Source organism: Pseudomonas sp. QS1027 (assembly GCF_002814235.1).
In the GTDB taxonomy this organism is placed as follows: domain Bacteria; phylum Pseudomonadota; class Gammaproteobacteria; order Pseudomonadales; family Pseudomonadaceae; genus Aquipseudomonas.
Genome location: NZ_PHSU01000034.1, coordinates 1 through 57671, shown reverse-complemented (window position 1 = coordinate 57671; position 57671 = coordinate 1). Strand labels below are relative to the sequence as shown.

Genomic DNA, 57671 nt, shown 5'->3' with positions numbered 1-57671 from the left:
GACTCTGTAAGGAACTTCGTGAACGGCGACCGGGCCGATATCTCCTGGGTTGCGTACTTGAGAGAGCCCACTACGTTTGCTGTCAGGGGGCTAACGTCCGCTTGATCCCTCAGGCGCTCAACGATGTCTGTACGAGTTGGTCGAAGATGGTTATCCAGCTCCCGACCGAACACCATCGAATGCATATCCTTGAGGTCCTTCGTGCTGATCTTCGAGCCCCATTGCGTCATCTCACGGAGCAACGGCACACCCTTCAGAAGCATGTGCGTATGCCCTTTGGTCACCATACCGGCAACCTCTGAGATCGACTGGACCCCCATGTAGGCATTCTTCGCGACAAAGCCCAGGTCCGAGAGAATCCGCGCAGTGGTCGCTAAGGCCCCTTCGGGCTCCTGCCGTGCCCGACCTGTGAGAATCTTCATGGCCTCTGCAAGCGCAGCCTTCTCGGCCTTGCTGGACGCTTTGACCTTGGTGATGTCGTGTAGCAGCTCGCCAGTAGTCCGGCCTGTTGCTCCCATGATCCCGATGTCACCGTTAACACGGCGGTCGTAGCTTGGGGTGATGCGGGACAAGTCGAACTCCCGTAGATCGTTCACAGCGATTCCTTTGTTCTTGCACGATGTTGCCATATGGTGACGCAGGGAATGGAGCGTCTGGTTTTTATCCTTGTTTGGTAGAAGCTCACGTAGCGTGTCGTTGAATATCTCGCGCGCGCGATGATGCTTGATCCCAGTGCCGCTAACCAAAGGAGGGTTAGGACCGTTAAGGGCCTGAAGAAAAGCAGAGAGGTCAAAGCCCATCAAGCCATCCACCAGGGGCACCATGCGCTCACTGTATTTGTTCTTGATGGATTGCCCCTCGACACCCTCATGGATATGGATACATGTGACCCCTTCCACATTGACAATATCGTCCTTGGTCAATTGGGTGACCTCCCGCGCGCGCGCGCCGGTGATTGCCAGGAGTGATAGGCCCCAACGCTCCCATGCATCCACTGGCAGGCTGTTAGCGTGAGCCATGATGGTCTCCACTTGGTGTCTTTCGAATGGTATACGTTCGCTCTCTATGCCTTTTGTCAGCTTGAGTTTCGTAACGTAGGCCTTAGTCAAAAAGTCGTTGGCAACGGCCCAATTCATCACAGAGCTGAAGCTTGTCAGTAGGGTGTTCACGGTGATCGGCTTGCGTGTCTCTAACAACTCTTCCCGCATATCTACGAGGTCCTCGCGGGTATGCTTCCTGAGATCAAGCACACCCACAGCAGTCAATGCGCAACCGATCACAGTGTAATTGCTCATGTAGATATCTATAGAGCCCTCCTTGAGGTTCCCGGCCTTCTCCTTGAGGTACTTAGGCCATAGCTCTTCCCATCGCAATGGTGGCTGGGTGCCCACCTCAGGACTGGCAGTAATTACCCTGTTGTCGCCCCCTGTCAGCTCGCCGATGACATTGAGGAGACCGGTGGCGTCTCCCCTTAGCCGACCAACAGAAGCGTCCAGAATTCTCTGTGCTACAGCGGCTCCCCTGTGCTGATCCGGGGAGAGCCCCATGGTGGCCGTAGCTTTTCGTAGGCTCGTGTGTAAATCCTCGTAGATCGACTCGTAGGCCACCAGGGAGGCGTCTGTGTGGGTCATTAGGAGAGCGTCGCGGCTCACTACAGATAGGCGGTCCTTGATGTCCGCCCACGAGGCCTCAGGGTTATCCAGATGGAACACCGCAAGGGCCGATAGGATGTCTTTGGTCAACTCGTTCGCCTGTGGTCTCTCGGTGGTCCGCAAGGATACCGAAAAGAAACCACTGGATAAACCTACAGGTCGCATCCTGAGGTAGTACCTACCGTTCCTCCTGTAGACCCAGGGCTTAGCAAGGATGGTTTGTAACAGTGTTGTAGCTGCTTTGTCGCGCATTGGGGGCTCGCTCCATGAAACATTGGGCGCCCTCCCTGAAACGACAAATGTATCCGACTTGTATCTTAATCCATACCAACGCCCTACAAATGGCGATGAATGAAACGACACATGCGGGGTCCCATAGTATATCCGGGGAAGGGTTTTATCTTCCCGGCTTCACCCATGAGGATTTATCCATGTTTCGTCGAATCACGATGTTGATTCCCCTGCTGGTCATCTTGTCCCTGAGCGGCTGCTTCATTTTCCCCCATGGCGGAGGCTGGCACGATCACCGCTATGCCGATGGCCCTGGCGAATACCGTCGCTGATAGCCGTCGCTGATTACCGGTTGAGACACACGCCCTTGTAGGAGCCGGCGCGCTGGCGATGAGACCGATCAGCCTTGTATGACTATACGGCCGCCATCGCCAGCAAGCTGGCTCCTACACAGATCCCGCCAGACCGATCCATTCGTTCTGACCGCGTTTTGCTCAACGCCGAAACCCGGTACCCGGCCGGGTACAGATCTCCACCAGCCAATCGACAAACACCCGCACCCGCGCCGACATCTGTCGATGGGGCGGATACATCGCGCTCAACGGTAATCCGGGCGGTGGATGATCGCGCAACACTTCGCACAACTGGCCGCTGCGCAGTTGTTCGACCACGTGGTAATAGGGAATCTGCACCAGCCCATAGCCGGCTTCACACGCCGCCAGGTAACCGTCGGCACTGCTGACCGAAAGACGCTTGGGCAGGTCGATCGCCTGCAACTGGTCGCCCTGCTGGAACTCCAGGCCGAAGCGCTTGCCGCTCACACTGGAAAAATACTCGACCATCCGATGCCCCGCCAGGTCCGCCAGTGACGTCGGCAACCCCATGCGTTCGATATAGGCCGCACTGGCACAGGTCACTTGCTCGACCAGCACCAGCGGCCGGGCCACCAGCGAATCGTCCAGGGCCTCGCCGCCACGCAGCACACAATCGATGCCATCACGGATCAGGTCCACGGGCCGGTCATTCAGGCCGATTTCCAGGTCGATCAGCGGATAACGCTCGCTGAATTCGGGCAATACCGGAATCACGATCAAGCGGCCGATGCCCGCCGGCATATCGACCCGCAGGGTCCCCCGCGGATTGCGCCGGGCAGAGGAAAACACCGCTTCGGTTTCCTCCAGGTCCGCCAGCAGTTGCACGCAGCGCTGGTAATAGGCCGCGCCGTCGAGGGTGGTGCTGACCTGGCGGGTGGTGCGGTGCAACAGTTGCACCCCCAGATGCGCTTCCAGTTGCTTGACCAGCACCGTCACCGAGGCCCGGGGCACTTGCAGGCTGTCGGCGGCCTTGGCGAAACCGCCCAGCTCGACGATCCGGGTAAAGACCCGCATGGCGTTAAAGCGATCCATCGGCCCTCCATTATTGGGATTTTACGAATAGTGATAGTGCTTTTAGCCGGTTTATCGCGCTTTTGTCGAGGTTCACACTGCATGAAATCCCACAGGAGCTCACACCATGCACACCCGTCAACTCGGCAAGAACGGCCCACAGGTCTCCGCCATCGGCCTCGGCTGCATGGGCATGACCGATTTCTACACCACCGGCAGTGACACCCGCGAAGCCACCGCGACCCTGCATCGGGCGCTGGAACTGGGCGTGACCCTGCTCGACACTGCCGACATGTACGGCCCCCACAGCAACGAGGAGCTGATCGGCCAGGCCATCGCCGGCAAACGCGATCAGGTGTTCCTGGCCAGCAAGTTCGGCATCCTGCGTGACCCGGCCAACCCGGCGTACCGCGGGGTCAGCGGCAAGCCGGAGTACATTCGCACGGCCATCGACGGCACCCTCAAGCGCCTCGGCGTGGAGACCCTGGACCTCTACTACCAGCACCGTATCGACCCGGAAGTGGCCATCGAGGAAACCGTCGGCGCCATGGCCGAACTGGTCAAGGCCGGCAAGGTCCGTTACCTGGGTTTGAGCGAGGCCTCGGCCGAGACCCTGGAGCGCGCACACCGGGTGCATCCGATCAGCGCCTTGCAAAGCGAGTACTCGCTGTGGAGCCGTGACCAGGAAGACAACGGCTGCCTGGCCGCCTGCCAGCGCCTGGGGATTGCCTTTGTGCCCTACAGCCCGTTGGGTCGCGGTTTCCTGACCGGCGCGCTGAAGAGCCCGGACGATTTCGCCGCCGATGACTATCGGCGTTTCAGCCCGCGCTTCCAGGGCGAGAACTTCGCCCGCAACCTGCGGCTGGTGGAGCAGGTCCAGGCGCTGGCCGCGGAAAAAGGCGTGACCGCCGGGCAACTGGCGCTGGCCTGGGTCCTGGCCCAGGGCGACTACCTGATCCCGATTCCCGGGACCAAGCAGCGCAAATACCTGGAAGAGAACGTGGCGGCGCTGGAAGTGAAGCTGAGTCCCGCCGAGTTGCAGGCCCTGGAGGCGATTTTCCCGGCGGGTGTCACGGCCGGGCTGCGTTATCCGGAAGCGGTGATGCAGGGCCTGAATCGCTGAACACAGCGCCTCAGAAATCGCGCTTATAGAAAATATCCAGGGAACTGGCCACACCACTCGCCGCCTCCAGATACACGCGTTTGCTCAACAGATAACGCAAGGCGATGGTGTTGGCCGGTTCGAACACCCCCACCCCGTAGCGCAAGCTCAGCTTCTCGGTGATCTTGCCACTGGCCACCACCGACGTGGTGCTGCCACTGCCATGGGTATCGAGGGAAAAATCCTCGATACCCAGGTTCTTCGCCAGGTCGCCGGTCAACCCGGCACTGCCCATCAAACCCAGCCCCAACGCCGCCTGGGCCAGCACACTGCTGTCTTCGCCGGTGGTGCTCAACGGTCGCCCCAGTACCAGATAGGACAACGCCTGCTCCTGGCTCATGGCCGGCTCCGAGAAAATCTCCGTGGTCGGTTGTTCGGCGCTCCCGCTCAGGCGAATACCGGCAATCACATCATCGGTCTGGCGAATCGCCTCGATATCCAGGTACGGTTGGTCGATGGGCCCGGCAAACAGCAACCGCGCCCGGCGAATGGTCAGGCGCTGGCCATAGGCGCTGTAGCGCCCGTCGTTCAGACGCAACTCACCACGGGTGTCGAGGTTGTCACCGATATGTACCTGCCCCTGCAAGTCGGCGGTCAGGCCGAAGCCGTTGAAGCTGAGCTTGTCCTCCCCCACCAGCACCTCGATATCCATGGACATCGCCAGCGGTGCCTTGCCCTCCGCGGTCTGCTGGCCGACGATCACCGTGTCGTCCGAGACCTTGACCGTCGACGGCGGCAGCTCGCGCACGACAATCGCGCCCTTGGGCACATGCACCTTGCCGGCAATCGCCAGCTTGTCGCCGTGCATCGACACCGTCAGGTCCGGCGCGACTTCAAGGGTCGCATACGGCTCGACACTGACCGGCAACTGCGAACCCTTGATCGCCAATTCCAGCTGTAGCGCATCGGTCCAGTCGATATGCCCGGTCAGGCTGCCGTGCCCGGCCTCGCCACCGGTCCAACTGCCGTTGAGCTGGACGTTTTCCCCGGCAATCTGCGCCTGCACCCGCAGGTCCTTGACCGTGGTCGGCACTTCCGAGCCGGAGACCTCGCCGCCGCTCAAGGTCAGGTTGCCGTTGACCTTGGGGGCCAGCAAGCCGCCGGACAAGCGCCCGCTGCCGTCCAGGCGACCGGCCAGGGTCTCGACCTTACGCACGAAAGGTCGGGCCACACTGAGGTCGAGGCCACTGAGGCGGAAATCGCCGGTCAGGGGTTTGTTCTTTGCCAGGGGATTGATCTGCGCCTGGAGCATCAGCTCGCCAAGCTTGCCACCGCGAAAATCCAGGACCATATCGACCCGCCGCGGAGTCAGGTTGCTGGTCAGCTTGAGGGTCTCGTAGGGGAAATCCAGCCATTTGCGCCGTTCGCGCATGCGCAACGTGCCGCCACTGGCATCGATCATGATCTGGCCCTTGGGGCCGCTGGCCGGCAGGTCCACTTGCAGGTCGGCATTCAGCCGGCCCTGCCAGGCGAAGTCGCGAGGCAACCATTGCCCCAGGCTTTCCAGGGGGAACTGCTTGAGGTGATAGCGCAGGCGCGGCTCGGGCATCAGCCGCTGATCCTCGCCACAGAGGCTGGCCTCCCCCGACAACCAGCAGTGGCTGCCGAAGTTCAGCCGGCCATCGGCGAGGTATTCGAGTTTGGCCGGGTTCTGCAGTTTCCAGTCCTGGCCGCCGGTCTGCACATCGCCGGAAACCAGGCGCCCGCGCCAGTTGCCCTTGTCGAGGCCGCCGTCCAGGCCGAGCGCCAGCTTCAGCAGCGGGCCTTGCAGGTCGAGTTGTGCCTGCTGGCGCTTGAGATCGCCCTGGCCGTGCAAGGTCAGGGTGCCCAGGGCCTTGTCACCGGCCTGGATGCCGTCGCCCTTGAGGTCCAGTTGCCCACGTTGGGCGCTGTCGAGGTTGGCCTCGAGACTGAGATCCTGCAGGCGGTTATCGGCGAACACCAGTTGCTGGCCGTGCAGGCTGACCTTGCCTTGCGGCGCCTTGAGCGTGCCGGCGAGATCGACCCGGCCTTTGACTTGCCCGCGCAACTGCGGCCAGAGCTGGCCCAGGCGCGGCAGGTTGAGGTCGAGTTGCCCGGCCAGGCGTTGTTGCAGGCTGCCACTGCCCTGGATGCGGTTGTCGCCGAGACGAATGTCCAGGGCACCGAGGGTCCATTGCTCGCCTTTGCCGCTGGCCTTGGCCTGGAGCAGCGCCGGTTGCCCGCGCAGCTTGCCCTTGAGGTCGATATTCGCATCGACGGAAAGCTGCTGGTTCTTCAATTCGCCTTTGCTGCGCAGCGGCCCGGCCAGGGTTCCGGGCAACTCCGCCAGCCAGTACGCCGGGTTGAGCGCGCTCAGGTCCAGGGCGGTGTCCCAGGCGATGCCGTCGGCGAATTGCAGCTTCAGGTAGCCGCTGGCCTTGCCCTGCCCCGCCTTCAGTTCGAGCTGCGGCAGGGCGATCTGTTTCAGGTCACCGCTGAACGGCGTCAGCAGGCTGAACTTGCCCGCCGGGCCGTCGAGATCGGCCTGGAGGTAACCCAGGTAGTTGCCGTCGCGGTAATGCACTTCACCGACCAGGGTCCGCGCCTTGACCGCCGGCTCCTCGATCAACGGGTACAGGCGATGCCAGGGGAAGTCCAGCCAATCGACCTTGGCATCGGCACTGAAGCCCTTTTGCCAATCCAGTTCAGCACTGAGTTTCAGCCGCTGCCTGGCATCGGCGGTCAGGTCCAGCGCGGCGATCTGCGCGCCCTGCGCATCGACCCGACCTTGCAGGTTCAGGTCGACGGGGCCTTGCTCGGCCGGCAGCACGGCCTTGCCCTGGAGCTGGTAACCGTCTTTCAGGTTGCCGCTGCCGGTGAGCTCCAGCTGATTGAGTTGCAGGGTGTCCGGCAACTCGGCGCTGGCCTTGAAAGCATCGGCGGTGATCCGCACCCTGGCCGGCAGGTGCTCGGCCAGGGCCTCCAGTTCACCCGTCAGTTGGCCCTGCAGATAACCGCTGCTGTTGGCCTTGAGCTTGAGGGTCTTGAGCAGATCGCCCTGCACTTCCAGCGCCAGGGCCCAGGGCACGCCGCCCGGAGCCGGCAACAGCAGCTTGCCTTCGGCCGTCAGCGGCCAGTCGCCACTCGGTTGCAGCAGCCCGGAGAGGTCCAGGCTGAGGTCGTCGTGCTGCAAGTGCACGGCATCGATCTGCAATCCCTTCGCCGTCCAGTGCGCGGCCAGTTGCAACTCCTTGAGCTGCTCGCTGCCGTCGAGCCACAGGCTGCCGATACGTACCTGGTGCAACTCGATCGCCACCGGCAGTTTCAGCGTCGGCAAGCTCAGCGGCCCACTCTCGGCGGGCGCGCTCGGTTCGAAGCGCAGGTCGACCCGCTCGACTTCCAACTGCTCGATACAGAGCACAAAGTGCGTCAGGCACAGCGGCGACCAATTGAAGCGCGGCTGCTGCAATTCGACCCGATTGCCGCCCTGTTGCCAGAGCAGGTGATCGGCACTCCACTGGCCACCCAAATGGCCCTGGAAATTTTCCACGCTCAAACCCGGCACTTGCGCCAACGCCCAACGACTGCCGGCCTGGGTACCCAGCACCAGCCCCAACGACACCAGCAACAACAGGATCAGCGAGACAACCGCCAGGCCAAGTACTTTCAAACCGCGCTTCACAACTCAGGCCCCATGGAAAAGTGCAAACGGATACCGCCGGGATCGTCCAGCGCATGGGCCAGGTCGAGGCGGATCGGCCCCACCGGCGAGATCCAGCGCACGCCGATGCCGACGCCGGTCTTGAGGCTCGGCAACTCCAGGGTGTTGAACGAGTTGCCCTGGTCGACGAAGGTCGCGACCCGCCATTTCTCGGCGATGGAATATTGGTACTCAAGGCTGCCGGCGACCATGTAGCGCCCACCGATCCGATCGCCCTCGGAGTTTTCCGGGGACAGGCTCTGGTAGTCGTAGCCGCGCACACTCTGGTCGCCGCCGGCGAAGAAGCGCAGGGACGGCGGCACGTTCCGGTAGCCGTTGGTGGCGCTGCCGCCGAACTGGATCCGGCCGAGGAAACGGTGATTGTCCCAGAGGGTAGTCAGGCCCTTGAGCGTGGCCGTGCCGTACAACAGATTATTGTCCGAGGCCAGGCCCTCCTTGGCGACCTTGCTGTCGAACTCCAGGCGATAGCCATTGTGCGGATCGATACGGTTGTCGCTGCGCAGGTAGGAGTAATTGATACCCGGCATCAGCAAGGTACTCAGGCCCGAATCGTCGCCGAGGCGATATTCCTCGCGCTGCCACTTGAGCGAGATCACCCGCTGCCAGCCGCTGGGCAGCTTGCTGTGCCATTCCGGGCCGATGGTGAACAGCTTGCTCAGGCTGTCGGTGTTGGAGATCTCTTCGTACTGGTAGCCGGCGGCCCAGCGCAGCTTGTCGGTGAGCGGCGGGTCCAGCGGATGGTCGTACCACAGGCCGATATTCTGCCGGGGCGCGGACACCTCGCTTTCGATCCCGTAGCTGTCGCCCTGGGCATTGACCCAGTGACGGGTCCAGTTGGCCTTGACGCGGGGCCCGACGTCGGTCGAATAGCCCAGGCCCAAGCCCATGGTCCGCGGCTTGCGGGTATCGAGCTGGACCTCGACCGGGATCACCCGGTCCTTGGCCGCCATCGGTGCCGCGTCCACCCGCACGCCTTCGAAATAGCCGCTCGATTGCAGGGCCTGGTTGAGTTCGGCGATCAATTCGGAATCGTAGGGGGTACCGGCCTTGAACGGCACCATGCGGTGCAGCAGGTCTTCGTCGAACGGCGTGTCACCGGCGAAATGCACCGGGCCCAGGGCGTAGCGCGGACCGCTGTCATAGATCAGTTCGATATCGGCGACGCCCGCCTGGGGATCGACGATCAGCTTCTGGCTGATGAAGTGGCCGCTGAAAAAGCCGTAGCGCGAAGCCCGGTTGAGGATCAGCCGCTTGGTGTCCTCGTAGCGCCCATGGTTGAGCACGGCGCCGGGCTTGAGGGCGTCACTGCCGGGGATTCGGAAGGCCTTGAGACTGGCGGCCGGGCCTTCGACGCGCACGGTGACATTGCGCAGATGTACCGGTTCGCCAGGGTCGATGGTGAGGATCAGTCTGGGGGTCTTGCCGGCTTCGACTTCCGTCTCGATCTGCGGCTGATAATAGCCGAGCGCCTGGGCGGCCTTGCGTGCCTGCTCCTGCGCGCCGCGGCTGAAACGCCGCAGGGCATTTTCGCCACGATTACCGAGACTGCCAATGTAGCCTTCCACATTGGCCTTCAACTCGTCGTTCGCGGGCTTGACCCGTACATCGAGTTCGCTTTGCGCCAGGGCCGCCATGCTGCAACAGAGCAGGAGCAAACCGCCGGTCAATCTTATAGAAAACATCATAGGCGCGGATGCTATCACGGGCTGGGTTAGGGCCGTCATAGAACGCGAAACCGACCGGAAAGTTCGACAGTCAAGCCATTGCTGTTTGTAACACCTGAGGGTTGGCGTGATAAAACACGTGTTCGCGGATGGCTCCCACCGCCACCTCACCGATTTCCTCATAACCCTGGCGCTTGTAGAACTCCAGGTAGCGCGGGTTGCCGGTATCGAGCACCACGCCTTGGGAATGCGGGTCCTCGGCACACCAGTTGTGCACCGCCATCAGCAGTTGCTCGCCATAGTGCTGGCCCTGGAACTGCGGGTGGATGCCCAGCAACGGCAGCACATGCACCGAATTCGACGGCAGACAGGCGAGCACCGCCTGCTGGTATTCCAGGTAGCGGCGGGTACAGCGAAAGCCGGTGCTCAGCACCATGCGCATGCGCCAGACCCAGCTCTCGGTGATGTCCAACCGACGTTGTGGCGGGGCGATCAGCGCGATGCCGATCAGGCGGTCGTTGACCAGCAGCCCGATGGCCGGCAGATCCTCGAGAAAGTGTTGCTTGACCCGCTCGCGCACCGTGGCCCGGACCCGCTGCTCGTAGCCCGGGCGTTCGGCCTCGAACAGATAGGCGAACGTCGGTTCATGCCGATAGGCCTGGTACAACAGGGAGCGTGCTTCCCGTGAATAACCACCGTCGAGCAGATGGATCTGGGCCGTGATCTCTGGCATATCCGGCATGGCGGTCAACCTCCCTGGCCGCGGCGGCTGCCGCAACGATCTGAGAGAACGTTAGCAGTGCATCGCTACTCCCGCCACGCTGGCTGTCACCGGACTTGTCGGCTAGCATCGCTGTTTTGCCAGGATTGCCGCCCATGAAAATCGTCTCGTTCAACATCAACGGCCTGCGCGCCCGGCCCCATCAGTTGGCGGCGCTGATCGAGAAGCACCAGCCGGACGTGATCGGCCTGCAGGAAACCAAGGTTTCCGATGAGCAGTTTCCCCAGGCCGAAGTCGAAGCCCTGGGTTACCACGTGCACTTTCACGGCCAGAAAGGTCATTACGGCGTGGCCCTGCTGTCGCGCCAGGCGCCATTGAGCCTGCACAAAGGTTTCGAGGGCGACGATGAAGAAGCCCAGAAGCGTTTTATCTGGGGCACCTTCGCCGATGAAAACGGCACGCCGGTGACCATCATGAACGGCTATTTCCCCCAGGGTGAAAGCCGCGACCATCCGACCAAGTTCCCGGCCAAGGAACGCTTCTACCAGGATTTGCAGCAGTTGCTGGAAAGCCGGTTCACCCACGACCAGCCACTGGTGGTGATGGGCGATATCAATATTTCCCCGGAGGACTGCGATATCGGCATCGGTGCCGACAACGCCAAGCGCTGGCTGAAAACCGGCAAGTGCAGCTTCCTGCCGGAAGAGCGCGAATGGTTGGCGCGCCTGAAAAACTGGGGGCTGGTGGACAGTTTCCGGCATCTGCACCCTGAAGTGGATGACCGTTTCAGCTGGTTCGATTACCGCAGCCGTGGTTTTGAAGACGAGCCCAAGCGCGGCCTGCGGATCGATGTGATCCTGGCCTCGAATGGCTTGCTGCCGAGGGTCAAGGCTGGTGGGGTCGACTATGAATTGCGCGGCATGGAAAAGCCTTCCGACCATGCGCCGATCTGGCTGGAACTGGGCTGATCCCCGCTCCCGAACCCCACAACCCCCTGTAGGAGCCGGCTTGCTGGCGATGGCGTCCGATCAGGCGATGCAAGGCTCACTGGCCTCATCGCCAGCAAGCCGGCGCCTACAGGGGCGTGGTGTTTTCAAGAATGGGGCTTGACGCCCGACCTGCGTCATTTAACTGAAACCTGACTGACTTATTCTTGCAGCACTCTGGCCCATTAAGGTGCAGGCCCCATGCTGCGCGCGCTCTCACTGTTGATCCTCTGCGGCCTCCCCGCCCTGACCCTGGCGGCCCTGCCCGCGCCGCCCGATGACGGCCCGGCCCTGCGCATCCAGGGCTCCAACACCATCGGTGCCGACCTCGGGCCGGCGCTGGTCAAGGGCTGGCTCGAGGAACAGGGCCTGCATGGCGTGCACCTGGCCAACACCGGCAAGGACAATGAACAGCGCGTGATCGCCACCACCGAGCAGGGCCGCCGGGTCCGGGTCGAAGTCGCCGCCCATGGTTCCAGCACCGGGTTCACTGCCCTGAAAGCCGGAACCGCCGACCTCGCCGCCTCTTCACGCCCGATCAAGGACGCGGAACTGGCGGAGCTCGCCAGCCTCGGCGATCTGAAAAGCCCCGACGCCGAGCAAGTGATCGCCATCGACGGCGTGGCGATTATCCTCCATCCGCAAAACCCGCTGACCCGACTGAACACCGAAGAGCTGGCGAGAATCTTTTCCGGCGAGGTGAAAACCTGGGAAGAACTGGGCGGAGTCGGCGGCGCCATCCACCTCTATGCCCGCGATGAACAGTCCGGGACCTGGGACACCTTCAAGGAACTGGTCCTGGCCCGTCGCGGCAAATCCCTGGCCGCCGGCGCCAAGCGTTTCGAGTCCAGCGAGCAGTTGTCCGATGCGGTCAGCCAGGATCACCAGGGGATCGGTTTTATCGGCCTGCCCTACGTCCGCCAGGCCAAGGCCGTGGCCATTGTCGACGGCGATTCGCAAGCGATGCTGCCGCTGGCCAGCCTGATTGCCACCGAGGATTATCCGCTGTCGCGGCGGCTGTTCTTCTACCTGCCGCCCAACCACCAGAATCCCTGGGCCGCGTCCCTGGTGCGCTTCGCGCAAAGCCTGGCGGGCCAGGCGATTGTCGCCAGCAACGGTTTTGTCGCGCAGACGGTGCAAGCCATCTCAGTGACTCCCGGCCCGGCCATGTCGCCGGAATACCAGGCACTGGCGAAAGAGGCGCAGCGGCTGTCAGTGAATTTTCGTTTCGAGGAAGGCAGCGCCAGCCTGGACAACAAGGCCCGCCAGGATGTACTGCGGGTCCTGGATTACCTGCATGCCCAGGGCAAGCTGAACAAACAGGTGACCCTGGTGGGCTTTGGCGACGCCAAGAACGACCCAGCCCGCGCAGCATTGCTGTCCAAGCTGCGGGCGATGGCGGTCCGGCGGGAACTGGTAAAAGGCGGCGTGGTGTTTCGCGATATCCAGGGCCTCGGCGCGCAGATGCCAGTGGCGGCCAACACCCTGGATGAAGGCCGCATCAAGAACCGTCGGGTCGAGGTCTGGGTCTACTGAGAGCGGCATTCTCCGAGCACGCCGACATTCTTGTGTCGGAACTGGCACTTGTAGGAGCCGGCTTGCTGGCGATCCAGGCGACGCGGCCTGACAGGACAGCGCGTCGATACTATCGCCAGCAAGCCGGCGCCTATAGGGCTGCATCCACGGCAGCAGTGTCGATCTCAACGCTCCGAACGCATCATCTCGCGCGGCACATACTTGCCAATCTCGTACTTGCCGATCGCCGCCCGGTGCACTTCATCCGGGCCGTCGGCCAGGCGCAGGGTGCGTTGCATGGCGTACATGTAGGCCAGCGGGAAATCGTTGGAAACCCCGGCGCCACCGTGGATCTGGATCGCCCGGTCGATCACCTTCAAGGCCACGTTCGGCGCCACCACCTTGATCTGCGCGATCTCGCTTTTCGCCACCTTGTTGCCCGCGGTGTCCATCATGAAGGCCGCCTTCAGGGTCAACAGGCGCGCCATGTCGATCTCCATCCGTGAGTCGGCGATCTTGTCGATATTCCCGCCCAGGCGAGCCAGCGGCCGGCCGAACGCGGTACGGTTGACCGCCCGCTTGCACATCAGCTCCAGCGCGCGCTCGGCCATGCCGATGGAACGCATGCAGTGGTGAATCCGGCCCGGGCCAAGACGACCCTGGGCGATCTCGAAACCACGCCCCTCGCCCAGCAGCACGTTCTCGTAAGGTACCCGCACGTTCTCGAACAGCACTTCGGCGTGACCATGGGGGGCATCGTCGTAACCGAATACCGGCAGTGGACGAACGATCTTCACCCCGGGGGTATCCACCGGCACCAGGATCATCGAGTGCTGCTGGTGACGCGGTGCGTCCGGATTGCTCAGGCCCATGAACACCAGGATCTTGCAGCGCGGATCGCACGCGCCGGACGTCCACCACTTCTTGCCGTTGATCACCCACTCGTCACCCTGGCGCTCGGCGCGGGCGGCCATATTGGTGGCGTCGGACGAGGCCACATCCGGTTCGGTCATGGCGAACGCGGAACGGATCTCGCCGCGCAGCAGTGGTTCCAGCCAGCGCTGCTTCTGTTCTTCATTGGCGTAACGGACCAGCACTTCCATGTTGCCGGTGTCCGGCGCCGAGCAGTTGAACGGCTCCGGCCCGAGCAGCGAGCGGCCCATGATTTCCGCCAGGGGGGCGTATTCCAGGTTGGTCAGGCCGGCACCCAGTTCGGATTCCGGCAGGAACAGGTTCCACAACCCCTCGGCCTTGGCGCGGGCCTTGAGCTCTTCCATGATCGCGGTGGGCTGCCAGCGATCGCCTTCGGCGACCTGGCGCTCGAACACCGGTTCGGCCGGATACACATAAGCGTCCATGAACGCGGTCACGCGTTCACGCAGTTCCTGAACCTTGGGCGAATAGGCGAAATCCATGGGCAGCTACCTTCTTGAGCAGGTGGTCGGGGTCATGGAATCGATGCTAGATCAGCTACGAAAATTTACCAAAGCTATTCTCACCGTGTATTAACATTCATCACCGATATATGATCGGCTGATCGAACCCTAACAATAAGAGCGCCGCGAAATGAATCTGAGCAAGGTCGACCTCAACCTTTTCATCGTCTTCGACGCCATCTATACCGAGGCCAACCTGACCCGCGCCGGGCAGATCGTCGGCATCACCCAGCCGGCGGTGTCCAACGCCCTGGCGCGGCTGCGCGAGACCTTCAACGACCCGCTGTTCGTGCGCACCGCCCAGGGCATGGTGCCCACGCCGATGGCCCAGAACATCATCGGCCCGGTGCGCAACGCCCTGTCGCTGCTGCGTATCTCGGTCCAGGAAAGCCGGATCTTCAACCCGTTGCAGGCGAACAAGACCTACCGCATCAGCATGACCGACCTGACCGAGGCGGTGATCCTGCCGCCGCTGTTCCAGCGCCTGCGCCGCCTGGCGCCGACGGTGGCGATCGAGAGTTTCCTCTCCAAGCGCCGCGAGACCACCAAGGAGCTGGCTGCCGGGCGTATCGACTTCGCCGTCGACGCGCCGCTCAACACCGACCCCCAGGTGCGTCATGTCAAGCTGATGGAAGACCGCTATGTCTGTGCCATGCGCAAGGGCCATGCAATGGCCGGCAAGGACAAGCTGACCCTGGATGACTACATGGGGTTCACTCACATCCATATCTCCAGCCGCCGCAACGGCCTGGGCTATGTCGACCTGGCCCTGGGCAAGATGGGCATCCAGCGCAAGATCGCCCTGCGTTCGCAACATTACCTGATGGCTTCGCAGGTGTTGCAGCAGACCGACATGGTCATGACCGTGCCGGAGCGCTTCGCCCGCCGCCATGACCTGCATTATTTCCCGCTGCCGGTGAATGACGTGCCGCCAGTGGAGACCCACCTCTACTGGCACGAAAGCACCGACCAGGACCCGGCCAACCGCTGGATGCGCGAGCAGATGATCGAGCTGTGCCAACAGGTCACGGCCCATGAGAAGAAGCTCGACAAGGCCTGAATGTGGCGAGCGGGCTTGCCCGCTCGCCACAAGGGAGACCGCGTATTGCCGGCGTGCTTGACGTATACGTCAAGCAGCCCTTAGCTTAGCGCCATGACCTTCCTCGAGCGCTTTCATGAGCAGCCAGACCTACAGCATCTCCGACCTCGCCCGCGAGCTCGACATCACCACCCGGGCCATTCGCTTCTATGAAGAGCAAGGCCTGCTCAGCCCCGAGCGCAAGGGCCTGGAACGCATCTACTCGGCCCGGGACAAGGTGACCCTGAAACTGATCCTGCGGGGCAAGCGCATCGGTTTTTCCCTGGCCGAATGCCGTGAGTTGATCGAACTCTACGACCCCACCAGCGGCAACCAGAAACAGCTCAACAGCATGCTGGCGAAAATCACCGAGCGCCGGGCACAGCTGGAGCAGCAACTGCTGGATATCGAACAGATGCAACTGGAACTCGACACCGCCGAGGAACGTTGCCACCAGGCCCTGCAGACCCTGGAACAGCAGGCCGACCCGATCCTGTAGGAGCTGGGCTTGCCCGCGAAGAGGCCCTTGAGAGCGCTAAAAGCTTCTCGGACAATCGCATCTCGGCCGGCCGCTCCCACATCACCAAAAAAGGTATCCCCCATGTCCCTACCCACCCACGTACGCCTGATCGAAGTCGGCCCCCGCGACGGCCTGCAGAACGAAGCCCAACCCATCAGCGTGGCCGACAAGGTCCGCCTGGTGGACCGTCTCAGCGATGCCGGCCTGGGTTATATAGAAGTCGGCAGCTTCGTCTCGCCCAAATGGGTGCCACAGATGGCCGGTTCCGCCGAAGTCTTCGCCCGTATCCAGCGCAAGCCCGGGGTCACCTACGGCGCCCTGGCCCCCAACCTGCGCGGCTTCGAAGATGCGCTGGCCGCCGGGGTCAAGGAGGTCGCGGTATTCGCCGCCGCCTCCGAAGCCTTCTCCCAGCGCAATATCAACTGCTCCATCAGCGAAAGCCTCGAACGCTTCGTGCCGATCATGGACGCCGCCCGCCAGCATGGCGTGACGGTGCGCGGCTACGTGTCCTGCGTGCTCGGCTGCCCCTATGAAGGCCCGGTCGCCGCCGAGCAGGTCGCCGTCGTGGCCCGCGAGCTGTATGCCATGGGCTGCTACGAAGTGTCCCTGGGCGACACCATCGGCACCGGCACCCCGGGCGCCACCCGGAGGATGTTCGAAGTGGTCTCGGCCAGCGTCCCGCGGGAAAAACTCGCCGGGCATTTCCACGACACCTACGGCCAGGCCATGGCCAATCTCTACGCCAGCCTGCTCGAAGGCATCGCGGTCTTCGACAGCTCCATCGCGGGCCTCGGCGGCTGCCCCTACGCCAAGGGCGCCAGCGGTAACGTCGCCACCGAAGACGTGCTCTATATGCTCAACGGCCTGGGCATCCACACCGGTGTCGACCTCGACCAGTTGCTTCTCGCAGGCCAGGAAATCTGTGCCGTGCTGGGCCGTGTTACTGGCTCCCGGGTCGCCAAGGCACGGCAGGCGGTGTGAATGTGTCCGGGTGTTACCGTCTGGAAACACAAACGAGTAACACGGAAACAGATTCACGACATTGGCCCTTGCCGAAGGTTCACGAAAAAGATCAAGTCCTTGATTTAAAAGGGTTTTAAAAAGTTGGCACGCCACCTGCTATATCTCTTGCATAACAAGAATAAAAAGCAGCAAACCCATAAAAATAAGACGTACCGACTCTGACATAACAAAAACAACACGGCAGAGACGCAGCTAACAGATTTTTTTGGAGAAGGTGTGCTTTCAGGGAACCCTCGGGTCACCCGCAACCGGACAGAGAATAATAAAACTACCTCAAGGTAGCTCCCGAACTGGTTGGATCACCTGATAAAGCAGATCAGCGCTCAAAAAAATACGTTTGCTCTTTGACCCCGGATGGGGGTCACCTAAACGGCGAGAAAGGGTCACGGTCGACAAAAACAACAACAGGCCGCCCCTCAATAATAAGAAAAGAGCATACAACACCACATTCAAGGGGAGCTTCGGCTCCCCTTCGTGTTCCTGCCTTCCTGTCATTCGATGACAAACCCTCCCTGCGCCTATCTATGTACCGCACCTGCCGAATTCACGGAGCGGATACTGAACCTGCCTACGCGGCCATCCGTCTGCGCGATCGCCCCGTATCAATACCCGACTGATGACAGATCCTGAACAGGATGTTTATTTCTTTAATTGGCAGGTATCACCATGTCTCCAAGAACCCCGGTCAAACCCACATCGTCCACCATCAGGGTACCCGTGCCCAAGACGCCGGACCTTCCCGAATCCTTGCGGCCATCACTTCCCACGGGGCCACATGGCAGCGGCCTGCGCCCACACCACCTGGACAACCCGGCGGTTTCCGGCGGTGAGGCTGCCGCCCCTCTTCGACCGGCAGCCAACACGCCAACGGAGCAGAACCTGCAACTGACGGATCTGCCGGATCAGGCCAGGACCGCCATCCCCGCGGCACTGGAAAGCTACCGGGTCAGCACGACCGGGGCGTTGCCGCCACCCGACCCGCAAGGCCTGCGGATCATCAAGAACCGTTTATATGTCGATCTCGATGACGGCGGTACGGTCATGGTCGCGTATGACGTACAACTCAATACCTACCGGGCAAAACGCGCCAATGAACTGCTGCCATCCGGCCCCGCGCTTTATCGGACAGGCAACCGCAGCACCTGGGGAACGGAGCCCATGGCGGTGTCCGTCGATCAGACCACGGCCAGCCCGCCACCACGCAAACGGCCACGCCTGGTTGAGGATCCGGCGGCCGCGCCCAAGCCATCGGCGCAAGAGAGCCGTGCGGCCGATACACCACGAGCGTCCGCTGTCGTCGTGGCCAAACTCAGCTATTCCGGCCAGCCCCCCTACACCCGCCTCGCGGGCCCTGACAGCCAGGGTTACTACCGCCTGAAAAAGCTGGATGCCGATAACGCCGAAGACAACGTCTACGCGTTCAGCAAGGACGACGACCACTGGGTACTGGTTGACCCGCCAGAGGGGCGGATGGACGCAAGCGGTCAGTCGCTTGCCGCCGAACGACTGCCCTCCTGGACCGACCACGAGATCTGGGAACACTACGGGCTTCATGGCAACGACATCAGCCGCTTCCGCTCCGAGGTCGAAACCACCGGCAAACAGCCTCAATGGGCCAACGCCAGCCAGGCAGGCAGGACCAGGGAACAATTGATACGGGCGCTGAAATGGGCCCATCCGGACAAGAGCGCTGAAGAGCGCGGGCAGATCCTGCAAGGATACAACCTGCTTCCGAGCATGCTGCCTCGCCTGCAACAGGCACTCCAGGAACACGCCAAACTCCCTGACTGGGCGCAGACACACAAACTTCAGTCGGAGACCGAAACCGATCCACAGCGCTTTGACTTGCTGGAACAGGAAGTGCTGCCGCAAATCCGCACTATCCGCAACTTTGAAGCGCACTCGCTCGACCCGGACTTCGTCGCCTACTACAGCCGGCCATTCCTCGAAGCCTTCCTGCTCAGGATCGGCTACCAGACAAATATCCATGGCTGCCTGTACCGCACGGATATCCCCGCCATGTTCAGGACGGAAGATCGCACGCCGTTCGAGCTGGCCAGGGATGGCTGCATGCTCGCCCGTGAAAACCATCCACCGGGCTCGACCACGAAAAAAGCCTTGAGTGCCACCTTCAGCCTGAGCGACGCGAAAAACTACAGTGTGGGTGGCGGGCCGGGCATCGGCCAACTGCGTTACAACACGCAAACCAACAAATATCCCGGCAGGCGCCCCGAGTCGGATAGCGGCAGCGACGCCGACAGCGAGGGCAGCGCGGATGAGAGCGCGTCGAATACCAGCCATACCGCTTCGTCGGTAGCCTCGAGCAGCACCGCTCAACAGAGTGAAGCGGCATCGAACGGCTCGGGCTCCGGCACACCGATTTCACTCGACAGCGAACGCGGCTATACCACCTACAGACACCGGCAGACCACCAGCTTCATCTACATGATCGATACCCGCAACGTCGAGGTCGTGCCGGGGCAGGAAAATCGCTTTTTCAACCCTGACTCCCGGACAAACAACTTCCTGCCTTATGACGATCTCGAAGGGCATATTTCAGTCTCCGACAGAGGTGTCAGTGCCGGGCGGATCTGGCTGGTCAACTCCAGCCTGACCCGTGCCGCCAGTGTTCGCGCGATCCATCAGGCCGCCGGACAAACCGCCGCCGACATCGAGAGTGCAACCTGGAGCGGTGTCGACAACAGCGCGGTCTACGATCAGCTGATCGACCGGGTGGCCGATACCGGCGGGACAGTGCTGAACTGGCCCGCCGACGGGAAAATCTTCGCCGATGACGTGACCTGGCCAGTCTCAAGCAGCTGATTTCACCGCCTGATCGGGTGAATACCTACCGCAGGCCCAAGCGATACGCCGCATACGCTGCCCATTCGAATAACGAATCGGGCTTTACACCATGACAGCAAATACTTCGGCGGACGTCGGGTCCGCCACTCCCCCCAGCCGTCCCCCCATGCTCCAAGGGCATCGGGGGCGCCACTATGATCGGGTCAAGGGCAAGTTCCCCGGATGGCTGGTCCAGGCCGACACCGCAACGCACCTGGCCCTGGGGCAACGCGCACTGGCCGCCGACCTGCCGGTGTTGAAAGAAGCGCCGGAGATCTTCAGCCAACTGCATAAAAGCTACACCGCCTGCCTGCACTACCAGCGCCAGGTCCAGGCCGTGCTGCGCAACATGAGCAGTATTGAAGCCTTCGCCAAACCCTTGCTGGAACAGGCCTTGAAGAAGGAGTTCGGACAGGTGCTGGACGCCAATCGGACCTTCATCCTGCACCCGACCAAGGGCATCCCGGGCGACCTCCGCTCATCCATCTCCACCCTGCTGCACGCCGCGCTGCACAACTACGAAGCCCGGGAAACCGAGGAAGGCAGGCTCGACGCACCTGGCGACGCGGCGGCGATCTACAGCGGCAATCCCATCGATCCGGACGCGCGGCGGCTGGCCCTTTCGCCGGCCAGGTTCGCCGCCCTGTGCCGCAAGCTGGATCTGGGCCGGCAGTACCAGGCACATCTCAATGAAGTGTTCTTCCCCGCCGCCAGGGCTGGGGAAGCGGCGCTGGCGGCGCAGCACGCTGTTCGCGGCCATTTCACCGTCCATGACGCCTATGCCCTCGAAACCCAGGTGCATATCGCCTTCCTGCGCGCCCATCTGGACGAGACCGCCTATCGGCTGATGCTGGAGGTGGCCAAGGGCAAGGAAGTGCCGGTACCGGCCGGACACCCACAACGCTGCTTTACCTTGAGCCTGCTGAGGATCGCGCTCAACGGCATTCTGGTCGTACGTACCGCCGACCATGCCCGCAGTTGGGTGGTCTACCTGCCGGACGATCCCTTCCACCCCATCAAGCAATACCCTTCCCGCACCGCCTTCGAAGACGACCTGCGGGAAAAGCTGCGGACGCTCGATTACCTGAAGTTCTTTGTCCGCTTCATTCCCCAGCACGAGCGGACCCGCTTTTTCGACAAGCTCCAGGAACGCCTCAACCCGAAGCAATGGAACGGCTATTTCTATCAGCCGACACCCGACCCACGGGCAAAACTCGATGTCGCCGGCGAGGAAATCGGCGCTTACCTGTTTCGCCAGCGCTACCAACAGAAGGTCGAGACCTTCTTCGCCGATGCCCTGTTTGTCGCGGTACCCACAGAGGAAAAAGACCGGCAAAGCCTCACGGCACGCCTGCAGCACTACCTCAATATTGCCCTCAATATCCTCAATGTCGCGGCGTTCGTTGTCCCGGGGCTGGGGGAAATCATGCTGGGAGTGGTCGCGGTACAACTGGGCAACAGTATTTTCCACGGCATAGACAGCTTCGCCGTGGGCGAAAAAGCACAAGCCTGGGCCTACCTGACCGGCGTGTTGCAAAACCTCGCGTTGATCGCCGCGCTGGGGGCCGCCGGTGCGTCCGCGGCAGCCGCCGAAAACGCGGCGATCGCCAGTGCCGGCTTTGTCGATGGGCTGCGCGCGGTGACGCTGCCCAATGGCGATATACGCCTGTTCAATCCCGACCTGACGCCGTTCGCCCACAAGCCTGTCCTGCCCCGGACGCTGGAGCCCGATGCCATGGGCCTCTATCACCATCAGGGCCGGACCTACCTGCCGATCGACGGCCAATACTACGAACTCAAGCCGCAGCCAGCGTCCCGCCGCTATCAAGCCCGACACCCACGCAAAACCGACGCCTATACCCCGACCTTCCGGCACAACGACGCCGGTGCCTGGGTCCATGAGTTCGAGCAGCCGCTGGCCTGGGATGACCTGCGCGCGTTTACCCGCCTGGGGCCGGAGGCCGCGGCCCTCGACGCAAGCACGGCCCGGCGGGTCATGCAGATCAGCGGCATCGACGGCGATGTGCTGCGCAGTGTGCACCTGGATAACCTGCCACCCCCGGCCTTGCTGCGCGACACCCTGATCCGCTTCAAGCTCGACCAGGACCTCGACGGCCTGATCGCCCGCCTGCAACGGGGCGATGCCCTGGGTTATTCACGGGATGAGTTGCACATGACCCTGCAACTGCTGACCCACCGGCCCGTGTGGCCGGCCTCGAAAGTGCTGCGTTTGCTCGATGAGCAAAAGGTCACGCTGACCGAGTACCCACCCGATATAGACGCCCGGGTGACCCGCATAGACGCCACCTGGGACAACCTGCATGCCAATGATTTGCTCGAACTCGTGCTCACCCGGCTCGACGAACCCGAGATCGCCAGCCTGCTCGACGAAGAGTTCGGACAAGGCCCCCTCAGCCTGCCGGCGCGCACCCGCCAACTGCGGCAGATACTGGCCAGGGAAGCGTTCAAGCGGCGGCACAGCCTGTTCGCCTCCCACTATGAATTTCGCACCCGCCCGGCCAATCCGTCAGCCGCGGTGGCGGTACTCCAGCGGGACTTCTCCTCGCTGCCGAGCCTGGTGGCCAGGGAACTGGTCAGCCACGCCAACAGCGCCGAACTGCAACGGCTCGCCGCCGGATCAGTGCCCCTGCGCCTGGCCGAGGAGGCCCGCTACTACCTGCACAACGTCCGTATCGCCCGGCTCTACGAACAGGCCTGTCTCGACTCGGTCGACCAGGCCGAGGCCTACCGGGTCATCCTGCCCATGCTGGAAAAACTGCCGGGCTGGTCGAACACCGTGCGCCTGGAAATCCGCGACGGGGCATTCGACGGGCCGCTGCTGGACAGCATCGGCCCCGAGTCGGCCGCGGCGCTCAAGGTCCTGATCAAGCAGGGCCAGCGTTATGCCGCCCGCGACGCCGAAGGTCAGGAACTGCATGGCCCGGACGACCTCTATGCGGCAGTGCTGCATGCCCTGCCGGACGCCGAGCGGGCCGCCCTCGGCTTGCCCCATGTCGGTCAGGGCGCGCAGCTGCGGCAAAAGCTCCTCGAACTGCCGCTGCCGCCCCGCGAAACGTTGCGCGAGCGCCTCGGCCTGCCGCCCATCAAACCGCAGCACATACCGCCGATGCACCTGGCCGACGGACAATTGGCCTACCCGCTGAGCGGGCGCGGCGTGGGCCGGGCACTGCGCTCATTCGAATTCAACCGCCTCGCCCAGGAGTTGTATCCGACCCTGCGCCTCGGCGAGGTGGAAACCCTGCATGGCCTGCGGGACATGAGCCTGGGCGCGGGCATCGGGCGACTGCGGGCGCTGGAGCTTGAATACGCCACCCTGGAAGACGAGCTTGACGCCTGGCTCGGCGAACCCCAGTCCTCCGCCGAGGCCCACGGCAAACAACAGATCGCCCTGCAGATCAAGCGCTGCTGGCGCCATGAGACAGACCTGGCCTGCGATGCCGACGGCCTGCCCATCGGCGGTCGCCAGCTCAGCCTGGCGGGCTATCCGGTGGGCCGTCTGCCGGCGCTTTCGGCAAACTTCGAACATGTCAGCGAACTGCATCTGCGCGGCCTGGGGCTCAACGTCGCGCCGGAACTGGACAGTTTCCTCGACGCCTTCCCACGCCTGCAACGCCTGGACATGAGCCGCAATGCCCTCACCCGCCTCCCCCCGGCTCTTGGCCGGCTGACAGCGCTCAGGCACCTCGACCTCAAGGCCAACCAGATCGTCCTGACGCCGGTCAACTCCGGTCCCCTGACCCAGCTGACCGGCCTGGAAGTACTGGTCCTGGAAAACAATAGCGCCCTGTCCATGCTCCCCGACCTGAGCCCGCTGACTCGCCTCGCCTACCTGCACCTGCGCAACACCGGGCTGCGCGACTGGCCGCCGGGTTATGCCAATCTCCCGGCCCTGAGACGCCTCGACCTCAGCGACAACCGCATCAGCGACATTCCCGACGAAGTCTTCGGGACCGACCCGCAACGTCAACGCCTCAACCGGGCAATCAACCTGGAAGGCAACCCGATACCGGCAGCACTGCGCCAGCGGGTCGACCATTATCGAATGGAAACCGATCTCGACCTGGGCCTGGATGTGCTGATCGAAAGCGAGGATCAATCGGACTGGAGCAGCGGTTCGCGCTCGCAATCACGCGCCAGCACCCGGCATAACCGCTGGGGCACCCCCTCACCCGTGCCGCGTGAAAGCAGCCACTGGATCGAGGGCCTGAGCCGGTCGGAACGGGAAACCAGGCGTTACCTGTGGCTGCGGCTGGCCAGCGACGATGTCGAAGCCTCCGAGGCGTTTTTCCGGGTGCTGGAAGACCTCAGGTATTCCGCCGACTATCTCAGCGCCGAACATCGTCCTGAATTGTCCGAGCGCGTCTGGCACATGGTCAGGGCCGCCGCGGAAAATACCGAACTGCGCGAGCAGCTGTTCAGGCGCGCCAATGCACCGGATCCGGACAGCTGTGAAGACGGGATCAGCGTGGTCTTCAGCGACATGGGCTTCGATGTCCTGCTGTATGAGGCCAGGGCCCTGCCCCTCGAAGCCCGTGAAGCCGAGCTGCTGCAACTGGCCAAGGGTAAAGTGCACCTGGAACAGGTGAACCGCCAGGCCAGGCGCCTGATCGATGCGCGCAAGGACAGCGGGGCGAATCCCGATGAAGCGGAGATCTACCTGGCCTTTCGCATCGGCCTGGCCGAAAGGCTCGGGTTGCCCTGGCAAGCCCGGAAAATGAATCACGGTCGGATGGCCGGTGTGGACAACACGAAGCTGGACGAGGCTTACCAGGCCATCCTGGCCGAGGAGCGTCAGCCCGGCGAAATGTCCAGGAGTCTGGTCAGCCAGCCGTTCTGGAAGGACTATCTGGAGGAACGCTTTCAGGAAGGGCCTCTCAAGGCGCCACGGGAGCAGCGCGACCAGATGATCGGCGCGCTCGACGATTTGCTGGGTGCACAACGCGAATGGTTCGGCGGCAACCCCCTGGACGAGCAGCAGAACGCCGACCTGGCCGAGACGATAAAACAGTCGGCCCAGACACTCGGGCTGACACCCGGCGAAGCCTTCGCCAGTGCCATGACCGACAGCACCTATCTGAGGCTGTCCGGCGATATCGCCAAAGCCTACAGCGACACCCTGGAGCAGTTGAGCGAACAGTTGCTGCGGCAACACGAGGTTGCAGCCAACTAGCATGAGACGCTGGTCAAAAGGCCATAACCGACTATTTCAAAGGTACGGATTATTGATATCAACCGACTGATTCAACTCAACTTTTTCAACTTTTAAGTGCAGGCGTTCGGCATAAGCTGAAAGCCTCATTCACGGAAAAAGTTGATCTTCATGAGTACCGAGCAACGCCCACTTGCCGCCTCCGCCAGCCAGGTGCGATCGACCAGGAACCATCGCCTGATCCTCAAGCGACTGCCCTCCTGGCTGACCCAGGCTTCCCTCGAACGACGCCTGGCATTCGCCACGCGGCTCAAGCGCAGCCAGATATCCAAAGCCGCACTGGCGCGCCATCTGCACGGTTTCAAAAGCGCCAGGGACTTTGCCGCGCCGCTGCTCACCCAGGCCCTGAACGACCACTATGGCCCGGGCCTGGACATTCACCACGACCAACTCCGGCACGTGCATATCCTCGCCGCCGCCACCCTCGGCGAACCGCGTCGGGAGAACAGTGTCGTGCAGAGCCTGCTGCAAGCCGCCCTGCAGAACTTCGAAAGCAGCGAAACCGGCACATTCGGTTTCGACCACGGCTCGGCCATCCTGCGGAAAAGCACCGCGGCCCTGAAAAAGCCCATCACGCCCCCGGACTTCGCTGCCGTCTGTCGCCGGCTCGACCTCGGCGGCCAGTACAAGAGGTACATCGAACACTTTCTCCTGCGTACCGCGCGCAACCACCCAAGCCCGCTCTACAAGACCCTCTTCGAGCACCAGGAGCGCGACGAACTGGCGGTGCAGGCGGAGATCGCCCTGATCAAGGGTAACCTGGATCAATCGGCTTACCAGATGCTGCACAGCCTGCTCGACCCGACGCAGACAACCCGTTGGGACAACCGGCCCGTGCACTGCTACTCCCTGACCCTGCTCGACTTTCCGAACGTCGACAGCGGCGCCTGGGGCGCGCTGCTCAAGGGCGTGCTGCTGATCGAGCATGACGCCCCCTCCAGCACCGGCGAGCGACCTTGCGTGGCCTATCTGTCGGGTGACCCGCACCAGGCCGTCAAGCGCTATCCGTCTTTCAAGGCCTTCCACGATGAGCTCAGGGAACGGCTGCGGGATAAAATCTATCAGGCGCTCTTCAAGCGCTATGTTCACCTGCGCACCCAACCGGCACTCTTGCGTGCCCTCGAGGATTGCCTGAACCCCCTCGACCCCGTCAGCGGGCAGCGCAAGCCGGCCCCGCAAGCCAGCCTGCAGTTGGAGAAAGGCTCGCTGGGGGACACCCCCTTCACCGAGTTCTGCGTCCTGCAAACGGTCAAGAAGCTCGACGACGCCCGGGTCAGCGCGGTGCCCACGGACGACGAGGACAAGAAGACCCGCACCGCGCGCCTGCGCTCGTTGCTGAACTGGGGGATCAACCTGTTGTTCCTGGTACCCGGGCTCGGCGAGGCAATGCTCGCGGTCGCCGCCGCGCAACTGATCGTGCAGCTCTACAACGGCATCGAGGAATGGAGCCATGAAGAGAAAATGCAGGCAGTGCTCGGTTTTATGGGCGTGCTGCTGAACGTTGAACTGCTGGGGCTGGGGGCCGTCATGACCCTGGACTTCGAAGGTTCGAGGTTTATCGAAGGACTCAAGCCGATCAAGTCGCCCCAGGGCGAGCCGGCACTCTGGAAGCCCGACCTGACCCCCTATGAACAGCGGCTACCCGACTCGCCGGAGCTGAAACCCGATGCCACGGGGCTCTATCGCCATCAGGACAAGACCTACCTGGGTCTCAACGGCCGCCATTACCAGATCAGGCCCGGCGCCACCGCCAGGCGCTTCCACCTGCAACACCCGAACAATCCCGACGCCTATGCACCGCAGGTCTATCACAACGGCAAGGGCGCCTGGCTCCATGAGTTCGAGCAACCCTTGCAGTGGCGGCAACCGCAGCTGTTTTCCCGGCTGGGGTCGGATGCGGCCAGCCTGGACCCGGCGTCGGCGGAAAAAATCATGCAACTGAGCGGGGTCGACGACGATGCCCTGCGTCTGCTGCACCTGGACCAGGAACCGCCCCCGGCCCTGCTCGAAGACAGCGTGACCCGCTTCAAGCTCGACCGTGACCTCAAGCGCCTGGTGCAACGCCTGCAAAGCGGTGGCGCGGCCAACAGTTCAATCGACGAACTGCACATGGAACTGCAATTGCTCACCAGCGAACCGGTCTGGCCGCCCTCGAAAGTGTTGCGCTTGCTGGACCGCCACGGCGTGCCGCTGAAGGAATACCCCGCCGGCCAGGCGCAAGCCTTGCAGCGCATCGACCTGCGCTGGCCCGGGCTCGACGCCAATCAACTGCTGCGCAAGGTCCTGGAAAACCTCGACGAGGCCGAGATCCGCAGTTTGCTGGGCGAAGACTTCGGCACCGGTCCCATCAGCCTGGATGCCCGTGCCGTGGCCCTCAGGCGCAAGCTCGCGACCCAGGCCAGCAATCGCCGGGCGGCGCTGTTCGATTCACACTATCGCTATCGCACCCAGAGCAACGACCCCGCCGTTGCGGTGATCCGCAAAGAGTTTCCCAGCCTGTCGACGCCGGTCGCGGAGGAATTGTCCAGAAACGCCAGTCCGGCCGAACAGCGGGTTCTGCTCAACGCCAGGCGTGTGCCGTTGCGCCTGGCCGAAGAGGCCCGCGCTTACAGTCGCAAGCTGCGCCTGGCGCGCGCCCGGGAAGGACTGTATCTCGAGGCGACGAGCAACCCCGATACCGACAAGCTGATCCTCAGCCAGATCGGCAAGCTGCCCGGCTGGTCGGATCAGGTTCGCCTGGAAATACGCGAGCCCTACTTCAGCGGGCCCTTGCTCGACAGCCTCGGCGTGGAACAGGCACCGATTCGCAAGGTCCTGGTTAAACAAGCCGACCAGTATGAAGCCCATGATGCCCTGGGCCAGGAACTGCACGGCCCGGACACTCTGTACAGCAGTGTCCTGCACGCCCTGCCCGACACCGAGCGCAAGGCCCTGGGGTTTCCCAGTCCCCATGAGGCCGCCAGCCTGAAGCAGACCGTGCTCGATCAGCCGTTGCCGCCGCGCAAGGAGATGGAAAAACTCCTTGGCCTGCCCCCCGGCAAACCCAACGAAACACCGCCGAGGCGCCTGGCCACCCGTCGTCCAGGCCCGTCTGCCGCCGGGCCCGAGGCGGCCGAAAGAATCGCGGGGGCCCGCTCCCCGGCCTTCACCGAGCTTGCGCAACGTCTTTACCCCACCCATGACTGGCGCAATGTGGAGGCCTTTCTCGACCTGCGCGGCCTGAACGAAGGCGCGGCGGTGCAACGCCTCGAAGCACTGGAAAACGAATACAACACCTTGTCCACGGAGCTCGAAACCTGGGTCAGTACACCGCCGGATCCCCAGATAGGCGTGACGGTCAGGCACTATATTGCCCGGGCGATCAGGCAATGCTGGCGCCGGGAACCCTTCCTGGGCATCGCCCCGGAAGGCTATCAGCTCAACTTCTCACTGTACGACTCGACAGCCCGGCTGCCGACGCTGTCGGCCAACTTCAGCCATGTCACCGAACTGTTCATGAGCGGGACCCACCCGGACATCACCCGGGGACTGAACCGTTTCCTCGAGGGTTTCCCCCAGTTGAAGCGCCTGTATATCGGCGGCGGCGTCCTGACCGAGATTCCCCCCGCGTTGGGTTCGATGAGCGGACTGGTCCACCTCAACCTGAGCGGCAACCGTATCGTCCTGACCGAGGAAACGGCCAACCTGCTCGAAGGGCTGACCCACCTGAGGGAGCTGAACCTGTCCAATAACCCGGCCCTGGGCCGTTCGCCGGATTTCAGCGCGATGCTTGAGCTGACCCATATCGGCCTGCGCAACACCGGGCTCAGCCAGTGGCCGAGCGGCTACCTGGACCTGCCGGCATTGACCCATCTGGACCTGAGTTCGAACCACCTGACCACGATCCCCAGCGCCGCCCTGGACACCAGCGAAGAGGGGCAACGCATCGCCAGGGCCATCAACCTCTACCACAACCCCATCGCAAGGGACTTTCTCGATGACGCCGTGGACTACCACACGGAAACCGGGATCGACCTGGGGCTGGACATACCAGTCGACTCGGAATCGGAGGCCGACCTGAGCGGCGGTGACTCGCCGGCACATAGTCCACAGGGTTCGCGGGGGCCCGCCGCGCGCGATGAAAGTGCCTGGTTGCAAGGGCTCGACAACCAGCAGCAGGAGGCCTTTCGCGACAAGTGGCTGCGCCTGGCCGGCGAGGAGCCGATCGAGCAGTCCGAAGCGTTTTTCCACGTTATCGGCGATCTGCGTGAATCGGCCGACTATGCCGACGAGGCCATTCGCCCGGGACTCGTGGACAGGGTCCGGCGCATGGTCAGCGCCGCGGTCGATGACACCGCACTGCGCGAGAAACTCTTCGCCAAGGCCAACGCACCGCAATCGGACGCCTGTGCCGACGGCATCACCGTGGCGTTCAGCGACATGGGTCTCGACGTGTTGCTGCATGAAGCCTACACCGAGCCGGACGCCCGCAAGATCGAGTTGAAACTGCTGCAACTGGCCAAGGGAAAATCGCGCCTGGACCGGGTCAACGCCCAGGCCCGGGCGGTGATCAACAAACGCCGGGGCGAGGGTCGACGTCCCGATGAAGCGGAAGTCTACCTGGCCTTTCGCATCGGTCTGGGGGATCGGCTGGAACTGCCCTGGCAGGCCTCGAAGATGCATTACAACCGAATTGCCGGGGTCACTCCGGCCCAGGTGGATGAAGCTTACCTGGCCATCCTTGAGCAGGAGCAGCAGCCGCTGGATGGGGTCAGGCAGATCCTCAAGCAGGAGTTCTGGAAGGAATACATGGAGGTCCAGTACCTGCAGGAGCTCAGCGCGAAAGAGACGCTGCGCGAGACCAAGAGCGATGCCCTGCTGGACCTGCAATCGGCACAGGAGCGCTGGTTCAACAATGGAAATCTGCCCGAGGAAGAAAAGACCCGGCTGCAAGCAGTCATGAAAGCCTCGGCCGGCACACTGGGCAAGTCCGAGCAGGAAGTGTTTGCCCGGCCCATGACCGACGCCGAATACCAGGCCCTCTACGAAGCCATCGGGGGTGAATACAACGAAGAGATGGAGCGCCTGACGGCGGAGGCGTTGCGCGAGCACGGACTGGCGAGCTGATCCCAACGAGGCTCCGGCACCGACCTCAAGCCAGGCCGAAACCTGTGGCGAGCGGGCTCGCCACAAGACCGCGTCCGGCCTCAAGTTTGATCGTTCCCGCGCGAGGGAACGATCGAAAGTCCGGTTCTCGCAGATTACCTGCTGGCCGACGCCCCCAAACGATCCAGAGCCTCCTGGGTCAAACGCCGAAGCATCCCGCCCTGCTCCTCGGCAATGCCCTCCAGCACCTCGCGATAGAATTGCTCGCTCATCGGCTGCCCGCTGAACAACTGATCCGTCGCAATCCCCAGCCCTTGCGCCAATTGCGTGATCGCTTCACGCAAGCTCGCCCGCTCGGCCTCCGTGCCGCGCCCGGGTTCGAGCCACTCATCCAGCTTGTCCTTCAATTCCTCGAGGGCCTCCAGCCTGGCGTAGTAGAACTCGCTATTGAGCTTGAGCTCGGCGGCATGCTGCGCCTCCAGGAACTCCCGCCAGAACGGCGGCTCCAGCGCCAGGAGCGCACGGGCCAGGCCGCCCTGTGCTTCGGCCGCCAGCACCGTGCGCCCGGCGGCTTCGATCTGCTGTGGCGCGACATTCGAGACTGGCTGAAAGAGCATGGCGTCGGGCTGTGCCAACAGCTCCATTTTCCGAGCCAGGCCAATCCGATAAGCCAGATGAATTTCGACTTCATCCGGGCGGTCATCGAACATCAATTGTCGGCGGTACTCCTCATCCGCCAGAAGCCTCAGGGCCAGCAGGCGGGATTTGCTTCTCGCCAGTTTGAGCAGTTCGACACCCCGCGCGACAGGGTCCGCCAGGGCCTGCGCCTGCTCCAGCAACACCTCGAAATCCAGGTTGCTGAAGATATCCGCCATGCCGTCGGCACAGGTGTCGGTTTCCGTCGACAGCCGGAAAACCCTGACGCGCAGCTCGCTGTTGCCGGCAATCGCCTCCATCACCCGCCAGACCCTGGCCATCAACGCCGGACGATAGACAAGCTGGGTGAAATCCGCCGATACCGTCAGGTTCTGGATAACCTTGAAAAACTCGCCGCTGCCCGGCTCTTCGCTCAGCGACCGCCAAAGGGCGCTTCTGGACGCCTGCTGTTCGGCGTCCGCACCCTCCAGCCAATGCTCCACTTCAGAAGGACCGGGCAACGGTGTCGACCCGGCCAAGCCACCGAGCCCCAACTGCAAGCCGGTGACACGGGCCACCTCGGTCAGCGGATTGCCCCGCAGGTTGATGACCCAGCGCTGCGCGGGGCTCAAGGCACGGATAAGGGTCTCGACCGGCGCCGGGATATGGTTGATCCCGTTGTGACTCAGGTCCAGGGATTGCAGGTTCGGGCAACGCTCAAACCCCACCGGCCACTGGGTGATCCCGGTGTGCCTGAGGTTCAGGCGTTGCAGGCGCGTCAGGGCGGAAACATCGGGCGCGATCCCCAGCGTATTGTCACTCAAGTCCAGTATTTCCAGACGATCAAGACGTTCAAGCCCGACGGGCAAGGCCGTCAGGCCGGTCCTTCGCAAGCCCAACCCACGCAGGGCACCCAGCCGCGACAGGTCGAGCGGGTGACCAAGGGTATTGCCCTCGAGCGTCAACACTTGCAGGCTCGTCAGGCGCGCCAGTTGCCCCGCGGTTTCCGCCGTCAGGACGATGCCATTATTGGGCAGTATCAGCGTGGCCAGCCCCTTCATGGTGGCGATCGCAGGTGGCAACATGCCAAGATCGTTACCGCTCATGGACAGCCAGTTCACCCCGCTGAACCGGTCCAGGAAGCCGTCGAGGCTTCCGGACACGCCCATGCTGTTCAGGCTCAACTCGCTGACATGGCTGAAATCGGCGGACAACACGAGCAAGCTCCCGACCCGCTGGTTATCCAGTTTCAACCGGCTGCCGGCAAGGGCTCCGACGGTGGCGCGAGCCGCGGGGGTCTCACGCCGCCAGCAGCGTTTGATTTCCTCGGCGACCAGCCGCCGCGTGGTGTCCGAGACCGCCATGAAGCGCCCGTCCTGCGAGTAATAACTCGGGGTCCAGATCCAGCTGTCCAGGCGCCGGCTGAGAAGCTGATATTCGATCCACAGATCACCCAGGCGCCCGGAAAATTCCAGGTCGCTGGCCTGCTCCTGGCCAAGAAAGTGCTCCACCGCTTCCCAGTCATGGGCCGGGTAGACCTCGCGGGCCAGCTTGATCAGTTCCGGGTTGCGCCTTGGTGTTGCAATCGCCCGAGGGGCATCCATGCCGAGCAGGCGCTCCATGGTTCGCCATTCGTGGCTCGGGTAGACCTCACGGGCCAACTGGATCACTTCCCGGATATGCCTTTGAGGTGTGTCAGCCACTGCCGGATCATCGAACGAATAACCGCTCCGTCCGGCGGCCAGGCCCATCGGCGGGTTGCCCGGCCCAGCGGGCGGCCCCCCGGCCAATTTGTCCCGCGGCAGCGTCGGCAGCCCGCGCAACGCCTGCTTCAGTTCCCCGCCCTGGCCGACATGCGCAAAGCCCAGGGCCGTGCGTTCGGCATCCGGCAAGGCATGCAGGATGGCGGCATACAGATCGTCCGGGCCATGCAGATCGCGGGCGACTTCGTCACAGGTTTCATACAGGCCATCGTCCCTGATCAGCACCCGGCTGATCGCCGCACGCGGCGGCCCGACACTCGCCAGCAAGGCGCCGTCGAAAGTACCGTCGCGGATTTCGAGGCGCACACGCGCCGACCAGCCCGGCAGCGTCTCCAGCATCGGCAGCACGACCCGATAGGCCTCGGCCTGGTTCACCGAGTCGAGGTAGAGGCTTTCATACTGGCGTGCCAGTCGCACATGACGCAGGTAGTGACGAGCTTCCTCGGCGAGGCGCAAGGGCACACGCCCGCCTTCGAACTGCTGCAGCTCGCGACCGTCGGCATGCCTCGCCAGTTCCTGCGCCACCCGCACCGGCAGTTCGGCAAAGTCGCGCTGCAACAGCGCCACGCCCGGCTCATCGCGGTCGGGCAGCGTGCGGTAGCGGTAGTGCGAGTCGAACAGGTCGGCCCGGCGCTTGAGCGCCTCCCTCGCCAGGCGCTGGCGCAGCGTCACCACACGCGCCGCCGGGCTGACCGCGCCGAGCCCGAACTCCTCCTGCAGCAGCGCGCGGCTCTCGGCCTCGTCAAGCTGGCGCAGCACCTGCTCCAGCAAACCGTCCGCATCCAATCCCGGCCAACGCACCTCGATACGCGGGACCCGCGCTTCGATAGCGGCCGGATACTCCTGGAGCGTGCGGCCCGAGCCGTTGAGCAGCCGCAGCACTTTCGAGCGGGGCCAGACCGGGGCACTGGTCAGCAGTTGCATCTCCATGTGCAACTCATCCAGGGAGCCGCTCGATGCGGCACCCGCCTGCAAGCGTTGCACCAGGCGGCCGAGCTCACGGTCGAGGACAAACCGCGTGACGCTGTCGCTGAGCAAGGCCGGCGGCAGTCGCGTGTTGTACTGCACCTCGCGCAACACCGCGGCATCAATGCCGCAGATGTCCATGATGCGCCTGGCCGTGGCGCCGTCGAGGCTGGCGGCCTCGGGACTCAAGCGGGCGAACAGGCGTTCGTCGTCCCAGCCCAGCGGTGCGTCGACTTCATGCAGCCAGCCGCCCGCGCCGTTCGGGCGAAACTGCGGGGCATGGGGATTGAGCAGTTCGTCAGCCCTGGCGTGAAGGGCGCGATAACGTCCGGGCCAGTGCTCATCGGGGCGCAGCCGATAATGCCGGCCTTCCAGCGGCAGGTAATAGTCACTCAGATAATCATGCGGCCCCAGTTTGTCGGGCAAGGGCTTGTCGGATAACGGCGGTTGATGTTCGTAGGGCCGCAGATCGGCTTTCCACAGCCGCATGACGCCCTCGCGCAGGCTGACCGGCACCAGGCTGTCGATAAATGCCGAGCTGTCGAGGTGCGGCAGGACGACTCCGGCAGTGCCGATAAAGGCCAGGTTCATCGCCACCCCGAGCAGGTGCGCCCAGGCTTCGCGGGTTTCCCCCTCCTCCCAGGCCTCGATCCCGGAATAGACTTCATGGAGCATCCGGGTCGCCATGGCGAGCAGCATCACCTGGCCGAGGCCGGGCACGAACACCAACAGGTTGAGCAGGTCCATGCCGGCGTCGAACACTGCCATGAAGCGGGCGATCCGCGCTTCACGGTTCTCGTCGTCGGTCGGCACGGCCAGCGCGCGGGCATCGCCGAGCATCCGGCCGATCTTCAATTCGCACAGATCGGCCAGCACTTCATCCAGCGCAGCCCGGCTATCCAGGCGCAGGGGCAGGTCGACCAGATCCAGGCCCACGCGCAAGCCGGGATCAAGGCTGTAGTCGTCCCACAACTCATGCCGGTCGCCGGGGTCCAGGAGCTTTTTCAGCGCGCTGAAAAACGCCGGCTGCTCGCGCACCGTGACAAATCGACTGAAGAAACGCCGGAAGTTCGCGCCATGCAGGCGCGTACGCAAATCGATCATGAAGGCCGCGGTCGAGACGTAATGCCGCAGCGGCTGGAGGTCATCGCCGGGCACATAGACCACGCAACGTTGCAGCGTGCCGCCGCGCTCGGCGCCGAACAGGAGGATTTCGCTCAAGTCGACGCCGAGCATCCTCAGCCGCGAAGGCCGTACGCGCTGGCCGTCCAGGTGGATATCGCCCTGGTCCGCCAGCCATTGCATCAGCATCTGATAGGCATCGGCCGGGACATCGTCTTTCATCCGCGCCAGATGCAGCGCCTCGCTCAACTCATGGCGCAGGTGCCTGACCCAGGTCCGGCGCACTCGGGCTTTGCGTATGCCGTCGGCCGGGTTGAGCACCGCATTGATATGCGCTTGATACTGGCCGCCCAGGTCCAGGGTGCGGCACAGCGCGGCAAACCGCTCGGGACGCACCGGCAGCTCATGGTCCTTGACATGGGTCATCCGCACCGCGTCGGTGTTGTGGTCGTGGGTGATGAACTCCGCCCCCTCGGCAGGCGACCTGCCGGCTTCGTCCGCGGCAAAGTTATGCAGTGCAGCCTCCAGCAGCGTGATGTCCCAGTACCAGTTGCGGACCAGCGGATCCCCCGCCGAAAGGCCGAGAAAACCGCCCAGGCTGGAAGCGCGGCTGCGCTGCATCCGACGGACGAAATAGGTCTGCCTGACGTCCAGCTCCAGGTTGAAGGTCGTTGCGATCGCCGCCTTCAACAAGGGCTCGGCAAAACGCTCCAGGGGCAGGATGCGTTCCAGTATCGCCTCGAGTTCATGCTGGCTCACGCAGCGTTCATGCTGGCTTTTTTCGAAGGCCGCGCGCGTCTCCGGCGCGGCCTTGGCGTACCAGGGCGGCAGGCTCGGTTGCAACCCGGCCAGCGCCTTGAGGCAGGCCGAGCCGGGGTGTTTCAAGGGTTCCGGGATCCGGCTGGCGATAAACGCCTGGTGCCGGTTCAAGGGCGCGCCCGGCGGCGCCTGGCGAGGGATCGGTGGGGTTTGCTGATCATCCATGGATCGGTGCATCGGGGCTGAACTCCTGGTTAAAGCCCCGAGCGTACGGATGCGCCCGAGCGGAACAAGTTCAAATAGTGGGACGGATCGCCCCCGACATGCGGCAGAAATCAGGCCTCTGCCAGCACTATGTAGCCCCTGCCCCGGCGCCTTTGCGTGGAGGTCGGGACGGTCCGTGGAAAATGTCCGATTGACAGTCAGACCCATCACCTTTACGTTAACGTAAAGGTGAACAAACGCCCACACCCACGCCTTGCTCAACCCATAACAAAAGGTGCCCCATGAGCTATCCGACCCTGAACTTCGCCCTCGGTGAAACCCTCGACATGCTCCGTGACCAGGTGCGGACCTTTGTCGCCCGGGAGCTGGCGCCGCGGGCCGCGCAAATCGATGTGGACAACCTGTTCCCCGCCGATATGTGGCGCAAGTTCGGCGACATGGGCCTGCTCGGCATCACGGTCCCGGAAGAGTACGGCGGCGCCGGCCTGGGTTACCTGGCCCATGTGCTGGTCATGGAAGAAGTCAGCCGAGGTTCGGCCTCGGTCGCCCTCTCCTACGGCGCCCACTCCAACCTCTGCGTCAACCAGATCAACCGCAATGGCAATCACGCACAGAAAACCAAATACCTGCCCAAGCTGATCAGCGGCGAACATGTCGGCGCCCTGGCCATGAGCGAACCCAACGCCGGCTCCGACGTGGTCTCGATGAAACTGCGCGCCGACAAGCGTGGCGACCGCTACGTGCTCAACGGCAGCAAGACCTGGATCACCAACGGCCCCGACGCCAACACCTACGTGATCTACGCCAAGACCGAGCCGGAAAAGGGCGCCCACGGCATCACCGCCTTTATCGTCGAGCGTGACTGGAAAGGCTTCAGCCGCAGCAACAAGTTCGACAAACTCGGCATGCGCGGCTCCAACACCTGCGAGCTGTTCTTCGATGACGTCGAAGTGCCGGAAGAAAACATCCTCGGCGTGCTCAACGGTGGCGTGAAAGTGCTGATGAGCGGCCTCGACTACGAGCGCGTGGTGCTCTCCGGCGGCCCGACCGGGATCATGCAGGCCTGCATGGACCTGGTGGTGCCCTATATCCACGACCGCAAGCAGTTCGGCCAGAGCATCGGCGAGTTCCAGCTGATCCAGGGCAAGGTCGCCGACATGTACACCCAGCTCAACGCCAGCCGCGCCTACCTGTATGCGGTGGCCCAGGCCTGCGAACGTGGCGAGACCACCCGCAAGGACGCCGCCGGGGTGATCCTCTACAGCGCCGAGCGCGCGACCCAGATGGCCCTCGACGCGATCCAGATCCTCGGCGGCAACGGCTACATCAACGAATTCCCCGCCGGACGCCTGCTGCGCGACGCCAAGCTGTATGAAATCGGCGCCGGCACCAGCGAGATCCGCCGCATGCTGATCGGCCGCGAACTGTTCAACGAAACCCGCTGAGGGGCGCGCACATGGCAATCCTGCACACGCAACTCAATCCGCGTTCGGCCGAATTCGCCGGCAACCGCGCGGCGATGCTCGAACAGGTCGTCGCCCTGCGCAGCCTGCTGGCCCAGGTCCAGCAAGGCGGCGGGCCGAAGGCCCAGGAACGACACACCTCGCGGGGCAAACTGCTGCCCCGGGAGCGGATCAACCGCCTGCTCGATCCCGGTTCGCCGTTCCTGGAAATCAGCCAGCTGGCGGCCTATGAGGTCTACGGCGAAGACGTGCCGGCCGCCGGGGTGATTGCCGGTATCGGCCGTGTCGAAGGCGTCGAATGCATGATCGTGGCCAACGACGCCACGGTCAAAGGCGGCTCCTACTACCCGCTCACGGTGAAAAAACACCTGCGGGCCCAGACCATCGCCCAGCAGAATCGCCTGCCGTGCATCTACCTGGTGGACTCCGGCGGCGCCAACCTGCCGCGCCAGGACGAAGTGTTTCCGGACCGCGAGCACTTCGGGCGGATCTTCTTCAACCAGGCCAATATGAGCGCCCAGGGCATCCCGCAGATCGCCGTGGTCATGGGTTCCTGCACCGCCGGCGGGGCCTATGTGCCGGCGATGGCCGACGAAGCGATCATGGTCCGCCAGCAGGCGACCATCTTCCTCGCCGGTCCCCCGCTGGTGAAAGCCGCCACCGGTGAAGTGGTCAGCGCCGAGGACCTGGGCGGCGCCGATGTGCACTGCAAGATCTCCGGCGTCGCCGACCATTACGCCGAAAACGATGAACACGCCCTGGCCCTGGCCCGGCGCAGCGTCGCCAACCTCAACTGGCGCAAGCTCGGCGAGCTGCAACAACGCACGCCGATTGCCCCGCGCTTCGCCGCCGACGAGTTGTACGGGGTGATTCCGGCGGATGCCAAGCAACCGTTCGACGTGCGTGAAGTCATCGCCCGGTTGGTGGACGATTCGCTCTTCGATGAATTCAAGGCGCTGTTCGGCACCACCCTGGTCTGTGGCTTTGCCCACCTGCACGGTTACCCCATCGCGATCCTGGCGAACAACGGCATCCTCTTCGCCGAGTCCGCACAGAAAGGCGCGCACTTTATCGAACTGGCCTGCCAGCGCGGCATCCCGCTGCTGTTCCTGCAGAACATCACCGGTTTCATGGTCGGCCAGAAATACGAGGCCGGCGGTATCGCCAAGCATGGCGCCAAGCTGGTCACCGCCGTGGCCTGCGCCAAGGTGCCGAAATTCACCGTGATCATCGGCGGCAGTTTCGGCGCCGGCAACTACGGCATGTGCGGGCGCGCCTATGACCCGCGTTTCCTGTGGATGTGGCCGAACGCGCGAATCGGCGTGATGGGTGCCGAACAGGCCGCCGGGGTGCTGGTACAGGTCAAGCGCGAGCAGCACGAGCGCAATGGCGAAAGCTTCTCGGCGCAACAGGAAGCCGAGATCAAGCAGCCGATCCTCGACCAGTACGAACACCAGGGCCACCCGTATTACTCCAGTGCCCGGCTGTGGGACGACGGCGTCATCGATCCGGCCCAGACCCGCGAAATACTCGGCCTGGCGCTCTCGGCCGCCCTCAACGCAGCGATCGAACCGAGCCGCTTCGGCGTGTTCCGGATGTGACCATGAGGCCCTATCGCCGCCCCTCTCCCAGCGGAGCCCGCACCGTGACCGACTTCAACACCCTCGAATTGCAGCTCGACCCCCGGGGCTTTGCCACCTTGTGGCTGAGCCGCGAAGACAAGAACAACGCCTTCAACGCCGAGATGATCCGCGAGTTGATCCTTGCCCTGGAGATGGTCCAGGCCAACGCCGCCCTGCGTTTCCTGGTGCTGCGCGGCCGTGGCCGGCACTTCAGCGCCGGCGCCGACCTGGCCTGGATGCAGCAATCGGCCCAGCTCGACTACGCCACCAACCTCGACGATGCCCGCGAGTTGGCCGAGTTGATGTACAACCTGGCCAAGCTGAAAATCCCTACCCTGGCGGTGGTCCAGGGCGCTGCCTATGGCGGCGCCCTTGGCCTGATCGGCGCCTGTGACATGGCCATCGGCACCGAGGATGCGCAGTTCTGCCTCTCGGAAGTGCGCATCGGCCTGGCCCCGGCGGTGATCAGCCCGTTCGTGGTCCAGGCCATCGGCGAGCGCGCCGCGCGTCGCTACGCCCTGACCGCCGAACGCTTCAGCGGCCTGCGCGCGCGCGAGCTGGGCCTGTTGTCGGAAACCTGTGCGGCCGGCGAGCTGGATCAACAGGTCACGGCCTGGGTCGACAACCTGCTGCTCAACAGCCCGCAAGCCATGCGCGTAAGCAAGGAACTGCTGCGGGAAATCGGCAGCGGCGAACTCAGCCCGGCGCGCCGGCGTTATTGCGAAAACGCCATTGCCCGTATCCGCGTCAGCGCCGAAGGCCAGGAAGGCCTGCGGGCTTTCCTGCAAAAACGCCCGCCGAGCTGGCAGGCCGAGTCCACCGCCAAGGAGCCGCGCTGATGAGCACGCCCGTGATCACTTCCATCCTGGTGGCCAATCGCGGCGAAATCGCCTGCCGGGTGATGCGCACCGCCAAGGCCCTGGGCCTGACCACCGTCGCCGTGCACAGCGCCATCGACCGTGATGCCCGGCATAGCCGTGAAGCCGATATCCGTGTCGACCTGGGTGGCAGCAAGGCCGCCGAGAGCTACCTGCAAATCGATAAACTGATCGCCGCCGCCCAGGCCAGTGGTGCCCAGGCGATTCACCCGGGTTATGGCTTCCTCTCGGAAAACGCCGGTTTTGCCCGGGCCATCGAGGCCGCCGGCCTGGTGTTCCTCGGCCCGCCCGCCAGCGCCATTGATGCCATGGGCAGCAAGTCCGCGGCCAAGGCCCTGATGGAGACGGCCGGGGTACCGCTGGTACCGGGTTATCACGGCGCGGCGCAGGACCTGGAAACCTTCCGCGCCGCCGCCGAGCGTATCGGTTACCCGGTGCTGCTCAAGGCCACCGCCGGCGGTGGCGGCAAGGGCATGAAAGTGGTCGAGGACGTCAGCCAACTGGCCGAAGCCCTGGCTTCTGCCCAGCGTGAAGCACAGTCGTCCTTCGGCGATTCGCGGATGCTGGTGGAGAAATACCTGCTCAAGCCGCGCCATGTCGAGATCCAGGTGTTCGCCGACCAGCACGGTCACTGCCTGTACCTCAACGAGCGTGATTGCTCGATCCAGCGCCGTCACCAGAAGGTCGTCGAGGAAGCGCCGGCGCCGGGCTTGAGTCCACAACTGCGCCAGGCCATGGGCGAGGCGGCGGTGCGCGCGGCCCAGGCCATCGGCTACGTCGGTGCCGGTACCGTGGAGTTCCTGCTGGACGCCCGCGGCGATTTCTTCTTCATGGAAATGAACACCCGCCTGCAGGTCGAACATCCGGTCACCGAAGCCATTACCGGCCTCGACCTGGTGGCCTGGCAGATTCGCGTGGCCTGCGGCGAGGTACTGCCGATCACCCAGGAACAGGTGCCGCTGCATGGCCATGCCATCGAAGTGCGCCTGTACGCCGAAGACCCGGGCAATGACTTCCTCCCGGCCACCGGCCGCCTGGAGCTTTATCGCGAGTCGGCGCCGGGTCCGGGACGCCGGGTCGACAGCGGCGTGGCCGAGGGCGACAGCGTCTCGCCGTTCTACGACCCGATGCTCGGCAAACTGATCGCCTGGGGCGAAACCCGCGAACAGGCGCGCCTGCGCTTGCTGGCGATGCTCGACGAGTTCGTGATTGGCGGGCTGAAAACCAACCTCGGTTTCCTCCGGCGGATCGTGGCTCATCCGGCGTTTGCCGAGGCGGAACTGGATACCGGCTTTATTCCCCGTTATCAGGACGACTTGCTGCCGCCGCCGGGCGCGCATACCGATGAGTTCTGGCAGGTGGCCGCCCAGGCCTTCCTGCAGAGCCAGGCCCCCGGCGTACGGGCGGACGACCCGGCCTCACCTTGGGCCAGCGGCAACGGTTTTCGCAGCGGACTGCCGGCGCAAAGCGTGGTGCACCTGAGCTGCGATGGCGAGGACCGGGCCGTCAGTCTGACGCCGGACACCCGGTTTGAACTGCACGGAGAATACCTGTCGACGGAACAGGCCGGCGTTCGCCGTCGGCATCGGCTGATCAGCGGTGCCGACGGGCTCTATCTGCACTGGCAGGGCGAATGCCACAAGATCACCCGCTTCGACCCGATTGCCGCCGTCGACGGCAGCCACGGCCATCAGGGCGGCCTGAGCGCGCCCATGAACGGCAGCATCGTGCGGGTGTTGGTGGAAGTCGGGCAAAGCGTCGAGGCCGGTGCCCAGTTGGTGGTGCTGGAGGCGATGAAGATGGAACACAGCATCCGCGCGCCCCAGGCGGGTGTGATCAAGGCGCTGTATTGCCAGGAAGGCGAGATGGTCAGCGAAGGCAGTGCGTTGGTGGAGCTGGAATCCTGACTCTCGACTCGCCACGGACATTGTGGGAGCCGGCTTGCCGGCGATGAGGCCGGCAAGTCTTGCATCGATCTTGCGGACGCCTGGGCTTTTGTGGGAGCGGAGCTTGCCCGCGAAGAACGATGACGCGGTGTGCCTGATACACCGCAGCGCATTCTTCGCGGGCAAGCTCCGCTCCCACAGGTGAACGCGTCACGAACGGAGCCAACCTTCAGAACTTCGCGGTCGCCTGCACCACCACGCCGATCACACAGCAATCCTCACCCACCGGAATCTTCGGCCAGGTCGGGTTCAACGGCTTGAGGTAGGGTTGCCCACCCTCCTCCATCCACTGACGGAAAATCGCTTCCTCGCCTTCGCGCAAACGGGCGATCACCAGGCTGCCGGCCTCGACCTCCCGGTCCGGGTCCACCAGCACCATCATGCCCTCGGGCACGCTGGTACCGGACGGGGCCGTCATCGCATCCCCCACCACCTGCAACCAGAACGCCGCCGGGGCGTAATGATCGGTCACCTCGTAACGCCCGGCGTACTCGCCCCTGGCGGAATCCTGCAGCGTGGCCACCTCCTGCCAGTCGCTGACCGGGTAGCGAAACGCCGAGGTGATGTCGTAGACCTGCTCGTCCTGCTCCTCGGGGGCCTGGGCCGCCACCGCGCGGTCGCGAACCAGCAGGACCACCTCCAGGTGCCCCAGGCCCAGCGCCTGGAGGACCTTGTTCATCATCACGAGATCAGGCTTGCGCCTTTTGTTCAGCCAATGGCCGACGCCGCCCTGGGTGATGTCCAGACGTTCGCCAAGTTTTTCCTGTGAAAGACGAAGCTCTTCGAGCTTGGCCTTCACCAATGCTATCCATTTATCCATGGACGGAACAATACGGACAGTACTTCGCCACTCAATACACAAAATGTATTGTTTGTGACGAGCAACACAATACCAATAGTACTAACCTTAAAGAGCTGACTTGAACTTCCTCTGAAAGGCAGGCCCCTCATGACTTCCATCACGACAGAAAGCCCTCGAACCGACTCGAAAAGCCCCCTCGCGTCCCTCAAGGATCGCGCCGCCGCCCAACGTGCACTCGACTATTATTTGAAACCAGGCGTTTCACCCGCCCCCTGCGCGGCGAACACCAGCGATGAACCCCTCTACCAGAAGCTCTTTGCCGTACGCGACGACCTGGATATCGAGGACGCCATGATCCAGGCCTCGGACCTGCTGCGCTGCGCGGCGGCGGCCGCCTACGAAGCCGCGAACAGCGCGAACCGCGACCTGGGGTGTTCGGTGGTGTACATGATCGACATGGCCAAGGCCCTGGTGGACCGCGTCGTGCAGATACAGACCCGCACGGCGTGAGCACACCGTAGCCAGGAAATAACCGGCTCTGGGGAGGGAAGGGGAAAATAATATCCGCGGAAACGGTAAAAGACTTGACCTGCAAATGATAATGATTATTATTGCAGTCAGCCGGTCGCGAGATCGGTCGATAACCCGGAGACCTTAGGTCGGACTCCTGGATTATCTCCTCATCAGGCTAATCACGGTTTTTGACCCGGCTTTTTGCCGGGTCTTTTTTTGCACCCGATTTATTCACGGGCTTGGCTTCAGGCTAATGAAGACAGGTGCGCTGCCCTATGGGTGGGCAGTCGCGATGCGGGCGATGATAGCAAAGGAACATCCCCCAATCCAGACTTCGGATACCCCTCGTCCCGATAGTAAAGTTGCATGGATATTTTTTTGAGAATGAATATCATAAGCACTAAACTAGTAATGCGTCAGGGACGACGCCCCCCTCTCCAGCCCCCCACGTCCTCGCGCCTCGGCTAATACGCCCTCGAGGTGTACAGTAGCAACCACAAAAAGCTTCTTCAGGTACCCGCCCGTGGTTCTATCTCCTCTCAAAATCAGCAGCGACTTCGACAGCGGTAATATCCAGGCACTGGACACCAGCAACCCGCACCACCTGCTCCTGGCCATGGAGCCGGATACCCGCAGCCAGCATTTCCAGTGGTTCCATTTCAAGGTTGAAGGCCTGCGAACGGGCGAGACCTATGCCTTCGAACTGAGCAACGCCAGCCAATCCTCCTACAACAAGGCATGGACCGGCTACCGCGCCGTCGCGTCCTACGATCACCAGAACTGGTTTCGCGTCGACACCCGTTTCGACGGTGAAAGCCTGCATATCAACCTGGTGGCCGAACAGGAGCAAGTCTGGTTCGCCTACTTCGAACCCTACAGCCGCGAGCGCCATGACTGGCTGATCGAGCAGGCCCTGACCCACGCCGGTACCGAGCTGCTGGCCGTCGGCAAAAGTGTCGAAGGCCGGGATATCCAGCTGTTGCGCAAAGGCAACGGTGCCGAAGGCCGGCGCAAGGTCTGGATCATCGCCCAGCAGCATCCGGGCGAGCACATGGCCGAATGGTTCATGGAAGGCGTGATCGAGCGCCTGCAACAGGAAGACGATGCCGAGCTGCGCGACCTGCTGACCCGCGCCGACCTGTACCTGGTGCCCAATATGAACCCGGACGGAGCCTTCCACGGGCATCTGCGCACCAACGCCATGGGCCAGGACCTGAACCGCGCCTGGCAGAACGCCAGCCAGGAAATCAGCCCCGAAGTCCTGTTCGTCCAGCAGCAGATGGCCCAGCATGGCGTCGACCTGTTCCTGGATGTCCACGGCGACGAGGAAATCCCCTACATCTTCACCGCCGGCTGCGAAGGCAATCCTGGCTACACACCGCGTATCGCCCGGCTGGAAAGCCACTTCCGCAGCCATCTGAGCGCGCTCACGGTGGATTTCCAGACCACCCACGGCTACACCCGCAGCCTGCCTGGCCAGGCCAACATGACCCTGGCCTGCAACAGTGTCGGCCAGCGCTTCGACTGCCTGTCGCTGACCCTGGAAATGCCCTTCAAGGACAACGACGACGCCCCGGACCTGCGCACCGGCTGGTCCGGCCAGCGTTCCAGGCAACTGGGCAAGGACGTGCTCAGCAGCGTCGCGGATATCGTCGAACAACTGCGCTGAGGCGGCGCGGCGCCGCGCCACGCCTCTCAGTCGGCCGTGCAGGCGGGTGGCGCCTGCACTTGCGCCACCAGCCGGGCAATCAACCAGGACGCCGCCGGCCCCGGCGGCGTGTCGGTTCGATAAATCGCATCCAGGCCATAAGGGCCACCGCGCATATCCGGCAGGTCCAGGCGGACCAGGCGGCCACTGGCCAGGTCCTCGGCCACCATCGGCGCGGGCATGTTGCCCCAACCGACCCCTTCGCGCAGCAGCATCAACTTCGAGCCCAGGTCCGCCAGGCGCCAGGTGCGGGTGCCGAGCACGCCGAACTCCTGGTTGCGGGTCAGGTTCGAACGGTCCGAAAGCACCAGTTGCACATGCTCACGACCGGCCCCGGGCAGGTTCATGCCCTGGGCCAACGGATGACTGGGCGAAGCCACTGAAATCAGTTCGACGCTGCCCACCCCGACCCGCTCCAGCCCGGCCATGCCGCGACTGAAAAAACCACTGACGCCGACACTCGCGCGCCCCTCCAGCACCAGTTGCGCCACCGCCCCCAGGGCCTCCACATGCAGGTGCAGGAGCACCGTGGGGAACTGCGCGCGGAAACCCTTGAGCACATCCACCAGGCGCGCCGCCGGCAGCATCACATCGACCACCAGGTGAATTTCCGCTTCCAGCCCCTGCAACAGCCCCTTGACCTTGGCGCGCAAGCCGTCGATGCCACTGTAGATCGTCCGCGCCTCGGCCAGCACCGTACGGCCGGCGTCGGTCAACTGCGGCTTGCGCGTGATGGTACGATCAAACAATTGCACCCCCAGTTGCAGTTCCAGGTTGGCGATGGTGTAGCTGATCACCGAGGTGGCGCGACTGAGCTTGCGCGCGGCGGCGGCAAAACTGCCGGTTTCGACCACGGTCAGCAGCACCCGCAGTTGGTCGAGGGTCGGTGTACCGGGATTGGCAATCATGGGCGGGCTCCTGGAGGTGTTCGATATTTTCGAACCTAATCCTCGAAATTATTCGGCTATTGCGTACGTTACCTCGATGGCAGACTGCTCACCACTCCGACGCACCATGGTGGTCGCGTCGCACTCACAGGTATCAGTCCATGTCCAACACCGCCAACGCCCACTCCGCTCTCCACAGCCAGACCGACAGCGCCAGCCCTTCGGCCGCCATCGCCCTTGCCGGGCGCATCCTGCTGGCCGCGATCTTCCTGCTCTCGGGTTTCTCGAAGATCGCCAACCCTGCCGGCATGATCGGCTACATCGAATCGGCGGGCCTGCCCCTGCCACAGCTGGCCCTGATCGCGGCGATCGCCGTCGAAGTCGGCGGCAGCCTGTTGTTGATCCTCGGTTACCGCACCCGTGCCGTCGCCCTGATCATGGCGCTGTTCACCGTGGCCACCGCCCTGGCGTTCCACAATCACCTGGGCGACCAGAACCAGTTCATCCACTTCTTCAAGAACATCGCCATGGCCGGCGGCCTGTTGCAGGTTGTCGCTTTCGGCGGCGGGCGCTTGAGCCTGGATGCCCGTCGCAAAGCCTGACCGAGCGGTTATAAAACCGGTCCTTGGCCTCGCCGCGCCGGACACGATGTGCAAGGATGTTCCCTTGCACAGCGTTGTCTGCCGGCCCGCCAAGGATTTTTCATGACCGCCCTCCACTCCCACGCCCCGCTCAAACCGGGACGCCTGGAACAGATGTCGACCCGTATCGCCTTCTTTATCGCCGGTTTCGGCGTCGCCGCCTGGGCGCCGCTGGTGCCTTACGCCAAGGCCCGCGCCGGGCTCGATGAAGGCACCCTGGGGTTGTTGCTGTTGTGCCTCGGGGTCGGTTCGATCATCGCCATGCCGGTGGCTGGCTCCCTGGCCTCGCGTTTCGGTTGTCGGCGGGTGCTGAGCGTCGGCACCTTGCTGATCTGCATCGCGCTGCCGCTATTGGCCACGGTCAGTTCGATTCCCTGGCTGGTGGCCAGCCTGTTTCTGTTCGGCGCCGGGCTCGGTTCGGTGGACTCCACTGTCAACCTGCAGGCGGTGATCGTCGAGCGCGCCAGCGGCAAGACCATGATGTCGGGCTTTCACGGGCTGTTCAGCCTCGGCGGGATCTCCGGCGCCGCCGGGGTCAGCGCGCTGCTGGGCCTGGGGCTGTCGCCCCTGGGGGCGATTGGCGTGGTGATCGTGTTTCTGCTGGCGGCGCTGTACAAGGCCGCCCCGCACCTGTTGCCCTATGGCAGTGAAGGCTCGGGACCGGCCTTTGCCGTGCCCCATGGCGTGGTGCTGTTTATCGGCCTGCTGTGTTTCGTGGTGTTCCTCGCCGAAGGCGCGATGCTCGACTGGAGCGCGGTGTTTCTCAGCGCCGAACGCCAGGTCGAGGATGCCTATGCGGGCCTCGGCTACGCGGCCTTTGCCCTGACCATGACGGTCGGCCGACTGACCGGCGATGCCATTGTGCGGCGCCTGGGGGCGCAAAAAGTGATTGTGTTCGGCGGGCTGACCGCTGCGGCCGGCCTGGCCCTGGCCACGCTGGTGCCGGCCTGGGAGGCGGCGCTGATCGGTTATGCGCTGGTGGGCGCCGGGTGCTCGAATATCGTGCCGGTGCTGTACACCGCCGTGGGGAAACAGAAGGTCATGGCGGAAAGCGTCGCCGTGCCGGCGGTGACCACCCTGGGGTATGCGGGGATTCTGGCGGGACCGGCGGCGATCGGCTTTATCGCCCATGTCAGTTCGTTGAACCTGGCCTTTATGATGATCGCGGTGATGCTGGTGGGGGTGGCGGTCAGCGGAAGGATTCTGCGGACCTGAAAACGCCTTCGCGGGCAAGCTCCGCTCCCACAGTGGTTCTGAGTCAGGCCAGGATGTTGTGCACGACACAGGACTAATGTGGGAGCGGAGCTTGCCCGCGAAGAAGGTGATGCGGTCTATCAGAACCCTACACTGGCCTGCACAAAGAAGGTCCGTGGCTCACCCACGTAGATCCCCGCATTGTTGTCGCTCGACCGGGTGAAGTACTGCTGGTCGAAGACGTTACGCACCCCCGCCCCCAGTTTCAGGTTCGACAGCTGCGCGCCGAAGTCATAGGCACCGCGCACGTCCCAGGTCATGTAGCCGGGAATGTTGCCGTACTGGCCGTCAGCGGTCGGCGTGGTGATGTAGTTGCCGTTGAAGCTGCCGTCGGCGTTGGTCCCGGTCCCCGGCGCACGCTGGGAAGACTGGGCGAAACCGTCGAGGTTGTAGGTCCAGCGATTGACCGCGTAACGCAGGCCGACATTCAGCACCTCGCGCGAGTACAGCGGCAGGTCACGGCCCTTGAAGCCCGGGATATCGCCCTGGGAGGTCGCCTTGGTGTAGGTGAGGCCGACATTCGCGGTCAGGCCGTCGAGCGCCGGGTCGAGGTCCGCCAGGTTGTAGTGCGCGGAAGTTTCAATACCCCGGTGCGCGGTGGCGCCCAGGTTGGTCCAGCCCACATCGTTGCTGACGTATTGCAGCTCATCGGAGAAGTCGATGTAGAACAACGTCATCTCACCACCCCAGGTGCCGTTGTCATACCGCGTGCCCAGCTCGTAGGTCTTGGCCTTTTCCGGTTGCAGGCCATTGGCCGTGCTGTTGCCGTTGCCACCCTGGGCAATCTGGAAGTACTGCAGGCTGCCGAAGGAGGTTTCGTAGTTGGCGAAGACTTTCCAGGCATCGGAGATGTGGTACATCACGCTCAGGGCCGGCAGCGGCTCGTTGCTGTCGACACTGCGGAACTTCTCCTGGACCGGCACGTAGTTGGTGCCCGGCACCGGACGGTCATGCCAGTTGCTGCTGATGCGCTCGAAGCGGATACCCGGGGTGATGGTCCATTTGCCGATATCGATCTTGTCATCGATGTAGAAGGCATTGGCCTCGGTACCGCCGGTACGGTCCTGGTAGACATGCCCGTCGGAGGTCGGGGTCAGGACCGGCACGTTGTTGACCAGGGCCTCGCGGCTGGTGGCCTCGTGCATGCCTTCTTTCAGGTAGCGATAGCCGACGCTGACTTCCTGGGTGGTCGGGCCCAGGTCGAAGACGTGGGACGCCCGTGGCTCGACACCAAAGGTGTAGTAGCTGCGCGGGTAGGCGCTGAGGGTCTTGAGGTCGCGGGCGGCGATATTGCTGCCCCGGAAACTGTCGGTGTAGTAGGTCAGCACTTCGACCTGGGTCTGGTCATCCACCTGCCGCTTGTACTTGAAGGAGATGTCCTTGCGCCGGCCGGTGAAGTTGTCGTAGTCACGCACCGATTGATACGGGTTGGCCTTGTACTGCTGCTGGGTCAGGCCACCCGGCATGTCCGCATTGGCATCGTAATAATGCAGGTTGAGGGAGAAGTCGTCCTGGTCGGTCGGCGCCCAATGGGTCTTGAGCAGGACATCGTTGATGTCGTTGCCGTTGTTGCTTTCGCGATAACCCTCGCCCTTCACGCCGGAGTACAACAGCGCCGCGCCAAAACCGTTGTCCGCGGTGCCGCCGAGGAAAGCCGTGTCGAGGTGCTTGACGCCGCCGTAGCGCGAGGTTTCCAGGGTGCTGCCGATCTCACCGGAGAATTTCTCCGGAATGGCCCGGGTCACGAAGTTGATCACGCCGCCGACGTTCTGCGGTCCATAACGCACGGAACCGGCACCGCGTACCACGTCGATGCTGTCCAGGTTACCGACCGACACCGGGGCCATCGACAACTGTGGCTGGCCATAAGGGGCGAATGCCGCCGGCACGCCATCGATCAGCACGGTGGAACGTGGCGACAGACGCGACGTCAGGCCGCGCACACCGACGTTGAGGGAAATATCGCTGCCGCCGGTGCCGTTGTTTTCCTGCACCTGTACGCCGGGCACGGTGCGCAGGGCGTCCTTCACGTTCATCGCGCCCTGCTCGACCATCGCCTGGCGGCGGATCACGGTCCGCGCCCCCGGGTGGTTCTGCACAATGGCCTGGTCGGCATCGCCGAGCCAGTCGCCCACCACCTTGACGTCCAGCGGTGCCAGCTCCAGCGCGCCGGTCGCGGCCGGGGCGCCAGCGCGCAGGGTCACCGAGCCGTCCTTGAGGTCATAGTCCAGGCCGCTGCCGCGCAGCAGCACGTTCAGGGCCTCTTCCGGCGACAGGTTGCCGTCGACCGCCGGGGCCTGCTTGCCGGCCACCAGTTGCGGGCTGAAAAACACTTGCAGGGAGGTTTGCTGTCCCAACTGACTCAAGGCCGATGCCAGGGGCTGGGCCTGGATATGGATGGCCGCATCAGCCTGAGCCGCCTGGCTCAGGGGAGCAACGGCACTGACCGCCAGGGCCAGGGCAAAGGCCTGGGAGCTGGGCAGTGCGTTGCGGATCGCCTGGTAAAGCGCGTTGGGTGTGTTATTCACGTCTGACCTTGTCCTGTTGTTCGCAAATGCATGCGGTTGTTAATGCAAACCAGTTGCAGTTGGACAAGAAGACGAAGAACTCGAAAAAAACCTGAATCTATTTTGCAATTATTTCCTGGGCACCGTCGGCACGGGTCCTGACGGCCACCGGCAGGATGCTCGGCAAGGCCCTGAGCAGGGCCTCGGTATCGTTGACCTTGAACACGCTGGTCAAGCGCAGATTGCCCACGGCCGCAGAAGCGACACCCAGGGGCTTGTCCCGATAACGCGAGACTTCCTGCACCACATCGCTGAGGCGGGCATTGTTGAAGACCAGCTTGCCGCTGCGCCAGGCCGTGAGTTCGTCGGCATTCACCGCTTCAGCCACGGCGACCCGGCCCTGCTCATCGACCCGGGTACCCTGGCCCGCCGTGAGGTTGACGAAATCCCCGTCCGCCGCATCGCGGCCCTGGACCTTCACCGTGCCCGCCTCGACCACTACGCGGGTCTGCGCCGGATCGCGGCGCACATCGAAGCGCGTGCCGGTGACCGTGACCTTGCCGACCCCGGCCTGGACCACGAACGGCCGGCTGCTGTCGTGCTCGACACTGAACATCGCCTCGCCCTGCTCCAGCTCGACCTCACGGCGGTCACGCTGGTAATGCACACGGACCCGGCTACGGCTGTTCAGGTCGATAATCGAACCGTCGGGCAAGGCCACATGCCGCCGCTCACCGAGCACGCTGGCAAAGGTCGCGTCATAGGGCGCCGGATGATTCAGGCCACTGAACAGCCCCAGGCCCAAGGCCACCGCGACCACCCCGGCGGCCACCGCATAACGCAGCAGCGGCCGGCGCTTGAGCCGCGCCGGGGGCTCGTCGCAGAGCGCCTGCAAACGTGCCTGGGGCAGCAGGTCGGTGGCGCTCCAGAGTCCCTGGAGCAAGTCGAACTCATCCTGATGCAACGGATGCTCATGGCGCCAGGCGTCGAACTCGGCCTGTTGCCCGGCGCTCAACGACGCCTCCTGGACCCGTACGAACCAGGTGGCGGCCTCATCGCGAACCGTGGCTGGATCGCGTGGGCAATCACGGGTATCCATCATGGAAAGTCCTGTCCGGGTGGAGTTTGCATCGCCTTGTCCTTCATTGATCCGCTCCATCCAGGCGCTCGCGCAGATGCCGCAGGGTGCGAATCATATACTTCTCCACCATATTCTTGGACAGCCCGAGGCGCTCGGCGATCTCCGCCTGGGTCAGGCCCTCGATCTTCTGCCAGACAAAGGCCTTGCGACAATTGACGGGCAACTCGCCCAGGGCCCGCTCGATGGAGTCGGCAAGCTGGATGGCGTGCATGAAATGCTCCGGGTCGCCGGTGGGCGGCGCGCTGTGGTGAATCGCTTCCAGTTCCAGGGTCCCGCGCCGGTCTTCGCGGCGATAGGTATCCACCGCGATATTGCGCGCGGTCTGGTGCAGATAGGCCCGTGGTTGCTCGACGCTGGCGGCGTTGCTTTCCAGCACCCGCACAAAGGTATCGTGGGCCAGGTCCTCGGCTTGCTGACGGTTTCTCAGCCGGCGGGTCCAGGTACCGATCAACTCTTCGTAATGCTCGAAAAAGCCGGGTCTGCGGGGTGGCTGGAGATTCATGGCGATGGGCTATGAAGGCGGGGCGTGAATAGTAATGCTTCCTATTAATAGCTGCAATTCATTCCAGTGCTCGCCTGTCTGTAGTCATTCAAAAAAGATGAGACTTCTTTCAAATAAATGATCCAAAAGTTCTCCTAACTGATTGATTTTCTGTAAAGCGTGCGCAGAGGAAACGTGATGGCGACAGTCCATCTCTCATTTGAAACGTCTGTCCGAAAGCCTTAAAACCACTGGATACCAGCCGATCCTGGACCTAACCTCAGATACGAAGCATCAAGCTTTCGAGGTGACGTCAATGGACAAAAGTGAAGAGATGACATTCTGGGGCGAGTTTCGCAAAGGCGCTCGCGGAAGCTGGGGTTTGTACTGGCGCCCCCTTACTTGGACATTCAAAAAAGCACAGTTCTACGTCAATAAAGTCTATAGAAAACAACACGAATAACTTAACGATGCGTATGTGGACTCCACACTGTGGAGTCCACATACAAACACCAAAAAATAATTAGCCACGAAGAGTCATGTAACAAATAAATGAAGCGTAAACAAAAAATTACGCCCACAAAAACCAAAGAAAGTTATTGTCATACATGTTTTCGTTATCATAAGATCCCCACATGTTGGCGCGCCCACTGTAGTCGTATCAAAAATGCTCCTGCCGCAACGCGTCTACAGATACTCAAACCTTTCGGTGTGAACCCGAATCTTACCGCTATCTTTGAACGCTACAGACACGTGCAAGGTACGAACCGATGCATCTAGAATTATCAGTACGTGTTATGAATGCTATTTGAGAGAAATTAAAAACAGCGACGAACAACAAAACCGCTCGTCACAAAAACGAATAAATTCAAAAATGAGCCTTAGACTCATAGTTTGGATTTTTGAGGAAAGGAGATTTGAAAATGTAAAACGCGGCCAACCTTGAGGGGTTAAGACCGCGGCAAAGAAAGAAAAACGGTTACTCGTGTGGTGCTCGTAATTTCTTCCTTTTTTTGCCATCTGTCAACCCCCTCCCATACCTTCGATTTCAGCGAGGCTACTCGACGGGAAAGTGTTGCCTGTCGAAAGTTCCCGCATCAATTCGCTTGCCGAGCGTTACGCATTCGCTTGCTTGTGAGGGAGTTACAGATGCCTGTACGTAAAGTAGTAACCCGAAGATCTAACCACTCAAGGGGATATCACCCATCTCGTAAGAACGGGTGCCCTGTTGCCTGGGAGTCACAGCTGGAAGCCAGCTTCCTTAGACTCCTAGAGCTATCACCATTAGTCCTCACTTATGAAGTACAGCCGTCGCTTGAAATTTTCATCATGGGTGGCCTCAGAACAAAATACATACCTGACGTGCGCGTAAACTTTGTGGACGGGACCATAGGATGGTTTGAAGTCAAACCATCGATACGGCTTCTAAATCATAAAGTTAAACTCAAAATTGACGCATTAAACACGCACTTTGAAAGTACAAACCGCAGGTTTCATATCGCTACCGAGAAGCTGATTCTTGCGACCCCAATGGCAGATACTCTTTTAACATTGATGTACCACCGGCGTGGACCGGATATAACAGGGTCATACCATGAAGAGCTTAAATACAAGTTCAGGCACCATCCGCCAGCGTCATTAAACGACCTAATACAAACGCTTGGGCCGCAAGAGGCTTGGCGGCTTCTCGGATTAGGCTATATCGGGATAAATCTACAAAACCCAATTTGCGCAACTACAGAGGTCTATTTGACCGGAGGTCATCGCCATGAAAACATTTTCTCTTAAGCCTTCGTTAATCGTGCGCTACGAAGACCGGCCAATGCGCTTTATGGGAAAAAGCATAAACCACAGCTTAATATTTAAAGACGAGTACGGGGAGCCCACAAATTTCTCAACAAGAGAATTTTACAAACTTTATGAAGCACGTGAAATCACAATCGACACGGATCAAGCCCACTTAGGCAAGATTCCCTATGTACGTAACGTTGCACCAGACCTTACGTGCTTTCCGACAAAACATTCCGAGGAGGCACTGCGCCGTAAACGCTACATTGACGCCATCACATCTGAGACAAGCACTCTTCCGAATAGAAAAAACTTAAACAAACAGCTTACCGCACTTGCTAAAGAATTTAACGATAAGAAAGGTCCACCCTCTGCAATTACCGTAAGACGTTGGTACCGTAGATTCCTGAACAACAGCATCATCAAACTGGTCCCCTTGCACACCAAGAAAGGAAGGTCCACTGTATTTACTCCAGAGCTGGAAGAACTGCTCTTGGATATTTTGAACTGTATCTATTTTGTGCCAGAAAGAATCCCTGTAACTCAGGTGCATGAAGAGCTAGCACGTCGAATTCGTGACCAAAACTCTAGGAGTTTGCCATCTGCGCACCCAAAGTTGCCCTCAGAATCCTCTGTGCGACGCTATATCAAAAAACTAGACCCTTACGATGTTGAGCTTAATAAAAACGGCAGGCATGTCGCAGATAAAAGATTCCCGAAGTCTGTTGGGCAACTATTCGTAAGCAACATTCTTGACCGATGGGAAATTGACCACACAGTACTCGACGTAACCCTCGTGGACCCCGACACGGGCCTGGTGATTGGCCGCCCTTATCTTACTATCGTAATAGATCGTTATAGCAGAATGATCATGGCTTACTGGATACACTTTTCTGCCCCTAATACTGAAAGCGTGCTGTGCGTAATCGAAAAAGCCATTACTCCTAAAGCTGCGTGGCTGGCGAGGTATCCTAAAGTCAAAAATTATTGGCCTGCACATGGCCTCCCCCTACGTATTGTCCCTGATAACGCTGCCGAATTTCATGCTGATAATTTGATCACTGCGTTTACTGAAATGGGCATAGAGATTATGTTTCCTCGTTCTCGTGGGCCTCAAATGAAAGGGGCCGTCGAGCGCTTTTTTCGGACCCTGAATATGGGGCTTATTCACACCCTACCTGGTACAACCTTCTCAAATATAAAGGACCGCGCAGATTACCGGTCAGAGAAACACGCTTGTTTGACACTAAGTACCCTGGAGTCTGCGCTCATTAAATGGATAGTCGATATCTACCACCAAATGCCCCACAAAGGCCTTGCCTCAAGAACCCCTATGGACGTATGGAAATCAATGGAGCGGACACGTGTCATTCAGATGCCGGCTGATCTTGACTCCCTGGAGACAACATTATCCCCTAGAAAAGTCGTCACTCTCCAACCATATGGCATTCAGTTAAATAATATTATCTATCACTGCGAAGACCTAGCGGCTCTGCGCATCAAACTAGGTGAAGAAAAAAAAGTACAAATTAGATACCGTGACGAACTCGGTCACATTTGGGTGCACGATCAGTTTCGAAATATATTTTTTGAGGTCCCCGCTAAGGACAGGCGTTTTATTGGAATGAGTCGTGACATTTACAACAGCGCAAAAAAAATTGCCAAGGCCGAGAATCTAAACGTGATCAACCATGAGGCAATTCAACAAGCTTATCACCATATCCGTGGAGAAATTAAAGAAGCCCGACACTCCAATAAACTGCGAGTCAGACGCGAGGCGGCCAAAAGGAAAATGGCTCTAGATGAACGCTCAACCGAGCAACAATTGGTAGCACTGCCATCGCCGTTTGAAGCGCCCTTACTTGAAGTCCAAAGCTTCAATTCACCGTCGCTATTTCCGGTTCAAATCATTTCATCACAGGATGACTGACATGAGCAAGCTAACTGCCGCAGCACAGATAACTAGGCTGAGCAAACAATTTATTACTACACCACAAATCGAGAATACTTTATCTCGGGTGGATGAAGTCATTTATGACACCAAGTATTCGGGAAAAGCTAAAGGCCTCCTCATTTGCGGCCCTAGTGGGGCCGGAAAGAGTACGATGATAAAGAAACTAATTTCGGACAGGCGACAGTTAGCGGTCGACGGCCATAAATTCATGACTATTTATATGGAGCTACCCTCAAAGCCTACGCTTAAATCGATGGGAGAAACATTTCTGGAAGGGTTGGGAGACGCCTTTGCAAAAACGCGAAGCCACTCAGCAGAATTCAAACTGCTCCGAATCATTGGACTGCTTAAGGACCTTGGGACTGAGTTGATTATTTTCGATGAAGTACAGCACATTGTCGATCGCCTGCGCAATACAAATGAAGCCAGTAATTGGATTAAACACCTGATGAACAATACTGGCGTAGCTGTGGTACTGATCGGCATGCGCAGTACTCAAGAAATCCTTAATAACGATCAACAACTGAGACGACGATTCTCCGCAACAATTGACTTTGACCGCTTCAAAATCTCAAAGAAATCCTCAACTGATTTCCTCACGTTACTAAAAACACTTGAGGGTGTTATCGGTGTTCAATCGATCAGTTTGACGACCAGTGAAATGATTCAACGCTTCTACTATGCATCATACGGATTGATTGACTACCTGGTAAAGATCATTGATCGAGCAGTGCACATTTCCATCAAAAACAATCTTGAAGGGATCACGCTCGAGGTTTTTTCACAAGCGTTTAAAGATGAGGTCTGGAGCAATGTAAGCGACGATCGCAACCCCTTCAGCCCCCTATTCAATTTCCGTGCACTCATCGAACACAACGAGCCATTCAATGGTGTCGACAATAACCAACAATAAAAGGACATTTATCATGCCATATACAAATACTGCACTCCATGATCAGCAAGCCCTAGCATTGCGGGAGGAAGAAGAAGCTCGGCAGTTGGCTGCGCAATACAAAATGCAGGCTGCCTACGAAAAGCACACAACCCCTACTATCAATTTGCTCATAAAAACATTATTGCTTCCGTGGGAGAGCCTAGAAAGCCTGCTATTTCGTGCGGCAGCTATGAATCATCTCACGGGTATCTCCACACTGAAACGCTCTTTAATGCTACCGGAGAATGGATTGATGTCGATCAAACGGCATTTGCAGCTAAGCATTGCGATCGGCCAAGACCTAAATGCTCTGTCACCTGCGGTCCCTACGCTGACAAGCAGGTCAACGGTCAAACTTTACGGGCATACCCTACCGAGCAAACACCTCGCGCTAACGACCTGTAGGGTGTGCCTCGATTGCCTTAATGAATTCTCTTACGGAAAGGCCTACTGGATGCTGGCCCCTTTTTCCGCCTGTGAAAGCCATAAGTGCTTGCTCATAGACAGTTGCCCTACCTGTGACGCCCCTTTAACCGGGGGACGGCCCAGCTATAACTGCTGCCCATGCGGTGCTGATCTATCAAAGTTGGGTTCAACTCGCTGTTCTGAAGCTCTGTACGAAATGAGCAGGATACTCGTCCATAAATTTACCGGGCAAAACACCCCTCTGAGCAGCGTTTGTTACTCAGACGAATTTCTGTCACTGGAATTACTGGATATGCTAGAGCTCCTTACGTTTTTGGGCGCCCTCACAAACGATCCCGGCACCACGTTTCTCAGCTTGAGCCGTAGGGTCGTCAATCTGAAGCACACCAAACGATCCTACATAAAATCAACCAACGCACTGCTTAACTGGCCTGTCGGGTTTCATAAATTACTAGCGTCTTCGCGTAGCTTTCGATCCTACGGTGAGACTCCTGCTAACGTTTACAACAGCATTTCTCATGTAACAGGCATCATCCCTGCCAACGCACAACCAAAATGGTGTCGACTTGTGCTATCGGGTATCGAAAGCTTTCTGAAAAACCGTGATGCCTGGAGCATCTCCTCCAATTAGGAGAGATTAAGATGCTTGCCTTACCAGTACATCCACTGATCATTCCCGGCGAGAGTTTAGCGAATTTTCTCAGCCGGCTAGCCAGTGCAAACTATCTGAGAATTTCAGACATCCTCACCTATCTTGAGGAGCTTCACACAGCCCAGCTATGCCCCTTCTCAGAGCCCCCCTATCCACCAACGTGGGTATACGCCTATGAAAGCTTGATCTCCAGAACCACAAATAAAACGTGGTCGTGTAACGCTCCAAAAATCTGTATTCGATGCCTAGCCGAAAAAAAACATTGCATGGAGAGCTGGGACCTAACCCTAAACACTGTATGTCCCTGGCACAAAACACTACTACAAAATAGATGTCCCCAATGTGGCGTACATTTTTGCCTCAATATGGTATTCGTCCGGCCAAGTCAT

General features: G+C 61.7%; 33 protein-coding genes (1 of these 33 running past the window's edge). 21 read left to right on the top strand and 12 right to left on the bottom strand.

The annotated features are described in order from the left end of the window. Positions 1–1904: the 5' portion of a tyrosine-type recombinase/integrase gene (locus CWE01_RS28505; RefSeq protein ID WP_100943908.1), read on the bottom strand. Its footprint begins 901 nt before the window's first position; the window shows 1904 of its 2805 coding nt (coding positions 1–1904); the start codon lies at positions 1902–1904; the stop codon falls past the left edge of the window. Between the two features lie 179 nt (positions 1905–2083). On the opposite strand from CWE01_RS28505, the gene CWE01_RS33990 reads away from it, so the two are divergent. Then, entirely contained in the window at positions 2084–2215 is a 132-nt protein-coding gene (locus CWE01_RS33990) for a hypothetical protein (protein ID WP_256346902.1), read from the top strand. 162 nt (positions 2216–2377) lie between these two features. Here the strand turns inward: CWE01_RS33990 and CWE01_RS28500 are convergent, their stop codons facing one another. Beyond that, positions 2378–3289 (bottom strand): LysR family transcriptional regulator, encoded by a 912-nt coding sequence (locus tag CWE01_RS28500; protein ID WP_100943907.1) that lies wholly within the window; start codon positions 3287–3289, stop codon positions 2378–2380. A 106-nt stretch (positions 3290–3395) separates the two neighbouring features. Between CWE01_RS28500 and CWE01_RS28495 the strand changes: the two genes are divergently transcribed. Continuing rightward, positions 3396–4391 carry an aldo/keto reductase gene (locus CWE01_RS28495; RefSeq protein ID WP_100943906.1) on the top strand — a complete coding sequence of 332 codons (996 nt, stop codon included), beginning with the start codon at positions 3396–3398 and terminating at the stop codon, positions 4389–4391. Positions 4392–4401: 10 nt separating this feature from the next. Here CWE01_RS28495 and CWE01_RS28490 read toward each other — a convergent pair whose 3' ends face one another. The 3 genes from CWE01_RS28490 to CWE01_RS28480 all read right to left on the bottom strand — a co-directional run bounded on the left by CWE01_RS28490 (position 4402) and on the right by CWE01_RS28480 (position 10518). Next, positions 4402–8073, bottom strand: a complete 3672-nt coding sequence (locus CWE01_RS28490) for a translocation/assembly module TamB domain-containing protein (protein WP_100943905.1) — start codon at positions 8071–8073, stop codon at positions 4402–4404. After that, positions 8070–9797 (bottom strand): autotransporter assembly complex family protein, encoded by a 1728-nt coding sequence (locus tag CWE01_RS28485; RefSeq protein WP_100943904.1) that lies wholly within the window; start codon positions 9795–9797, stop codon positions 8070–8072. The genes CWE01_RS28490 and CWE01_RS28485 overlap by 4 nt, the downstream gene beginning before the upstream one ends. A gap of 70 nt (positions 9798–9867) precedes the next feature. Further along, the gene (locus tag CWE01_RS28480; protein WP_100943903.1) at positions 9868–10518 is read right to left on the bottom strand and encodes an N-acetyltransferase; all 651 of its coding nucleotides are present in this window, start codon (positions 10516–10518) and stop codon (positions 9868–9870) included. Between the two features lie 134 nt (positions 10519–10652). Here CWE01_RS28480 and xthA point away from each other — a divergent pair, with 134 nt between their 5' ends. Beyond that, the gene (gene xthA, locus CWE01_RS28475) at positions 10653–11465 is read left to right on the top strand and encodes an exodeoxyribonuclease III (protein ID WP_100943902.1); all 813 of its coding nucleotides are present in this window, start codon (positions 10653–10655) and stop codon (positions 11463–11465) included. Between the two features lie 219 nt (positions 11466–11684). Next, a complete protein-coding gene (locus CWE01_RS28470; protein WP_100943901.1) occupies positions 11685–13019 on the top strand; it encodes a substrate-binding domain-containing protein in 1335 nt (444 codons plus the stop codon). 164 nt (positions 13020–13183) lie between these two features. On the opposite strand, the gene CWE01_RS28465 is transcribed toward CWE01_RS28470, so the two are convergent. After that, positions 13184–14413 carry an acyl-CoA dehydrogenase gene (locus CWE01_RS28465; protein WP_100943900.1) on the bottom strand — a complete coding sequence of 410 codons (1230 nt, stop codon included), beginning with the start codon at positions 14411–14413 and terminating at the stop codon, positions 13184–13186. Positions 14414–14564: 151 nt separating this feature from the next. On the opposite strand from CWE01_RS28465, the gene CWE01_RS28460 reads away from it, so the two are divergent. The 6 genes from CWE01_RS28460 (at position 14565) to CWE01_RS28435 (ending at position 30235) form a co-directional block, all read left to right on the top strand. Next, positions 14565–15494, top strand: a complete 930-nt coding sequence (locus tag CWE01_RS28460) for a LysR family transcriptional regulator (protein WP_100943899.1) — start codon at positions 14565–14567, stop codon at positions 15492–15494. Between the two features lie 115 nt (positions 15495–15609). Continuing rightward, complete coding sequence (locus CWE01_RS28455; protein WP_100943898.1) at positions 15610–16011, top strand: MerR family DNA-binding transcriptional regulator; 402 nt, start codon at positions 15610–15612, stop codon at positions 16009–16011. 102 nt (positions 16012–16113) lie between these two features. Beyond that, complete coding sequence (locus CWE01_RS28450; RefSeq protein ID WP_100943897.1) at positions 16114–17013, top strand: hydroxymethylglutaryl-CoA lyase; 900 nt, start codon at positions 16114–16116, stop codon at positions 17011–17013. 708 nt (positions 17014–17721) lie between these two features. After that, a complete protein-coding gene (locus tag CWE01_RS28445; RefSeq protein ID WP_157815299.1) occupies positions 17722–19878 on the top strand; it encodes a hypothetical protein in 2157 nt (718 codons plus the stop codon). Positions 19879–20026: 148 nt separating this feature from the next. Next, entirely contained in the window at positions 20027–25090 is a 5064-nt protein-coding gene (locus CWE01_RS28440; RefSeq protein ID WP_177410522.1) for a dermonecrotic toxin domain-containing protein, read from the top strand. A 150-nt stretch (positions 25091–25240) separates the two neighbouring features. Next, entirely contained in the window at positions 25241–30235 is a 4995-nt protein-coding gene (locus CWE01_RS28435; protein WP_100943894.1) for a dermonecrotic toxin domain-containing protein, read from the top strand. A 134-nt stretch (positions 30236–30369) separates the two neighbouring features. Here CWE01_RS28435 and CWE01_RS28430 read toward each other — a convergent pair whose 3' ends face one another. Further along, positions 30370–35697, bottom strand: a complete 5328-nt coding sequence (locus tag CWE01_RS28430) for a dermonecrotic toxin domain-containing protein (RefSeq protein WP_157815298.1) — start codon at positions 35695–35697, stop codon at positions 30370–30372. Between the two features lie 269 nt (positions 35698–35966). Here CWE01_RS28430 and CWE01_RS28425 point away from each other — a divergent pair, with 269 nt between their 5' ends. The 4 genes from CWE01_RS28425 to CWE01_RS28410 are packed head-to-tail and all read left to right on the top strand — an operon-like array spanning position 35967 to position 41555. After that, positions 35967–37130: an isovaleryl-CoA dehydrogenase gene (locus tag CWE01_RS28425; protein ID WP_100943892.1), complete on the top strand. Its 1164-nt coding sequence runs from the start codon at positions 35967–35969 to the stop codon at positions 37128–37130. 11 nt (positions 37131–37141) lie between these two features. Further along, positions 37142–38749 carry a carboxyl transferase domain-containing protein gene (locus CWE01_RS28420; protein ID WP_100943891.1) on the top strand — a complete coding sequence of 536 codons (1608 nt, stop codon included), beginning with the start codon at positions 37142–37144 and terminating at the stop codon, positions 38747–38749. Between the two features lie 44 nt (positions 38750–38793). Beyond that, entirely contained in the window at positions 38794–39609 is an 816-nt protein-coding gene (locus CWE01_RS28415) for a gamma-carboxygeranoyl-CoA hydratase (protein WP_100943890.1), read from the top strand. Further along, positions 39609–41555, top strand: coding sequence for an acetyl/propionyl/methylcrotonyl-CoA carboxylase subunit alpha (locus tag CWE01_RS28410; protein ID WP_100943889.1), 1947 nt, complete (start codon positions 39609–39611; stop codon positions 41553–41555). Before CWE01_RS28415 ends, CWE01_RS28410 begins: the two co-directional genes overlap by 1 nt. A gap of 208 nt (positions 41556–41763) precedes the next feature. Here CWE01_RS28410 and CWE01_RS28405 read toward each other — a convergent pair whose 3' ends face one another. Beyond that, complete coding sequence (locus CWE01_RS28405) at positions 41764–42414, bottom strand: LexA family transcriptional regulator (RefSeq protein ID WP_100943888.1); 651 nt, start codon at positions 42412–42414, stop codon at positions 41764–41766. Positions 42415–42543: 129 nt separating this feature from the next. Between CWE01_RS28405 and CWE01_RS28400 the strand changes: the two genes are divergently transcribed. Both CWE01_RS28400 and CWE01_RS28395 read left to right on the top strand, forming a co-directional pair. After that, positions 42544–42906 carry a DUF6124 family protein gene (locus CWE01_RS28400; protein WP_100943887.1) on the top strand — a complete coding sequence of 121 codons (363 nt, stop codon included), beginning with the start codon at positions 42544–42546 and terminating at the stop codon, positions 42904–42906. A gap of 526 nt (positions 42907–43432) precedes the next feature. Next, complete coding sequence (locus CWE01_RS28395; protein WP_100943886.1) at positions 43433–44578, top strand: M14-type cytosolic carboxypeptidase; 1146 nt, start codon at positions 43433–43435, stop codon at positions 44576–44578. Positions 44579–44604: 26 nt separating this feature from the next. Here the strand turns inward: CWE01_RS28395 and CWE01_RS28390 are convergent, their stop codons facing one another. Then, complete coding sequence (locus CWE01_RS28390; RefSeq protein ID WP_100943885.1) at positions 44605–45525, bottom strand: LysR family transcriptional regulator; 921 nt, start codon at positions 45523–45525, stop codon at positions 44605–44607. Between the two features lie 140 nt (positions 45526–45665). Here CWE01_RS28390 and CWE01_RS28385 point away from each other — a divergent pair, with 140 nt between their 5' ends. Together CWE01_RS28385 and CWE01_RS28380 are read left to right on the top strand one after the other, a co-directional pair. Further along, positions 45666–46106 carry a DoxX family protein gene (locus CWE01_RS28385; RefSeq protein ID WP_100943884.1) on the top strand — a complete coding sequence of 147 codons (441 nt, stop codon included), beginning with the start codon at positions 45666–45668 and terminating at the stop codon, positions 46104–46106. A gap of 102 nt (positions 46107–46208) precedes the next feature. Further along, positions 46209–47360, top strand: a complete 1152-nt coding sequence (locus tag CWE01_RS28380) for an MFS transporter (RefSeq protein WP_100943883.1) — start codon at positions 46209–46211, stop codon at positions 47358–47360. 119 nt (positions 47361–47479) lie between these two features. On the opposite strand, the gene CWE01_RS28375 is transcribed toward CWE01_RS28380, so the two are convergent. From CWE01_RS28375 to CWE01_RS28365, 3 genes are all read right to left on the bottom strand, one after another. After that, positions 47480–49894, bottom strand: a complete 2415-nt coding sequence (locus CWE01_RS28375) for a TonB-dependent receptor (protein ID WP_100943955.1) — start codon at positions 49892–49894, stop codon at positions 47480–47482. A gap of 130 nt (positions 49895–50024) precedes the next feature. Then, positions 50025–51008, bottom strand: a complete 984-nt coding sequence (locus CWE01_RS28370; RefSeq protein WP_100943882.1) for a FecR family protein — start codon at positions 51006–51008, stop codon at positions 50025–50027. 40 nt (positions 51009–51048) lie between these two features. Beyond that, complete coding sequence (locus CWE01_RS28365; protein ID WP_100943881.1) at positions 51049–51549, bottom strand: sigma-70 family RNA polymerase sigma factor; 501 nt, start codon at positions 51547–51549, stop codon at positions 51049–51051. A gap of 1747 nt (positions 51550–53296) precedes the next feature. On the opposite strand from CWE01_RS28365, the gene CWE01_RS28355 reads away from it, so the two are divergent. Genes CWE01_RS28355 through CWE01_RS34410 form a run of 3 tightly spaced genes read left to right on the top strand, consistent with a single transcriptional unit; the run spans position 53297 to position 57261 of the window. After that, on the top strand, positions 53297–55246 hold the full coding sequence (locus tag CWE01_RS28355) for a Mu transposase C-terminal domain-containing protein (RefSeq protein WP_100943879.1): 1950 nt from the start codon (positions 53297–53299) through the stop codon (positions 55244–55246). Position 55247: 1 nt separating this feature from the next. Further along, on the top strand, positions 55248–56183 hold the full coding sequence (locus CWE01_RS28350; protein WP_157815297.1) for a TniB family NTP-binding protein: 936 nt from the start codon (positions 55248–55250) through the stop codon (positions 56181–56183). Continuing rightward, positions 56158–57261 carry a TniQ family protein gene (locus CWE01_RS34410; RefSeq protein ID WP_100943877.1) on the top strand — a complete coding sequence of 368 codons (1104 nt, stop codon included), beginning with the start codon at positions 56158–56160 and terminating at the stop codon, positions 57259–57261. Before CWE01_RS28350 ends, CWE01_RS34410 begins: the two co-directional genes overlap by 26 nt. Positions 57262–57671: the final 410 nt, after the last annotated feature.

Coding starts and splice junctions, on each gene's coding strand:
- CWE01_RS28450 (WP_100943897.1), top strand. CDS start 16,114: ATGTCCCTACCCACCCACGTACGCCTGATCGAAGTCGGCCCCCGCGAC.
- CWE01_RS28430 (WP_157815298.1), bottom strand. CDS start 35,697: ATGCACCGATCCATGGATGATCAGCAAACCCCACCGATCCCTCGCCAG.
- CWE01_RS28355 (WP_100943879.1), top strand. CDS start 53,297: ATGAAAACATTTTCTCTTAAGCCTTCGTTAATCGTGCGCTACGAAGAC.
- CWE01_RS33990 (WP_256346902.1), top strand. CDS start 2,084: ATGTTTCGTCGAATCACGATGTTGATTCCCCTGCTGGTCATCTTGTCC.
- CWE01_RS28495 (WP_100943906.1), top strand. CDS start 3,396: ATGCACACCCGTCAACTCGGCAAGAACGGCCCACAGGTCTCCGCCATC.
- CWE01_RS28460 (WP_100943899.1), top strand. CDS start 14,565: ATGAATCTGAGCAAGGTCGACCTCAACCTTTTCATCGTCTTCGACGCC.
- xthA (WP_100943902.1), top strand. CDS start 10,653: ATGAAAATCGTCTCGTTCAACATCAACGGCCTGCGCGCCCGGCCCCAT.
- CWE01_RS28470 (WP_100943901.1), top strand. CDS start 11,685: ATGCTGCGCGCGCTCTCACTGTTGATCCTCTGCGGCCTCCCCGCCCTG.
- CWE01_RS28365 (WP_100943881.1), bottom strand. CDS start 51,549: ATGAATCTCCAGCCACCCCGCAGACCCGGCTTTTTCGAGCATTACGAA.
- CWE01_RS28455 (WP_100943898.1), top strand. CDS start 15,610: ATGAGCAGCCAGACCTACAGCATCTCCGACCTCGCCCGCGAGCTCGAC.
- CWE01_RS28410 (WP_100943889.1), top strand. CDS start 39,609: ATGAGCACGCCCGTGATCACTTCCATCCTGGTGGCCAATCGCGGCGAA.
- CWE01_RS28435 (WP_100943894.1), top strand. CDS start 25,241: ATGAGTACCGAGCAACGCCCACTTGCCGCCTCCGCCAGCCAGGTGCGA.
- CWE01_RS28445 (WP_157815299.1), top strand. CDS start 17,722: ATGTCTCCAAGAACCCCGGTCAAACCCACATCGTCCACCATCAGGGTA.
- CWE01_RS28485 (WP_100943904.1), bottom strand. CDS start 9,797: ATGATGTTTTCTATAAGATTGACCGGCGGTTTGCTCCTGCTCTGTTGC.
- CWE01_RS34410 (WP_100943877.1), top strand. CDS start 56,158: ATGGTGTCGACAATAACCAACAATAAAAGGACATTTATCATGCCATAT.
- CWE01_RS28385 (WP_100943884.1), top strand. CDS start 45,666: ATGTCCAACACCGCCAACGCCCACTCCGCTCTCCACAGCCAGACCGAC.
- CWE01_RS28370 (WP_100943882.1), bottom strand. CDS start 51,008: ATGATGGATACCCGTGATTGCCCACGCGATCCAGCCACGGTTCGCGAT.
- CWE01_RS28500 (WP_100943907.1), bottom strand. CDS start 3,289: ATGGATCGCTTTAACGCCATGCGGGTCTTTACCCGGATCGTCGAGCTG.
- CWE01_RS28440 (WP_177410522.1), top strand. CDS start 20,027: ATGCTCCAAGGGCATCGGGGGCGCCACTATGATCGGGTCAAGGGCAAG.
- CWE01_RS28465 (WP_100943900.1), bottom strand. CDS start 14,413: ATGGATTTCGCCTATTCGCCCAAGGTTCAGGAACTGCGTGAACGCGTG.
- CWE01_RS28405 (WP_100943888.1), bottom strand. CDS start 42,414: ATGGATAAATGGATAGCATTGGTGAAGGCCAAGCTCGAAGAGCTTCGT.
- CWE01_RS28420 (WP_100943891.1), top strand. CDS start 37,142: ATGGCAATCCTGCACACGCAACTCAATCCGCGTTCGGCCGAATTCGCC.
- CWE01_RS28380 (WP_100943883.1), top strand. CDS start 46,209: ATGACCGCCCTCCACTCCCACGCCCCGCTCAAACCGGGACGCCTGGAA.
- CWE01_RS28400 (WP_100943887.1), top strand. CDS start 42,544: ATGACTTCCATCACGACAGAAAGCCCTCGAACCGACTCGAAAAGCCCC.
- CWE01_RS28390 (WP_100943885.1), bottom strand. CDS start 45,525: ATGATTGCCAATCCCGGTACACCGACCCTCGACCAACTGCGGGTGCTG.
- CWE01_RS28480 (WP_100943903.1), bottom strand. CDS start 10,518: ATGCCGGATATGCCAGAGATCACGGCCCAGATCCATCTGCTCGACGGT.
- CWE01_RS28425 (WP_100943892.1), top strand. CDS start 35,967: ATGAGCTATCCGACCCTGAACTTCGCCCTCGGTGAAACCCTCGACATG.
- CWE01_RS28350 (WP_157815297.1), top strand. CDS start 55,248: ATGAGCAAGCTAACTGCCGCAGCACAGATAACTAGGCTGAGCAAACAA.